This is a genomic window from Pontibacter silvestris (genome assembly GCF_020907275.1).
Classification (GTDB): domain Bacteria; phylum Bacteroidota; class Bacteroidia; order Cytophagales; family Hymenobacteraceae; genus Pontibacter; species Pontibacter silvestris.
Genome location: NZ_JAJJWI010000005.1, coordinates 57,672 through 115,342 on the forward strand (window position 1 = coordinate 57,672; position 57,671 = coordinate 115,342).

General features: G+C 41.3%; 52 protein-coding genes (2 of these 52 cut by a window edge). 23 read left to right on the plus strand and 29 right to left on the minus strand.

Translation table 11 applies throughout. The features are described 5' to 3' along the window. Window positions 1-926: the 3' portion of a Hint domain-containing protein gene (locus LN995_RS05975; protein WP_229959389.1), read on the plus strand. It extends 52 nt beyond the left edge of the window; the window shows 926 of its 978 coding nt (coding positions 53-978); its start codon lies off the left edge, out of view; its stop codon occupies window positions 924-926. A gap of 432 nt (window positions 927-1,358) precedes the next feature. Here the strand turns inward: LN995_RS05975 and LN995_RS05980 are convergent, their stop codons facing one another. The 3 genes from LN995_RS05980 to LN995_RS05990 form a co-directional block, all read right to left on the minus strand. Then, entirely contained in the window at window positions 1,359-2,519 is a 1,161-nt protein-coding gene (locus LN995_RS05980) for a pyridoxal phosphate-dependent aminotransferase (RefSeq protein ID WP_229959391.1), read from the minus strand. Between the two features lie 122 nt (window positions 2,520-2,641). After that, entirely contained in the window at window positions 2,642-4,231 is a 1,590-nt protein-coding gene (locus tag LN995_RS05985; protein WP_229959393.1) for a flavin monoamine oxidase family protein, read from the minus strand. 679 nt (window positions 4,232-4,910) lie between these two features. Further along, complete coding sequence (locus LN995_RS05990; protein WP_229959394.1) at window positions 4,911-5,126, minus strand: hypothetical protein; 216 nt, start codon at window positions 5,124-5,126, stop codon at window positions 4,911-4,913. 417 nt (window positions 5,127-5,543) lie between these two features. On the opposite strand from LN995_RS05990, the gene LN995_RS05995 reads away from it, so the two are divergent. Then, a complete protein-coding gene (locus LN995_RS05995) occupies window positions 5,544-5,786 on the plus strand; it encodes a hypothetical protein (RefSeq protein ID WP_229959396.1) in 243 nt (80 codons plus the stop codon). 107 nt (window positions 5,787-5,893) lie between these two features. After that, window positions 5,894-6,205, plus strand: a complete 312-nt coding sequence (locus LN995_RS06000) for a hypothetical protein (protein ID WP_229959398.1) — start codon at window positions 5,894-5,896, stop codon at window positions 6,203-6,205. Between the two features lie 123 nt (window positions 6,206-6,328). On the opposite strand, the gene LN995_RS06005 is transcribed toward LN995_RS06000, so the two are convergent. Both LN995_RS06005 and LN995_RS06010 read right to left on the minus strand, forming a co-directional pair. Next, a complete protein-coding gene (locus tag LN995_RS06005) occupies window positions 6,329-6,571 on the minus strand; it encodes a hypothetical protein (protein WP_229959400.1) in 243 nt (80 codons plus the stop codon). 47 nt (window positions 6,572-6,618) lie between these two features. Next, window positions 6,619-7,305 (minus strand): hypothetical protein, encoded by a 687-nt coding sequence (locus tag LN995_RS06010; RefSeq protein WP_229959401.1) that lies wholly within the window; start codon window positions 7,303-7,305, stop codon window positions 6,619-6,621. Between the two features lie 144 nt (window positions 7,306-7,449). Here LN995_RS06010 and LN995_RS06015 point away from each other — a divergent pair, with 144 nt between their 5' ends. From LN995_RS06015 to LN995_RS06060, 10 genes are all read left to right on the plus strand, one after another. Further along, window positions 7,450-8,154: a hypothetical protein gene (locus LN995_RS06015; protein ID WP_229959402.1), complete on the plus strand. Its 705-nt coding sequence runs from the start codon at window positions 7,450-7,452 to the stop codon at window positions 8,152-8,154. A 73-nt stretch (window positions 8,155-8,227) separates the two neighbouring features. Then, on the plus strand, window positions 8,228-8,791 hold the full coding sequence (locus tag LN995_RS06020) for a hypothetical protein (RefSeq protein ID WP_229959403.1): 564 nt from the start codon (window positions 8,228-8,230) through the stop codon (window positions 8,789-8,791). A gap of 233 nt (window positions 8,792-9,024) precedes the next feature. Beyond that, complete coding sequence (locus LN995_RS06025) at window positions 9,025-9,699, plus strand: response regulator transcription factor (protein ID WP_229959404.1); 675 nt, start codon at window positions 9,025-9,027, stop codon at window positions 9,697-9,699. Beyond that, complete coding sequence (locus tag LN995_RS06030; protein ID WP_229959405.1) at window positions 9,699-10,976, plus strand: sensor histidine kinase; 1,278 nt, start codon at window positions 9,699-9,701, stop codon at window positions 10,974-10,976. Before LN995_RS06025 ends, LN995_RS06030 begins: the two co-directional genes overlap by 1 nt. 61 nt (window positions 10,977-11,037) lie before the next feature. Then, on the plus strand, window positions 11,038-12,306 hold the full coding sequence (locus LN995_RS06035; RefSeq protein ID WP_229959406.1) for an SdiA-regulated domain-containing protein: 1,269 nt from the start codon (window positions 11,038-11,040) through the stop codon (window positions 12,304-12,306). Between the two features lie 141 nt (window positions 12,307-12,447). Then, entirely contained in the window at window positions 12,448-12,783 is a 336-nt protein-coding gene (locus LN995_RS06040; RefSeq protein WP_229959408.1) for an ArsR/SmtB family transcription factor, read from the plus strand. A 31-nt stretch (window positions 12,784-12,814) separates the two neighbouring features. After that, the gene (locus LN995_RS06045; RefSeq protein WP_229959410.1) at window positions 12,815-13,330 is read left to right on the plus strand and encodes an ArsI/CadI family heavy metal resistance metalloenzyme; all 516 of its coding nucleotides are present in this window, start codon (window positions 12,815-12,817) and stop codon (window positions 13,328-13,330) included. Between the two features lie 142 nt (window positions 13,331-13,472). Next, entirely contained in the window at window positions 13,473-14,249 is a 777-nt protein-coding gene (locus tag LN995_RS06050) for a metallophosphoesterase family protein (protein ID WP_229959412.1), read from the plus strand. A 59-nt stretch (window positions 14,250-14,308) separates the two neighbouring features. After that, the gene (gene arsB, locus LN995_RS06055) at window positions 14,309-15,394 is read left to right on the plus strand and encodes an ACR3 family arsenite efflux transporter (RefSeq protein WP_229959414.1); all 1,086 of its coding nucleotides are present in this window, start codon (window positions 14,309-14,311) and stop codon (window positions 15,392-15,394) included. Between the two features lie 228 nt (window positions 15,395-15,622). Continuing rightward, entirely contained in the window at window positions 15,623-17,884 is a 2,262-nt protein-coding gene (locus LN995_RS06060; protein WP_229959416.1) for a T9SS type A sorting domain-containing protein, read from the plus strand. Window positions 17,885-17,985: 101 nt separating this feature from the next. Here the strand turns inward: LN995_RS06060 and LN995_RS06065 are convergent, their stop codons facing one another. From LN995_RS06065 to LN995_RS06140, 16 genes are all read right to left on the minus strand, one after another. Then, window positions 17,986-19,617 (minus strand): sodium/sugar symporter, encoded by a 1,632-nt coding sequence (locus tag LN995_RS06065; RefSeq protein ID WP_229959417.1) that lies wholly within the window; start codon window positions 19,615-19,617, stop codon window positions 17,986-17,988. 299 nt (window positions 19,618-19,916) lie between these two features. Beyond that, on the minus strand, window positions 19,917-21,404 hold the full coding sequence (locus LN995_RS06070; protein WP_229959419.1) for an amino acid permease: 1,488 nt from the start codon (window positions 21,402-21,404) through the stop codon (window positions 19,917-19,919). A 119-nt stretch (window positions 21,405-21,523) separates the two neighbouring features. Continuing rightward, entirely contained in the window at window positions 21,524-21,877 is a 354-nt protein-coding gene (locus LN995_RS06075) for a hypothetical protein (protein ID WP_229959421.1), read from the minus strand. A 4-nt stretch (window positions 21,878-21,881) separates the two neighbouring features. Beyond that, a complete protein-coding gene (locus LN995_RS06080; protein WP_229959423.1) occupies window positions 21,882-23,648 on the minus strand; it encodes an amino acid permease in 1,767 nt (588 codons plus the stop codon). Then, window positions 23,632-24,774 (minus strand): lysylphosphatidylglycerol synthase transmembrane domain-containing protein, encoded by a 1,143-nt coding sequence (locus tag LN995_RS06085; RefSeq protein WP_229959425.1) that lies wholly within the window; start codon window positions 24,772-24,774, stop codon window positions 23,632-23,634. Before LN995_RS06085 ends, LN995_RS06080 begins: the two co-directional genes overlap by 17 nt. 15 nt (window positions 24,775-24,789) lie before the next feature. Next, window positions 24,790-26,727 (minus strand): KUP/HAK/KT family potassium transporter, encoded by a 1,938-nt coding sequence (locus LN995_RS06090; RefSeq protein WP_229959427.1) that lies wholly within the window; start codon window positions 26,725-26,727, stop codon window positions 24,790-24,792. A 37-nt stretch (window positions 26,728-26,764) separates the two neighbouring features. Beyond that, window positions 26,765-27,436: a DedA family protein gene (locus tag LN995_RS06095; protein WP_229959429.1), complete on the minus strand. Its 672-nt coding sequence runs from the start codon at window positions 27,434-27,436 to the stop codon at window positions 26,765-26,767. 152 nt (window positions 27,437-27,588) lie between these two features. Continuing rightward, on the minus strand, window positions 27,589-27,939 hold the full coding sequence (locus LN995_RS06100) for a hypothetical protein (protein WP_229959430.1): 351 nt from the start codon (window positions 27,937-27,939) through the stop codon (window positions 27,589-27,591). 88 nt (window positions 27,940-28,027) lie between these two features. Beyond that, window positions 28,028-28,915 (minus strand): hypothetical protein, encoded by an 888-nt coding sequence (locus LN995_RS06105; protein ID WP_229959432.1) that lies wholly within the window; start codon window positions 28,913-28,915, stop codon window positions 28,028-28,030. A 102-nt stretch (window positions 28,916-29,017) separates the two neighbouring features. After that, window positions 29,018-29,887 carry a 4-hydroxy-tetrahydrodipicolinate synthase gene (gene dapA, locus LN995_RS06110; RefSeq protein WP_229959434.1) on the minus strand — a complete coding sequence of 290 codons (870 nt, stop codon included), beginning with the start codon at window positions 29,885-29,887 and terminating at the stop codon, window positions 29,018-29,020. Window positions 29,888-30,048: 161 nt separating this feature from the next. Next, complete coding sequence (locus LN995_RS06115) at window positions 30,049-30,792, minus strand: LytR/AlgR family response regulator transcription factor (RefSeq protein WP_229959436.1); 744 nt, start codon at window positions 30,790-30,792, stop codon at window positions 30,049-30,051. Window positions 30,793-30,796: 4 nt separating this feature from the next. Continuing rightward, complete coding sequence (locus tag LN995_RS06120) at window positions 30,797-31,843, minus strand: sensor histidine kinase (RefSeq protein WP_229959438.1); 1,047 nt, start codon at window positions 31,841-31,843, stop codon at window positions 30,797-30,799. A gap of 295 nt (window positions 31,844-32,138) precedes the next feature. After that, complete coding sequence (gene ligA, locus LN995_RS06125) at window positions 32,139-34,148, minus strand: NAD-dependent DNA ligase LigA (protein ID WP_229959440.1); 2,010 nt, start codon at window positions 34,146-34,148, stop codon at window positions 32,139-32,141. A gap of 174 nt (window positions 34,149-34,322) precedes the next feature. Next, on the minus strand, window positions 34,323-34,907 hold the full coding sequence (locus tag LN995_RS06130; RefSeq protein ID WP_229959442.1) for a GNAT family N-acetyltransferase: 585 nt from the start codon (window positions 34,905-34,907) through the stop codon (window positions 34,323-34,325). A gap of 39 nt (window positions 34,908-34,946) precedes the next feature. Then, entirely contained in the window at window positions 34,947-35,447 is a 501-nt protein-coding gene (locus tag LN995_RS06135) for a DUF4920 domain-containing protein (RefSeq protein ID WP_229959444.1), read from the minus strand. Window positions 35,448-35,627: 180 nt separating this feature from the next. Continuing rightward, window positions 35,628-36,221, minus strand: coding sequence for a hypothetical protein (locus LN995_RS06140; protein WP_229959446.1), 594 nt, complete (start codon window positions 36,219-36,221; stop codon window positions 35,628-35,630). A 287-nt stretch (window positions 36,222-36,508) separates the two neighbouring features. Between LN995_RS06140 and LN995_RS06145 the strand changes: the two genes are divergently transcribed. Next, complete coding sequence (locus tag LN995_RS06145) at window positions 36,509-37,135, plus strand: cytochrome c oxidase subunit 3 (RefSeq protein WP_229959448.1); 627 nt, start codon at window positions 36,509-36,511, stop codon at window positions 37,133-37,135. Window positions 37,136-37,339: 204 nt separating this feature from the next. On the opposite strand, the gene LN995_RS06150 is transcribed toward LN995_RS06145, so the two are convergent. After that, the gene (locus LN995_RS06150) at window positions 37,340-39,868 is read right to left on the minus strand and encodes a gliding motility-associated C-terminal domain-containing protein (RefSeq protein ID WP_229959449.1); all 2,529 of its coding nucleotides are present in this window, start codon (window positions 39,866-39,868) and stop codon (window positions 37,340-37,342) included. 511 nt (window positions 39,869-40,379) lie between these two features. Between LN995_RS06150 and LN995_RS06155 the strand changes: the two genes are divergently transcribed. Beyond that, entirely contained in the window at window positions 40,380-40,910 is a 531-nt protein-coding gene (locus tag LN995_RS06155; protein ID WP_229959450.1) for a hypothetical protein, read from the plus strand. 122 nt (window positions 40,911-41,032) lie between these two features. On the opposite strand, the gene LN995_RS06160 is transcribed toward LN995_RS06155, so the two are convergent. Further along, entirely contained in the window at window positions 41,033-41,464 is a 432-nt protein-coding gene (locus LN995_RS06160) for a DUF2147 domain-containing protein (RefSeq protein ID WP_229959451.1), read from the minus strand. Window positions 41,465-42,701: 1,237 nt separating this feature from the next. Further along, window positions 42,702-43,265 carry a C40 family peptidase gene (locus LN995_RS06165; protein WP_229959452.1) on the minus strand — a complete coding sequence of 188 codons (564 nt, stop codon included), beginning with the start codon at window positions 43,263-43,265 and terminating at the stop codon, window positions 42,702-42,704. A gap of 300 nt (window positions 43,266-43,565) precedes the next feature. On the opposite strand from LN995_RS06165, the gene LN995_RS06170 reads away from it, so the two are divergent. After that, entirely contained in the window at window positions 43,566-43,982 is a 417-nt protein-coding gene (locus LN995_RS06170; RefSeq protein ID WP_229959453.1) for a hypothetical protein, read from the plus strand. A gap of 119 nt (window positions 43,983-44,101) precedes the next feature. Next, entirely contained in the window at window positions 44,102-45,910 is a 1,809-nt protein-coding gene (locus LN995_RS06175; protein ID WP_229959454.1) for a M61 family metallopeptidase, read from the plus strand. Window positions 45,911-46,050: 140 nt separating this feature from the next. Here the strand turns inward: LN995_RS06175 and LN995_RS06180 are convergent, their stop codons facing one another. Continuing rightward, the gene (locus LN995_RS06180; RefSeq protein ID WP_229959456.1) at window positions 46,051-47,475 is read right to left on the minus strand and encodes a Glu/Leu/Phe/Val family dehydrogenase; all 1,425 of its coding nucleotides are present in this window, start codon (window positions 47,473-47,475) and stop codon (window positions 46,051-46,053) included. Window positions 47,476-47,795: 320 nt separating this feature from the next. Here LN995_RS06180 and LN995_RS06185 point away from each other — a divergent pair, with 320 nt between their 5' ends. Further along, window positions 47,796-48,263, plus strand: coding sequence for a hypothetical protein (locus tag LN995_RS06185; protein WP_229959458.1), 468 nt, complete (start codon window positions 47,796-47,798; stop codon window positions 48,261-48,263). A gap of 82 nt (window positions 48,264-48,345) precedes the next feature. Here LN995_RS06185 and LN995_RS06190 read toward each other — a convergent pair whose 3' ends face one another. Further along, entirely contained in the window at window positions 48,346-48,954 is a 609-nt protein-coding gene (locus LN995_RS06190; RefSeq protein ID WP_229959460.1) for an FKBP-type peptidyl-prolyl cis-trans isomerase, read from the minus strand. A 364-nt stretch (window positions 48,955-49,318) separates the two neighbouring features. On the opposite strand from LN995_RS06190, the gene LN995_RS06195 reads away from it, so the two are divergent. Genes LN995_RS06195 through LN995_RS06210 form a run of 4 tightly spaced genes read left to right on the plus strand, consistent with a single transcriptional unit; the run spans window position 49,319 to window position 53,929 of the window. Continuing rightward, window positions 49,319-49,960, plus strand: a complete 642-nt coding sequence (locus LN995_RS06195) for a TetR/AcrR family transcriptional regulator (protein WP_229959462.1) — start codon at window positions 49,319-49,321, stop codon at window positions 49,958-49,960. A gap of 58 nt (window positions 49,961-50,018) precedes the next feature. Next, a complete protein-coding gene (locus tag LN995_RS06200) occupies window positions 50,019-51,314 on the plus strand; it encodes a TolC family protein (RefSeq protein ID WP_229959464.1) in 1,296 nt (431 codons plus the stop codon). Between the two features lie 19 nt (window positions 51,315-51,333). After that, complete coding sequence (locus tag LN995_RS06205) at window positions 51,334-52,377, plus strand: HlyD family secretion protein (protein WP_229959466.1); 1,044 nt, start codon at window positions 51,334-51,336, stop codon at window positions 52,375-52,377. Between the two features lie 4 nt (window positions 52,378-52,381). After that, a complete protein-coding gene (locus tag LN995_RS06210; protein ID WP_229959468.1) occupies window positions 52,382-53,929 on the plus strand; it encodes a DHA2 family efflux MFS transporter permease subunit in 1,548 nt (515 codons plus the stop codon). Window positions 53,930-54,147: 218 nt separating this feature from the next. On the opposite strand, the gene LN995_RS06215 is transcribed toward LN995_RS06210, so the two are convergent. Then, window positions 54,148-54,366 (minus strand): hypothetical protein, encoded by a 219-nt coding sequence (locus tag LN995_RS06215; protein ID WP_229959470.1) that lies wholly within the window; start codon window positions 54,364-54,366, stop codon window positions 54,148-54,150. 289 nt (window positions 54,367-54,655) lie between these two features. On the opposite strand from LN995_RS06215, the gene LN995_RS06220 reads away from it, so the two are divergent. Further along, a complete protein-coding gene (locus LN995_RS06220; protein ID WP_229959472.1) occupies window positions 54,656-56,218 on the plus strand; it encodes an FMN-binding glutamate synthase family protein in 1,563 nt (520 codons plus the stop codon). A gap of 145 nt (window positions 56,219-56,363) precedes the next feature. Here the strand turns inward: LN995_RS06220 and LN995_RS06225 are convergent, their stop codons facing one another. Continuing rightward, a complete protein-coding gene (locus LN995_RS06225) occupies window positions 56,364-56,513 on the minus strand; it encodes a hypothetical protein (protein WP_229959474.1) in 150 nt (49 codons plus the stop codon). Between the two features lie 115 nt (window positions 56,514-56,628). Then, window positions 56,629-57,671: the end of a methylmalonyl-CoA mutase family protein gene (locus LN995_RS06230; RefSeq protein WP_229959476.1), read on the minus strand. 2,344 nt of this gene lie beyond the right edge of the window; 1,043 of the gene's 3,387 nt are visible here — the last part of the coding sequence; its start codon lies beyond the right edge, outside the window; its stop codon occupies window positions 56,629-56,631.

Here is a 57,671-nt window from a genome sequence, read left to right on the forward strand (position 1 = left end):
GGTTTGGACAAGGAGAAGCGGTTTCCTTTACCTTAGATGATTATAAGAAGTTTGTTGCTTATACTATAGGTAATGTTGAAGAAGACACCTATATAAAGTTTGAGAACTCATATGTTTTAGACAGAGAGACAAAACCATACGTTTTTAACTACAGCGATGGAGTTGAAAGGCGAATTTACTTCTATAAGATGCTGAAAGGTGCTAACAGAGATGAAGTAGGCACTATGGCCATGTATACTACTCCCAAAAGCGGGAAGACCATAAAAGTTTGTATTCCGGGTCCTAAGGCAGAAAAAAATGTGTGGGATTTTTATATTGATGAACTGAAGCATAACGGAGAGCAGGAGAACGGTTTCCTTTCTACGCTTACTTTTGCCCTATCCAGAGAGTATTCCAAAGAGCATGCGAACCAAGGCAAGAATCCTGTAGCTCAGGAAGATGATCACTATGATTTCTGTTTTCCGGCAGGTGCTCTTGTTGCACTGGCTGACGGTACTCAAAAGCCAATTGAGCAAATAGAGGCAGGAGACAAGGTAATGGCTTATAGTGCTGCTAGCCAAGGAAGGAATGAGACAACCGTGTCTGATGTACAGGTGCATTATCGTAAGGAAGGTATTCAGGTTACGAAGCTTCTTTTAGCTCCGGTAGAAGAAATTTTTGCTTCTGTAGATGCTTACTCTCCTTCAGGGCTAGTTGAAATTGAAGCCACTAATAATCACCCGCTTTACACTAAAGTAGGAAAAAAAGAGGTAGGCCAGATTAAAGAGGGCGATGTGCTTTATTATTATAGTAACTCTATGCATGGCTTTAGAGAATACAGAGTTGCACATGTTTTCGCTAACAACCAGCAAGTTAAGAAAGTGTATAATCTTGAAACAGAAGCTGGTAACTACCTCATAAATGGCACTGTTGTACTTGACAAATAAAATTATTACACCTTGAAACTAACTAACTAAACACAGTCTTAATCTAATCTAACTTTATTCTAATCAATCTAACTTCTATTCACCTTAAAAAGGCAGCAGGTTTTTACCTGGTGCCTTTTCTTTTTAGTTTAAAACCTATCTCTCTTGAGTCTTAATATTTGACTAAATCTTATTGATTTATTTGATTATTACTCTGGATTTTGTTCTGTTATTACTTAAAATTATATAATGTTGGTCTTGTGTTACCAGTAGGTGTAATTGCTTCCGTATAATATCATAAAGTGTTATCAAAGAAAGTTGATTAGTTAAGAAAAAGAAAGCCCTTCTCCTGTTGCGGGAAAAGGGCTTTAGTATTATCTCCAGATACTATGAGATGACAGGTAAATATATAGTTTTAATGACGCTATTCTTAAATACTGAGAAGTTCAGGTTTTAAGACAGTTGTTTGAAAGCATTAGCAAAAAGCTGCATGTCGTCCATTGTGCCCATGCTAACACGGCACCAATGTTGGTCATAAAACTCCCAGTTACGCAACCCGACTCCTCTCTTAAGCATTTCTTCTGTAAACTTTTTCCCGTCCATTTTAATCGGGAACATAACAAAGTTGGTATGCGAAGTGAGTGGGGTATAACCTTCTTTCTTAAGTATAGCATAAGTGAAATCTTTCGCTTCCTGGTTCTTTTGAACACAGTATTTGGTAAATTCCTTATCCTGCAGACTAGCAAGTGCAGCACTGGCTGAAGTAGCGCTTATATTACCTGCTCCGTTAGTATACTTTCTCAGTTCCTTTATCGTATCAGGTTGGGCAATAACATAACCAACCCGTAGCCCTGCAAAACCATGTACTTTAGAGAAGGTACGTGCTATAATCACGTTCTGGCCTTTACGAACACAGTCAACCATGGTTTGGGCCTTCGGATTTTCTACATAATCTATATAGGCCTCGTCTATAAATATAGGTTTACGTTTAGAAACTGTCTCACAGAAAGCGCGGAGTTTGTCTGTTGGTGTAAGTGTGGCAGTGGGGTTATTAGGGTTTACTATATAAACCAAACTTATGTCATCATTTACCTTTTTCTCCATCGCATTCAGGTCATGCGCAAAGTCGTTGGTAAGAGGCACTTTTTCCCATCCTGAACCAACATCAACGGCAGCACGAACAAGAGAAGCATAGGTAGGGTCGGCCGATAGAATAAAGGAGCCTGATTTACGGGAGTAATTAAGCGCTGCAGCCAATAACAGTTCACTTGATCCGGCGCCAAGCAAAATGTTTTCCTCTGATACACCCTCTTCTTTCGCAATGGCCTCCTGAAGGGCTTTTACGCGTTCTCTTGGGTACCTGCAGCTTTCATTAACGGCCTCAATGAGTGCCTTTTTAGCTTTCTCAGAGGGACCGTATGGATTCTCGTTAGAGGTAAGCCTGGCCTTCATCTGCGGAAGATCAGCCAGTACACGGTCTATATCAACTTTAGGCGGAGCTACAATAGGGGATGGAGCAGCTGAAGCCCAGTTTGATACGCCAGCTGAATATAAGCCGGCTGTGATCAGCGCACTAGACCTGATCCAATCCCTTCTGTTCATTTCTTTTGCCATGTTAGTAAAGCTTTAAGGTTCATATAATTGTTTTAGTTAGAAGCGTATTCTTAAGACAACTAAGGGTATATGAAAAGGTAGGTAAAGTGAGTCTGGGTTTAACAGATGTTTTTGGTCATGGCTTAATTCTTAAGCTCAACCTGTGCTTGTTGTGTGGCCATAACGCGATCGTGTATATTTTTTACGGAGCGCCTGGCTGATTCAAACGCACCTGCCATCCAGGCAGTAAGGTAGGTAGTATGCTCGCCCGCAAAGTGTACCGGGCCGTCTGGTTGTAATAATACAGGGTAGTATCTTTCTCTTGATTCTGTTGTATAGGTAGCGAAAGCTCCTTGGCTGTACCTGATCTTGTGCCAAGCTAGTGAGAAAGAAGATTCAAATTCTTTTATGTACTGTGGGTGTATTTTACTTCCTTGTTTCAAAGCCAGTTTTTCACGATCAGCCAATGACAGGTTGCCTACTTTCTCGGCTTTGTCTCCAAAGTTATAGTAGCCAACCAAAGTGCCTTTTTTAGATAAGAAGTCATTGGACGGGTAGAAGATCTGGTGTATATCCATGTTTGTGCGGGATATTCCGCCATAAATATGATCATCTTCTTCCCAGAAACGGCGCTTAAACTGCAGCCCTATTTTTCCAGCCTGATGATAAGATACATTGTCTACAGCACGTTGGACAGCGGAGGAAAAATCAGTTGTAATGTTAGAGAGAACTGGTAGCGGAATGGTACAGATACAATAATCTCCTTGAACTTCTTTTGTGTTGCCTCCTTTATCGGCATAAACAATACGCACTCCGTCTGTTGTTTTGCGTATCTCACGAACTTCTGATTTAAACTGAATATCCTTGCCCACCTGGCGTTCAAAAGCTTTGGAAATCTGGTCCATGCCTCCCACAGGCTGTAGCATTGTCATTTGCTGTTCGAATATGTAATCGCCTATGTTATAAAACGATGGCCCGATCAGACCTGACTTTATGATATCCATCAACTCAAAAGGGTCGGCTAACTTACCGGCTATGTCGCCAGCGCCAGGTGGGACAACATACCCTCTGCGGGATGTTCCTTTATAAAGCTTGTCAGGGTTAAGTTCTCCTTCAGCGCGAAGATATTCAATCAGTGTTTCTTTGTCTTCCGTTGTCATCGGTAAATCCAGCGCGTTCTGGTCAACTGCTTTTGCAAGGAGTTCATTGGTGTAGCCCCTCATATCGTTGTGGATTTCCCTGATTCGGACACGCTTATTAGCTAAAGCCCCCTGGCCGTCGTTGTAAATAAAGCCCGCTTCGTTTATGTTATTGTAGGTTTCCAGTGGTACGCCTAGCTCACGGCAGTAGTGCATCGAAAGCTCATGATGGTGGGGAATACGGGCAGCTCCAGCGTTAAAATAGAGGCCCTCGTCCAGTTTCGCTACTTGCTCAGAGCCATCTAACTCTGTTTCACGTGTGTTATTTCTCACTGTCCAGACTCTTCCTCCGGAACGATCTCTGGCTTCCAGAATAGTGCATTTATAGCCCAGCTTCTTTAGCTCATAAGCTGCTGCCATTCCGGCAAGGCCAGCCCCTAGAATAACAACATGCTTGCCTGTGCCCTTTCCTTCTAAATTAAATGCTTCTGCTGGGGCAGATTTTAACAGACCAAGCGCAATCATAGCTGGATAACTGGAACCGGCAATTAATGAGGCTTTCGACAAAAAGTCACGACGAGAGATACCTGCCATACAAAAGGTGTTTGTGGTGTTAGATTATCAAAGATGTTATAAGTTATATAAAGAAATATCTTGCCAGCTAAGTAGGTGTAATTTTGCTTTTGTTATTTCACCTGTTGTTTTGTTACAATTTATATAAAAAAATAATGGTAAGCAATAGTAATTTTTAAAATATAAGTTATAAAAATGGTTTTTTATAACTTATACTAATAATTGGGCAAGAGATGCGTGTGCTTGAATTGTGTTGGTAAATGCTAATTGGGCTTATTGAAGGCTACTGTATTTCTTGTTTTGTGCTACCATTGTCACAGACAGATTTTTTAATAATATATAATGTACATTTATAATTATCTAAATAGTAAGTTGTTGCTTTAACTTACTTTTATAATTCATAGATTATCTAATGTTTTATTGGTATATATAAATTATAATTTAAAATAATGTAATTTTTAAAAATTGTATTATTTTATTTATAGGATGAATGTGATTATAAAAGGTTATGTGGATTTTAGGTGCTGAGATGCTTTTGTGAAATAAATAACATATTGGTATATAGATGCTTTTTTATATAAAACACATCTTGCTTCTTTTTTAAAAAGTTTTTTGAGATAGTCTTGCTTACTTAAATGAAGAGACTAAATTTGCATTATAATATTTAAGGATATACAAAACTTTTTTAATAATTGCATTTTTAGGTTAAATACGAAAAGGAAATATCTGATTCCGGATTGGCATATTTCTTGAAGTAAGAAAACCTGTAATCAACTTTTAGGCCAATGCTGGATGTCATTAACTTTGTAGCCATTTCTGGAATTTTCAATATTCTTTTCTTTTGGTACGCTTCTACCAAAATGAAGTCAAAGCCAGATCCGTTAAAAACCTTGATAGTTTCGTTTGTCTTTTCCATTCCACTTAGTTTTCTTCTTATAGGTGTATATACAACTATGTTAATATATGCTGCCCGTACCGGAGCTAGTGAAGATGCCATGTGGGAGTATATGGAACAGGAAGAGCTGCAATAAGCTAGAAACACCTAAAATAAAGCCTTCCTCTACTAAGGCAATATTCCTCACTAGAGGATAAAAAAGCTCCAGCTATCATGATAGCTGGAGCTTTTTTATGTTTAAACTGCTTTACAGTCTATAGACTACAGAAGCATAAAGGCAAATCGCATAAGTTTATTCTTTCAGAGCAGAAGCTCGATCTGTTTCAGGGCTACAGTTATTTTTAAATTACTTTAGCTTTAGCGTTTTCCGTTTTGGATCGTTCAGTTTTTTAATACTCTCGTAGAACTAACATTATTAATCAATTTAATATCATCGCTATGAAAAAGAATTGGATGCCTTTATTGGTGTTAAGCTTGTTGAGTTCTCAGTTGCTGTTTACATCGTGTGGAGGAGCCACAGAGTCTGGGGAGAATAATGCGGATGTTTCAGACACAACTGTGGATCAGCCAACAATAGGAGTCGAGCTTGATACAACCGGCAGTACTTATGTAGACACTACAGGTGCAACTACCTCTTCAGATACAACTGGTACTACAACCGGAACAACTACAGGGCTTTAAATAAGTCTTTTTTATTATGTAAAGTACCGGGGAGAGATAAGTACTGCCTTAACTAGCAAAATAAACTCGCGTAAAAGTGAGAATTGTTAAAACTAAATATCAAAACTATGAAGATGAATTTTGCTTCCATCATAACCGTTCTGTCTTTTGCTTCGGCAATTACCCTGACTTCGTGCGGAGATGGTGATAATAACAGAACAGGAACAGGAGCAGCTGAAGAAGATTTGGAAGGTACAACTACTGGTGGGCTAGATATTGGTGGTGCGTCAACCGGGGGTACAATAAGTGATACAGACACCATTTCTACAGGTGGTGACACAATAGGTACTACAACAGGTACTATGAATCCGGGCACTACTACGGGTACTACCGGTGCTACTACTGCCAGCGGTACTACTGGTATTTCTACAACAGATTAGAAAATATGTGTATCGTATTTAAAATTAAAGAGGCAACCATAATAGTTGCCTCTTTAATTTTAAAACTGGTTTAGCTAAGAAGATGCTCATTCTTAATACCAAAAAACGAATAGTCTTTGTTAGTTAGTGACTACCAGCGCTGCTTCCTGTATCCTGGCCACCATCCTGTACATCGGCACTGCCTCTGCTACCGCTTTTCTGTACTGGTGCACCACCTACCTCGCCATTGATGATATCATCATTATCAACAATCTCATCGGCTTGTACAGGATGAATGTTAGGCACACTGTTGCCTTCGTTTATGGTGTTATTAAAGTTTTCGTCTTTAAGCTTATCGTTTTTTCTATCTCTATCGTTCGATTTCATAATTCTGCTCTTTAATGGATGTTAAAAGTTTGTTTCCAACAGGTATTTTAGTAACGATCATCATTATTGCCGTTTCTGCCTGAACGGCCCCTGTCTGGATGACGGGTGCTATAGTCTCCATGATAGCTTTGTCTTCCTGTAAGAGGATTATAGCTACGGTTATAGTCCGGGTCGTAATTATCTATGCCGTTATAACCCCAACTCAATGACCCGGCAGTGTTGCCGTAGTTCTCGTCGCGGCTACCTTTGAAATGATCCGGGCCATAGTCAGCATCAAAATTATTGCGGTCGCCCCCAAACCGGGTGCCATAGCCACCGCTGCTTGGGCGGTATTGCTCGTCCCAATGGCGGTCATAGTCTCCCTGGCGGTATTCATGGCGATTATCACCAAAGTTGTAGTTATAGTCTCTGTCGTTACGATTGTTGCGGTAACTGTTGTTCCAGTCCTGGCGGTAACCATAATCCTGATTAGAATTTTGGTTTTGCTCGTCCTGCTCGTATGTCAGTTGGTTATATCTGTTAAGGTGTCTGCCGCTGTCATTGCGTCTTTCAGAACCATTATAAGTAGTTTTGTTCCGGTCACTGCTGTCATCATCCAGACGGTAAGCGCCTCTATAAGCATCTCTGTCTATAGAGCGATCGTCGTTTTGATAGCGATCATGATAATTTCTGTCGTTTCTGTTTCTAAAATTTCTATCTCTATATTCTCTGTTATACCAATTATTTGTTTCCATAATTATAAGCCTTTAGTTCATACTTTTTAACGATGGTTATCAAATGAGGTTTATGTATATCCAAATAAGCCTTTTTTTAACCCTACAGCGGCCTATTGCCGTAAACAAGTGTGTAAACATGTTTAGACCCAAAACCTAATAACTATGAGAGATAACAGAAGAGACGATTATCGTGACGACAGAAATAGAGATGAAGAAAGAGATCCTCGTTGGTTGCATGGTCACCATCACGGTCAGAACTCTGACCGCGGTAACTATGTAAGAGACTCTCACTTTAATCGTGGCTATGGAAATAACAGAGCAAGCCAATATGGTGACGATTTAAGCTTTAATTCAAATGCAGATCATGGAAAGATGTACCCGCAAGGCCGTTTCCAGGCCGGGGGAGCTTACTATGCAGGCGAAGATTATAGCCGTGGCCGCGAAAGTGAAGATAACCCTTACGGAATGAGTTATATCCCTGAAGATGGCTACCACTCAGGCGGCCATTATGAAGCACGAGCCGATTATAGTAACAGAGATTATGATGACCTAAGGAAGAAAGAGGAGCCATGGGGCCATCTGGGACTGGCAGATGAACGCTTTGGCCATGATGTGCGACGTAGAGATAACAGAGACGATAGATTTATGGGCAGGTCATCCCGTGGTGACTACGAATCTTATCGAAGATATGAGCATGGCAATAATATGTATGATAACGACTACAGTACAGGCTTCTCTGGCAGAAACTACAATCAGGACAGATCCCACTTTGGGGAAGATAGCTACTACAGCAACCTTGAAAAGTGGAATGGCCGCAGCGACCAGAGAAATGATCGCTATGACAGCGACAGAAATCGCAGGGGCTAAAATACTTAAGGCAATGTTAAACAAAGCGGCACAAGGCTTTGTGCCTCGTGTCGCTTTATAAATATAAAGAGCTATGAGAAATGACAGAAATTCAAATTACGGCGAATTTAGTCGCCGCTTTCAAGACCAGAACCCGCAAAGCAGGGACCATAATTTTAGAGGAAATGATTCTGAGCGCGGGCGCTGGACAGACAGAAACCGTGACAGAGAAGAACCTTACCGCATTCAGAAAAGCCAGCAGTATGGCCAGCGAGGCGGAGAGCGTGGAATGAGAGAGGACTATTACAACCAGATGTACGATACTACTAACTATACTGGCGTTCCGCGCGAAGAAAATTATGGCTTGCCTTATGGGTCTGAAAACGATCTGGATACCATACGTAAATTTCCTTATTCAGAAGGACCTTATGCAAACCGTACTACAAGGTACAGCTATAGCCAAGGTTATAACCCCAACTACGACAATCCGGAAGAGGGAGACATGTACCGCGATTTTGACAGCCGTGGCAATCATGGTTACCGACACGATATGGGGTACGGTAGTGTAAATGACTTCCGTGAGTTTGGTAATGATCATAATGGCCTGGATGACAGAAGCGATAACTATTATGGCTACTTTGGTGGCTATAACCGATAGTGCTAGTGTACTAGCAACAGACTATATTCTCCATTTAGAAGCCGTAGCTACCACTACGGCTTCTTTGTATTTTAATACTTCTGACGACCTGAATATTACTACGTTTCCTTAACTGAGCTGCTGAATAGTTGCTACCTTAATGTCGTGGTTATTCAGGTAAGAGTACTAATACAGAATAGCAACAGAATAGCTTCAGAATCTGTTGCTATTCTTGTTTTTGTAAGACAGATAGAATGAAGATATTATTGATAGAAGACGAACACGCTCTTAATGAGTCGATGGTAGATTACCTGCGGCAGGAAGGATATGTGTGTGAATCAGCTGAAGATTATAAAACAGCAAGCTTAAAAGCAGCTGATTTCAGCTACGCCTGCGTGATAGTTGATTTAACTTTGCCTGGAGGTAGTGGCTTGGATATTGTGCGTTTATTAAAGGAGAACAGTCCTGAAACGGGCATTATCATTATCTCTGCTAAAAATGCTTTAGATGATAAAATATCAGGATTGGAAATAGGCGCAGATGATTATCTGACTAAACCATTTCATCTGTCAGAACTTAATGCAAGGCTAAAGTCAGTAATCAGGCGGCGAAATTTTAATGGGCAGAAAGTAGTGCGGGTTGGGCTACTGGAGATATTTCCGGACTCTGCTGAAGCTTCGATAGAGGGCAGAAAGCTTACCCTGACAAAAAAAGAATTCGATTTATTGCTGTACCTGCTTTCTAACCGCAACAGGGTCGTAACCAAAGACTCTATTGCTGAGCATTTATGGGGAGATCATATTGAAGCCTTGGATTCACTGGATTTCGTGTATACGCACATAAAGAACCTTCGCCGCAAACTTATTGATGCCGGTAGCGAAGATTATATTCAGACAGTGTACGGACTGGGCTATAAGTTTAGCTGTTAATGCGGGTACTTACAAAAACAAGTCTCTATTACCTGATGGTGTCATTAGTGGTGTTCCTGGTGGGGAGCATCAGCTTCTATAAAATAATGCAGGTAGAGATTTACGATGAGGTGGACGACCAGTTGTTCACAGACAAAGAGAATATTATTGCGTTTATCCGGCAACATAACAGGTTGCCGAATGTTACCTCTGGCATATCGGAAGCGATTATAGTGCGTGAGGCAAACGAAGAGAATCTTGTAATAGAAGACTTGGCTGATACGCTAATCTATAGTAGCTACGATGAAGAATATATTCCCTTCCGGCGCCTAACTTTTACTGCCCGCCAGAATGGTAAGCCTTACGAATACACCATTTTAAAGTCATTGATAGATTTCCAGGACCTGTTTGAGAGTACAATGCTGGCAATGGGATGGATATTCCTGTTGCTGCTACTCGGTTTAGTAGCTGTAAACTATGTCATCAACAAATATACCTGGCGCCACTTTTACAATACCTTAAGCAAAATTAAGCGCTATAGTCCTTCACAGCATGAGCCGTTAAAGCTCAAAAACTCCAGCACCAAAGAATTTCAGGAACTGAAGGAAGTACTGGAGGCCATGATGCAGAAAATCAACAACGATTATCTGAATCTGAAGGAGTTCACCGAAAATGCTTCTCATGAAATACAAACACCCTTAGCCATAGTGAATAGTAAGCTGGAACTATTTATGCAGTCCGAAAACCTTACGCCACATCAGGCTAGAATGCTGGAAGAGACTTATGCCTCTGTAAGCCGGCTGGCACGCCTTAATAAGTCCCTGATCCTGCTGACTCGTATCGAAAACAGAGAGTTCAGAGAGCAGGAGCCAGTGCCGTTTCAAGAGTTACTGGAAGAGCAGTTGGAGCAGTTTCAGGAGATGGTGCTGATGCAGGACTTAACATTATTGCCATCTCAACTGGAGCCAGTGTATGTATATATGAACCGTGGGCTGGCTGAAGTGTTACTGTCAAATCTACTGATTAATTCCATCCGTCATAATTATAAAGGAGGTACCATTCAGGTGATTCTTGCAAAAGATGAGCTTTGTATAAAAAACACAGGGGAGGAGCTTCAGGGGCCGCCAGAGGAGCTTTTTAGGCGCTTTATGAGTAGCAAAGGAGCATCTGGTTCCTTAGGAGTTGGCCTGGCTCTGGTAAAAAAAATATGTGACGTATATAGAATGAAGGCATCATATGATTATGCTGATGGTATGCATAGCGTTTGCATCAGGCTTAGTGCGGAGCGGTATAAATAACAGCTTCAAGATATCAACAGAATGCGGCCGTAGCTTTATATTTTAACTAAACATGTAACTGATGAAAAAGCAGATAATAAATGCACTTGCTTTTGCTGTTATTCTAGGCGGAGGCAGTGCATGTGATACCAGTTGGGGTAAAGAACAGACGCCTGAAGCGGTAAAAGAAAAACTTACAGAGCTGTTTCCTGCTGTAGAAAATGCGGAGTGGGATGATGAGCAGGGTAACTATGAAGCTGAGTTCGAGATAAGTGGTCGGGAACGAACGGCAGTGTTTACTGCTGGCGGTGAATTAATAATGCTTACCGAAGAAATTGAAGAGCAGTATTTACCAGAACAGGTACTCCATGTACTGCAGGAGCAGTATGCCTCACACAAAATAGAAGAGGCGCATCGCATACAACAAAACGGAGAGAGTAGCTATAGCATTGAGCTGGAAAAGGACGACGATGAGTTTATCCTAAACTTCAGCGAATCAGGTAAACTGCTGGGGCAGCAGCAAGAAGCTGCTGTAGCAAATACAGCTTCTGACAGAACTATATTGGTGAATAGCATAAGCCGCCAATCTATTGACAAAGAAGCGACTGAAACCCAGTGGGAGCTACCTACTGAACTACGTGAAGTGTCTTCCATTGCCATGCTACAGGGCGAAATAATAGCTTGTGTACAGGACGAAGAGGGAGCAGTCTACCTTTATAACCTTAAAACAAAGGCAGTAGATCGTAAAATAGAATTTGCTGGCCCTGGTGATTATGAAGGTATTTCTGTGGTTGGGAATACGGCTTATGTGTTGCGAAGCGATGGCGCTATTTATGAGATAGCCAACTTCAAGAGTGATAGTCGCAAAGTAACGCTACATAAATCTAACTTAGCTGACACACAAGACACAGAGGGCTTGGCGTATGATAAAGCCAACAATCGTTTGCTGATAGCGTGTAAGGGATTTGATAAAAGCCTCGGCGACAACAAAGCAATTTATGCTTTCTCTTTAGCTGATAAAAAAATGACAGCACAACCTGTTGTAAAAATATCACTGGCACAGGAACAGCTTACTGCTAAGTCTAAAAAAGGCAATAAATATGCTTTTCTACAGCCTTCATCTATAGAAAAGCATCCTGTAACAGGTGAAATATATTTACTTGATGCAGAAAACCACCTGATCCTTATAATAAATGAGCAGGGGCAGGTGCATAAGCTGGCTAACCTGGACAAGAAACAATTGCCCCAGCCAGAGGGGCTAACCTTTAGCAACAAAGGCGAAATGTATATTGCCAGCGAAGGAAGTAAAAAAGGTAAGGGCGTCATAATAAAATACCCTGAAGGATTATAGTTTAGCATAAGAGAACAGCAAAAGCCGCAGCAGAGGGAACTGTGCGACTTTTGCTGTTTATACCATCCAAGAAAAAACTTTATGGTAGTTGCCTTTTTTATAACTATGTCGTATGTTTGCGTTATACTACATTGTAAGATAATGGCTTATACTAAATCAACAGAATTTAACCTGGAGCAGCAGGAGGTAGCGCAGCTTGCAAAAGTTTTATCACACCCGGCACGTGTTGCCATTTTACAACATCTTGCCCAGGTAAAAACGTGTATTTCAGGCGATATATCCAATGCTTTACCCTTGAGTCGCACTACTGTGTCGCAACATTTACAGGAGCTAAAGAACGCGGGTCTTATACAGGGAGAAATAGATGGTCTTACTGTCTGTTATTGCATAAATCAGGAGAAATTTGATGCAGCCACGCAATCATTAGGAAACTTTCTGAATAATATCCAAAGCAGCTGTAGCAGTTGTGGCTGTTAGTTGATGTCTTAATATAAATGTCTTTAAAGCTATGAGTTCAACATTTTTTCCGAGAATGCATGTGAGTCTGTATGTGGCTAATCTCAGCAAGACCACCAATTTCTATACTGATTTTTTTGGGCAGGAGCCAGCTAAGGTAAAGCCTCGCTATGTTAAGTATGTATTAGATAAGCCTGCGTTAATCATCTCTTTTGTAGAGAACGCGGAGCGGGTGCAGCAGAATTTCGGACACCTTGGCTTTCAGGTAGAAACGAAGCAGGAGTTGGAGGAACGCCTTGGTATTGCTAAAGAGAAAGGTTTGGTATCAAAAGAAGAAATTGGTACTGCTTGTTGCTACGCTGTTCAGGATAAATTCTGGGTTGATGATCCGGATGGCGTACAATGGGAAGTCTATTATTTTTATGAAGATGCTGAGTTCAATGACCCTCATTATGAGCTTACAGATGCTATTACCTGTTGTATGCCTGCAGAGCAGGAGAAGCCTATGGTTCAGCTTTCAGATGGGGAAGAAGGAGCCAGCTGCCCTCCAGGCAGTGGATGTTGTTAGAGGTTATTGATTTATAAATTAAAAGCATAAGTGTTGCTACCTTGTTAGCTGTTTAAACTATTGTTTCTTGTGAAGCGAATTTAGCACATTTAGCCAGTAGAGGGTGTTTCAGCAGCCTCTATAAACCATTCAGTGATAACTCATGAAGATTGCTTTCTTTAGTGATATACATGCTAATTTGCCTGCTTTAGAAGCTGTGTTAGCCGACATAGATCAGCAAAAGCCTGACTTTGTCTATTGCCTTGGAGATTTAGTAGGTTACAATATATGGGCAAATGAAGTGGTAGAAGCTATCCGGCAGCGTCATATTCCAACCTTGGCGGGTAATTATGAAGAGGGAGTAGGCCTTAATAGTGATGACTGTGGCTGTGCCTATAAAACAGATGAAGATAAAGTCAGAGGAAGTCAGTCAATAGCTTATACAAATCTTATTATTTCTCCGGACAACAGGGCTTATCTCCGTATGCTGCCGCGCCATATGTGCCTCAGCTTTGAGATGAATGGAGGAGAAGAACTTCGTGTGCTGATGGTTCACGGCAGTCCCCGTAAAATTAATGAATACCTGTTCGAAAACCGGCCGGAGAAAAGCCTCCAACGAATTATGGAGGAGGCAGGTGCAGATATAATGCTGTTTGGCCACACGCATAAACCTTTCCATCGTTGGCTTGCTTATGAACAAGAAGGGCAGGTGAAATATAGACATGCTATTAACCTCGGTTCTGTAGGTAAGCCAAAAGACGGTGATACGCGTGCCTGTTATGTACTTCTTACTCTCGATGAGAATAGCTCTGCCTCTGAGGCAGAGAGTATTAAAGTGGAGTTTATCCGAGTAAAGTACGATATAGAAAAAGCTGCCAAAGCTATAGAAGATAGTCCGCTACCCAACGCGTTTGCCAGTATGTTGCGAACAGCTTATTAGTGGCTGATCAAACAGGATATAAGAAGCATGCTGTACTTTTAAAGTTTAAATTTTTATTGATGAGTCGAAACAATTGTAACTCTACTATAAACAGGAAAAAGCTTTCTTTCCTGGACCGTTACCTGACGTTGTGGATCTTTGTAGCAATGGGTGTAGGAGTGGCTTTCGGATATTTTGTGCCTGCAGTGGAAGGTTTTGTCAATACCTTTCAGAGTGGTACAACTAACATTCCTATAGCAATCGGATTAATACTAATGATGTACCCGCCTTTGGCTAAAGTTCGCTATGAACAACTTGGTAAAGTTTTTAGGAACATAAAAGTGCTGTCAGTATCGCTGTTGCTGAATTGGATAGTCGGACCTGTGTTAATGTTCTTACTGTCTATCCTGTTCCTACGGGAACACCCGGAGTACATGGTTGGCCTTATCATGATTGGTATTGCCCGTTGTATTGCCATGGTTATAGTGTGGAATGAGCTGGCAGAGGGAGACAGGGAGTATGCTGCCGGATTGGTAGCTTTTAACAGCGTTTTTCAGGTGTTGTTTTATAGTCTGTATGCCTGGTTGTTTATTACCGTGTTGCCTCCTTTTTTTGGTATAGAGGGTGAAGTGGTACGTATTAGCATGGGAGAAGTAGCACAAAGTGTAGCCTTATATTTAGGAGTTCCTTTTCTGGCTGGTTTCCTGTCGCGCCTCGTGCTGCGTCGCCTGAAAGGGGAGGAGTGGTATCAGCATAAGTTTGTACCAGCTATAAGCCCTGTTACGCTAGTAGCCCTTTTATGCACTATTATGGTTATGTTCAGTTTAAAGGGAAATACCATAGTTAACATACCTTTTGATGTACTGCTGATCGCTCTGCCATTAGTCATCTACTTTGCCGTTATGTTCCTGCTTAGTTTTTTTGCTGGTAAAGCAGTTGGTGCTGATTATTCACAAAACGCTGCTATCTCGTTTACTGCTGCAGGTAACAACTTTGAATTAGCCATTGCAGTAGCCATAGGTATATTTGGGCTGAATTCTGGTCAGGCCTTTGCCGGTGTGGTTGGGCCACTGGTTGAAGTGCCAGCACTTATCTTATTGGTTAATGTTGCCTTTTGGCTAAAAAAGAAACTTTATCATCAGGCAGAACAGGTTGTTGTAAAGTAAGGGTTTGTTTACTACTTCTTTGAGAAAGCTATTCTAAACATGGAGTAGCTCTTATATTTTATATGTGTATATAAAATATTTGTATAATATAAAATAGTATAATATCTATAAGAGGTTGCAGCTAAGTAAGTAATACCTGTTATTGTAGTTTAATTTGTAACTAGCTGAAATAAAATCAGTTTCAAATATAAGTAGTGTGTTAAGGTTAACTAACAAACGGCTTGTATTATGAAGAAATTGTACCATAAGTACTCAAATGTTTATGAAGTAAGTTTATTTAAGATAGTATTGTTTTTACTTGTCATACTTCCTGGAGCTGCTCTTGGGCAAGAAGAAAGACAGCCAGAGCCATTCCCGATGAGAAGTGGCACTTACTTCGAAAACTTTAGCGGAATTAGCAACTGGGGCAACAACTTTGAAGGTGGTTCGGGAGCCGAAAGATTCGGAGTGGCAACAGAGCCACTAACTGCTCTCCCTGTTGCACCTAATCAAAATGACGTTTTTGCATCTAACACCTTTTCTCCGGGCATGCGGAAAGCTGCTAGTGGAACTCATGCAATAGTAATGTTAGCCACAGGCGAAACATCCTCAAACCCTGCCAGAGGAGCTGCTGCTTTCGATCTGTATCTTGATTTTTCTGACACTACAGCAGGCACCATCTCTTTAAACTGGAGTTCCTTAAATAACGGGCCCACATCAGGAAACAGACAATCCATATTTAAAATACAGGCTTATGGTGGATCAGGTGAGTTTGTTGATCTGCCAGGTTCTGAAGTTACAATCACAAATAACTCTCCTGAAAATGGAGAAATAATAAATGTACCGTTGCCTGAAAGTTTAAATGGAAGTAGTAATGCCCGAATAAGGTTTTACCTGGTTACAGCTGGTCTCTCAGGTTCAGGTAGCCGTCCCAGGATGCAGATCAACAACATAACTGTTACAACCTCTCCTGCTTTAAATGTAACGCCAGCTAGTTTATCTTTTGGAGAGGAGGCCATAGGGCGTGAATCAGAAGGACAGGTTTTTAGAGTTACTGGCAATGGATTAACGGATAATGTCACTGTCACGCCTCCGGCAGGGTTTGAAATTTATACGGAGGCAACAGAAACCTATACCAGTAACCCCGTCACACTAGCGTTATCAGACGGAGAAATTGATGCAGAAGTAGCCATTAGGTTTAAACCGATGTCGGCACAAACTTATAATGGGAACGTGACAGTCGCCAGTGGTTCAGGTACAGTTAGTAAGCAGATACCTGTAAGTGGTACAGGTGTTGTATCTACACCTGTTCTTTCAACCATAGATCCATCTGAAGTAACTGCGCGCACTGCTGTTACAGGAGGTGAAGTTGTTTCCACTGGAGGGGCAGCAATCACTGCCCAGGGTATAGTCTGGAGTACACAACCAGGACCTACTTTAGATGATAATGTACTAATAAGTGAATCAGATGCTGATACTTTCGTTAGCAACATTACTAACCTGGAGCAGAACACTCTGTATTATGTGCGTGCTTATGCCACCAACAGTGAAGGTACTTCTTATGCAGAGGACAACTTATACTTTATAACATCACCTGCTGCTCCTGAAAAGCAAGCATCTGATATCACCTTCAGTAATATTGATGGAGGGACACTGACAATAACCTGGACAAACGGTAGTGGAACGGGTAGATTAGTAAAAATTAATACCTCTGAAGAATTTACTAACCCAACAGAAGGCACAGATATTTCTATTGCTAATAATGATTATGATGCTAAAAGAAGTGGTGAACAGGTTGTATATAGAGGTAACGGAAACAGCGTAACAGTAACAGGTTTAGGTTTGGGGCTGGACTATTGGGTAAGGGTTTATGAATTAAATAATACCAACGAAAATGTGCGCTATAATGTAAATGCAGCTAAAGGTAACCCCGCCAGTTTTTCAACAGAGTCACCATTTCCTGTTGAACTGGTTTACTTCAGAGCCCAAGCTGGATCTGGTGGAACAGTAGCGTTGGAATGGAAAACGGCTACAGAAACCAACAATAGCCACTTCAATATTACCAGAAGTACAGATGCTTTTAGCTTTAAAAAGATTGGTAAGATTGATGGGTACGGAACCACAGCAATAGCACATAAGTATTCCTTTTCAGATAAAAATACACCACGGGGAGATGTATATTACCTGCTGGAGCAGGTAGATTTCGATGGTACGGTTACAAAATCATCTGTCATCAGCGTGAGCAGTGAGGGTAGCCAGTCCCTTGCTTTGAAAGCTTTCCCTAACCCTGCAGTAGATGTTCTGACAATTGATGGTCTGGCAAAGCAGGAACTGCAACGGTATGAAATATTTAATTCAGCCGGATCAGTCATGGTAAGTAATGTTATTGAACAAGCAACAGACAGTGAAGTGTCCTGCGATGTATCTTCGCTGCCGGAAGGTATGTACATTCTCCGGCTTTATACTGATGCAGGCCCACATGTTGTACGATTTGTAAAGAGGGGCGAATAATAGGTGAGACTTCAATAGGAGCCTTCACAAACTTATCAATAGACAGAAGCCATTTGCAGTGCGCGTACTGCAAATGGCTTCTGTCTATTGATAGCAGATTCTTACCAGAACCTAATGTAAAGTGCTGAAATAACCCCCACAATTATGATGGAACCTATTATAAAAGAGACAGTAGGTTTAAACATAGAGGCATCTATTTCCAGGCCTTTCGTATTGTACTTGCTTTTGGTTTCCAGTAGTGTTACCACAATCATCAAAGCTGTCAGAACAAGAAAAACTATTCCCATACGGTTAAGGAACGGAACCTCTGCAAACTGAAATTTTAGGAACGTAGACAAAGGAATAGTTAACACAGCAGCTACCATGGCGGCTAAGGAAGTAGTGCGTTTCCAGAAAAAGCCCAGTAAGAAAATAGCAAACACCCCCGGAGATATAAAGCCAGTGTATTCCTGTATATACTGAAACCCCTGATCCAGATTTCTTAATGACGGAGCTACAACAATAGCAATAAACGATGCAACCACTACCGTAATCTTGCCTACGTTCACGAGGTTCTTTTCACTGGCTTTCTGGTTGAAGAATTTCTTGTAGATGTCCAGCGTGAAAATGGTTGATATACTGTTTGCTTTACCAGCCAGTGAAGCAACTATAGCAGCCGTAAGAGCTGCAAACGACAGACCTTTTAAACCGTTTGGCAGTAAGTTAAGCAGTACCGGATAAGCATGGTCGGGTTTGATGTTACCTGCTTCGTTCATCATTTCCTTCTGAAAAAGACCATCCTTAAACAGTACATAAGCAGCTATACCTGGCAGAACTACTATAATTGGCATAAGCAGTTTCAAAAACGCAGCAAACAGAATACCTGTTCGGGCAGTTTTCAGATCTGCGCCCAAGGCTCGTTGTGTAATATACTGGTTACAGCCCCAGTAATTCAGGTTAACAATCCACATGCCCCCGATCAATACAGAAATGGATGGTAAATCCATGTAAGCATCGCGGGTGCCTCCCATACCGTCCGGCATCATTAACTGTCCCTCGTCCAGTATCATGTGCAAATGCGACACTGCTTTCTGCTGTATTACCTCAAGACCATACATTATACCGGAACCACCAAATTGGGAAGCAACCAGGTCTAGTGCCAGGTAAGTGGTAGCAAGCCCGCCGCAGGTCAGCACCAGTACCTGGAAAACGTCGGTGTAGCCAATTACTTTCATACCACCTAAGGCTATAACGATGGCAAAGAGTGCCAAGCCGTACAAGCATATTGTGAAGTCTATACCGGAAACAGTTTCTATTGCCAGAGCTCCAAGGTAAAGAATTGAAGTAAGGTTAACCAATACGTATACCAGCAGCCAGAATACTGCCATGATAGTACTTACGGTAGAGTTGTACCGCTGCGAGAGAAACTGAGGCATAGTATAGATGTTATTCTTTAAATAGATCGGAATAAAGAAAACAGCTACTATTACTAGTGTCACAGAAGCCATCCACTCATAAGAGGAAATGGCAAGGCCCATGGCAAAACCAGAACCAGACATACCAATAAATTGCTCGGCAGAGATGTTGGAGGCAATTAACGATGCACCAATTGCCCACCAAGTTAGTGTACCTTCTGCCAGGAAATAATCTTTTGAATCAACTTCTTCTGTTCTTTTCTTTCGGTAAATGTAGGTGCCATAAGTAGCTACTATAACAAAGTAGACTAAGAAGACGATGTAGTCAACTAATTTCATAAAATGTTCTTTAAGGATGATTTTTTTGATGTGTTTGAAAGGTAGTTATCGTTGCATTCAGCTGCAGGCTTTTGCTTCATCAGTTTAAATTGATTTATTATCGTTTTAACTTTAAACAAAATGCTGTAATAAAGGGCTGTTTATATATAGCTGATTATCAGCTAAACTGGATAAGCTTTGCTATAATAGAACAACTATTAACCTTGCTTTACTAAGGAGCATAGCTATACATAAACAGGATATTCCCTTTAAACAGTAATATTGATGACCTATAATATGCTGCTAAATTTTTGGTTAGTTTAGCTCATGACTGCTTTAGGGGCCTGCTCTTTCTGTTTTTGCAGTTTACTGTGGTGGCGCCCGTAAGTAAAGTACACTATTATACCAATAGCCATCCAGATAATCAGGCGTAACCAGGTGTCGAAGCCCAGGTTAAGCATCATGTAGCCACATATCAGGATTCCAAGAACAGGTACCAGAGGCACAAATGGAGTTTTGAAAGGGCGGTTCAGGTGAGGGCTTGTCCGGCGAAGCAGAATAATGCCTGCACAGACAATCACAAAGGCTAATAAAGTGCCTATACTTACCAACTCACCCAGTAAACCTATCGGAAATATACCAGCAACAAGAGCAGCTATAATACCTGTAACTATAGTGGTTACATAAGGTGTATTAAACTTCGGATGAACTTTACCAAAAACTGCAGGCAGTAAACCGTCGCGGGACATCGCATAAAATATGCGGGGTTGCCCCATTAGCATTACCAGTACTACAGAGGCCAGCCCTGCTACAGCACCAATACCTGTAAAAAAGAACAGCCACTTTAGTGCAGGTCCGGCTGCTGAAAGCGCTACTAATACCGGATCTGGTACATTAAGATTTTTATAAGAAGTGAGGCCTGTTAATACCAGTGACATTAAGATATACAGTATCGTGCAGATACCTAGAGAGGCCAGCATACCAACAGGCATATCGCGTTGCGGGTTCTTTGCTTCCTGTGCGGCAGTACTAACGGCATCAAAACCTATATAGGAAAAGAATACGACAGCGGCACCTTGTATAATGCCTTGCCAGCCATAGCGTGCTCCACCATCGGCCAAAATCTCACGGGCAGGAATAAAAGGCTCCCAGTTAGCTGTATTTACATACTTAAAGCCAAAACCGATTACCAGTAAAACAATGGCAATCTTAACAAAGACTATAATGTTATTAAACTTGGCAGACTCTTGAATACCAATGACTAGCAGTCCCGTCATTACCAGTATAAGAATGATGGCCGGCAAATTTATAACCGCACCTGTGGCAGTGAATGTGCTTCCGTCGTAAGCGAGAGGAGCACTGGCAATAGCAACTGGCACGACAATACCTACAGATTTAAGTAAACTAACGAAGTTACCACTCCAGCCAACAGCAACTGTGGCTGCCCCGAATAAATACTCCAGAATAAGGTCCCACCCAATAATCCAGGCGATGAACTCGCCTAAGGTAGCATAGCCGTAAGTGTAGGCACTTCCTGCTATCGGAATCATGGATGCAAACTCTGCATAGCATAAGCCTGCAAATAAACAGCCTAGTCCGGCTACAATAAAAGAGAGTACAATGGCTGGACCGGCAGCATTTGCTGCGGCAGTGCCTGTAAGCACGAATATACCAGCACCGATAATAGCGCCAATACCAAGCATGGTCAAGTTAGAGGCCGACAGTGTACGTTTGAGGCCATGCTCTCCGCTTTCAGACTCTATAATGAGTTTATCGATGGACTTTGTCGTAAAAATATTTTTAGACATTAATTGTTTAGCTTTAGTTTGATGATTAGGGAACAAAAGGTCTGGCAGTTCATTAAGAAATGAACTGCCAGAATAGAGGCTTGCACAGTGTACAAGCAAATCAACAAAACTAACCTAAACTAGGGGCCGTTGGGGAGAATCTTACAGCAGAGAGAAATAGAAGAAAGGCTGACGGCAGAACGGAGAACCTTTTTTGCGTCGCGTTCATAAAAACATAATACAAAACCGCAAGCTAAAAGAACAGTAGATAAGCTGTAACTGATGGTATTTGTTGCAGAGCCATGCTCTGTCACTTCTTCTGACCAGGCTGTAGCAAAGCTGTTATACTCCTGTTCCAGGTGCTCCTCAGAAGTAGCCGTAGTATAAACTGGTGCTACGGCTAATTGTTGTGCTTTATAGAAAACAGAAAAGCATAGCACAGCCAGCCACACAAGTGTGGCGACAACAACGGCTATATTCTTTCTGTTTTCCATGAATTTATTTTCCGCTTACAGCAGCTTCTTTCGTTGTAGCTAACTTACTGTTTTTATATCCATAGGAGAAATAAATAACCAGGCCCAGTACCAGCCAGATCAGAAAACGGCTCCAGTTAGTAATGCCTAATTCCGTCATCAGGTAAAGGTTAGTAAGCAATCCCAATACAGGAATCAGCGACAGGTTTCGGGTAAAAGTCAGCACCGTCATAACAACTATAACCAAGATGAATCCCATTAGCGGAATCTTATGTTTAAACACATCCCAACCAGTGGCACTTCCGTCTTCTATACTAAAAAAATGTGCTATGCCTGTTGTACCATTGTAAAGGATAAGTAAAACCAGCCCGGCTATAATGAGTAACGGCAATATGAACTTCCCATTGATATAAGGCACTTTAAAAGCTTTCTGTGAAGTCGGCACTTCCAGGTGCTGTTCTTGTACCAGTATACCTCCACATACTAATACAAATGCAAAAAGAGTACCTATACTGGTTAAATCTGTTACCTCTGTCAGGTTCATAAACAAAGCTGGAATAGCTACTACACAACCTGTTACAATAGTGGCAAAAGAAGGTGTTCTGTGCTTTGGGTGGATGCGCGAAAACACCGCTGGCAGAAGCCCGTCACGGCTCATCGTCATCCAGATACGAGGCTGCCCGTACTGAAACACCAGCAGCACACTGGCCATCGCTACAATAGCACTAACTGCCACTATACCTGCAATGGCATCCTGGTTAACCCTAGAAAACACATAGGTTAGCGGGTCGCCCACTGCCAGTTCATTATAAGGTACCATTCCGGTCAGAATCAGTGCTAATACCACATACAACACAGTACAAAGTATAAGAGCATAAATCATGGCTCGGGGCAGGTCACGTTGCGGATTCTCACATTCTTCAGCAGTGGTGGATATGGCATCGAAACCGATATAGGCAAAGAACACAGCCGATACGCCTTTCATTATTCCTGAGATACCATTTGGGGCAAAAGGAGTCCAGTTTGCAGGGCTAACGTAAAAGGCACCCACACTTATTACAATAAAAATAACAATCAGCTTCAGGAGTACCAGTAGGTTTGCTGTACGCTTCGACTCTTTGATACCGATGTACACCAGGTACGTAATCAATACGGTTATGCCCAGGGCAGGTATATCAGCTATCAGTTTGACTCCCCCAAGCGTTGGGGCAGCCTGCCAGGCCAGGTAAGCACTTTGCAGGTTGCCTGGCAATGCAGATAGTACATGACCCTGTGCTATTAGTTCAAGGGCATGTACATAGCCACGTGAGGCACTAAGGTAGTCCATTGTGAGGTACTCTGGTATTGCCAGCCCAATACCATTCAGTACAGCCGTAAAGTAATCTGACCATGAAATAGCTACCGCAATGTTGCCGATGGCATATTCCATTAATAAATCCCAGCCAATAATCCAGGCTACCAGTTCTCCAAAAGAGGTGTAAGCATACGTATAGGCACTACCAGCTACCGGAACGGTAGAGGCGAACTGAGCATAGCAAAGGGCAGAAAAGCCACAGGCTATTGCAGTAAAAATAAATAACAAAGAGACACCTGGCCCACCTGCTGCACTGGCATTGCCAATGGTACTAAAAATGCCAGCTCCGATAATGGCGGCAATGCCAAAAGCCACTAAATCTTTCAGACGCAGGGTGCGCAGCAGGTCAGTGCCTGCCACATGTCCGTCTTCTCTAAAATCAGTAAGTAGTGCCGTCGCACTTTTTCTTCTAACAAGGTTCTTAAGCAATCTGCTCATAAATCGGCTGCTGTACAGCCATTGGTTTAAGTGGAATAGTATGTTCGGTTAAAACAGGAACAATATTTTGTTCCTGTTCGCCTGCAAAGCTGTGTTTAAATACATTTGCCATCCAGCGCGGAAAAATAATTGCTCCTACTACCAGGTAAAGGTAATGTGTCAGCAGGCGGTAAAACAGTACTACAATAGTTGTAAGCCCCCCTACAAAAGATCCAAAGAAAGCCGGGAAAGCTAACTCGGCTATGCCTGCGGCACCTGGTGTTATGGATACAAACAAAACGATTTTATATATCAGGTTTCTGGAGAAGATCAGTAAGTGGTCGTACAGGTTTAAATGTGTGAATGCAGCTATCAGACATCCGATTATGATGTACCGAGCCGTCCAGACAAACATAGTAGAAATGATGGCGCGCCACCAGTAGGAGCTACTTTTATGGCGCAGGTGCTTGGAAGCGATCAGCAGTTCGTTGGCATGGCGGAACAGTGATTCACTCCATCTTCTGAAAGGTTTTAACCTGCCTATGCGCAGCAAAAGGTGTTTAATGCCTCTTGGGTTCATGAACAGGGCGTAAAACATGATAGAAGCATATAATGCTACCATTACATAGCTGATAACAAAAGCTACACTTAAGCTATGGCGAAGGGTATCGCTTAGGCCAATCATTTCTGGCAGAAACTGCCCTTGTGTAAATATAAGCACTAAGGGTACAGCCAGAATAAAGTAAAAATTATCCAGCATGGCTGTAACCATTACTTGAGCCAACGATTTTCCTAATGGGATTTTTTCCTTGTAAAGGATATAAGTGGCTACTGTAGAGCCACCCACTACAGATGGCAACATGCAGGAGGCAAACTCCCACAGCATAATAACATGAAAGCTCTGCCGCCAGCTCAAGGCTTTGTCTGTAATATGACGGATCCGGTACATATAGCCAAAATCGCGGACAAACAGTACAAACAGCGCCATGCTAATCCAAAAGGGGCTGGCATGCAGGAGAGTCTGCCAGTTTCCAGGTTCATTGTGCTGGTACAGCATATAACCAATAACACCCAGGCCTAAAACCAGAGGCAATAGAATGTTTCGAACAGAGAACTGCTCTTGAAGTTTTTGTTGAGTTAAAGCCATACCAGTTTTTAAAAATTAAACCATTACCCTTTTTAACTGAGGAAGTTGAGCTGGCATAATTACAAGAGGCACCTTTTCTACCTTCACTGAACTAGAGTCCAACCCAAACCACTTACTTTCGGAGCTGGTAAATTCTTTGATGTTAAAGTACCACTCCATGATAAGGCGCTTCTTAAGAGGCAAATCATTGTCGAAAGATAGAAACTTTTCAAGAACGACAAACCTGAAATCACCTATCAAGTGCTGTTTATTTAGTGAATAGTACCTACTGGTGATGTCAACCTCACCATTTTCTACGAGTTCTTCAACCACTTTTTTAAAAAACATGTTAATGCGCTGTTCTACTCTAAAGCCAAGTTTAAAGTTGATTCGTATAACATCCTGCTCTTCGAGGGTTTGTACGGTGTATTCCATTGTGTAAGGCTCGTCTGTCGTTTCCACATGGATGAACCAGTATATGTCTGCGCGCTTAGGCCTTTTCTGAAAGATTGAGTATATAATTTTAGCTTCAATTTCTTTCTGGTTAGGGGCGCTGGTCATAAATACCAGGTGTGTAGTATATTTAGGTATTGTTTCATCCTTGCTTAGCTCTTTTAACGCAGGCATATAATCTTTCAGGCGTACATATTCTGTTAAGCTTCGCTTAATGTGGTAAGCGTTTATCCAGATGTACATAACAGTAACAAGTACGCCCGCAATAAGCAGCGATACCCAACCCCCATGCGGGAACTTGCTTAGGTTAGCTATCATAAAGGCTCCTTCAATGCTGATGTACAGAATCAGGAACAACACCACCATAATACCTGACTTGTACTTTAAGTACAGGTAATAGCTCATTAGGATAGTGGTAGACAGCATTGCCAACGTTATAGCCAGTCCATAAGCTGCTTCCATTTGTTCCGACTCTCTAAAGTAAAGCACCACTCCCATACAGCCCAGCCAAAGTAACCAGTTTACACTAGGTACATAAAGTTGGCCCTTTTGATTCGTAGGATAAACCAGCTTTACCTTTGGCCATAAGTTAAGGCGAATAGCTTCGCTGATAAGTGTAAATGATCCAGTTATCAGTGCCTGACTGGCTATGATAGCAGCAATGGTGGCTATGATGACACCTAAAAGCAGAAACCAGCTTGGCATAATGCCATAGAAAGGGTTTTCTGTTAGTGTACTACCTGTTCTGGTCATCAGCCAGGCACCCTGCCCCAGATAGTTTAGTAGTAGGCAGGTTTTAACAAAGAACCAGCTTATGCGAATATTTTGCTTTCCGCAGTGGCCAAGGTCTGAGTAAAGTGCTTCAGCGCCTGTTGTACAAAGGAAAACTGCGCCTAAAAGCCAGAAGCCATTCGGGTCATTCACCAGTAAGTTGTAAGCATAACGGGGGTTTAAAGCTTGCAGAATTTCAGGATGATCTAAAACTGACAGAGCACCAAGAAAACCCAGCATGGCAAACCACAGGAACATGATTGGGCCAAACGCTTTTCCTACTATTTCGGTACCAAACTTCTGCATCAGGAAAAGTATGGTAAGTATAGCCAACACAATAGGTACTGTAGGTACAGAAGGGTAGAGTATGCGCAAGCCCTCTATGGCCGATGACACTGAAATAGGTGGCGTAATAATTCCATCTGCCAGTAAGGCGCTACCACCTAACATAGCTGGAATAATTAGCCAGGACGCTCTACGACGTATAAGGGCGAAAAGGGAAAAGATGCCTCCTTCGCCATTATTGTCGGCCTGTAACGTAAGCATGACATACTTGATAGTCGTTTGCAGTGTCAAAGTCCAGAACACACAGGAAATGCCGCCATAAACTAGCAATGCAGAAATAGAACCCTCTCCAATTATTGCTTTCATCACATACAGCGGTGATGTGCCTATGTCACCGTATATAATGCCTAGAGAAATCAATAAACCAGCAGAAGAAACACTTGCGGTTTTATGTTGTAAACTCATTTAAGCAGAGTAATAAAATAATAGGTAATAGTGTTGTTTATTTCAGGCTACTGCTTCCGTTACTCCTTCTTAACTGTAGTTGGCGTTTAGCCAGGCCAATTACAGGTGGGGCTATAGAAAGAGCAATAATGCCTAGTATAAGCAGAGAAAAGTTTTGTTTTATAGCCGGAATGTTTCCAAACAAATAACCTGCAAGGGTGAAAATTAAAACCCATGCCAGCGCACCTGCAATGTTATAATACAGGAAATTCCGGTAGTTCATTTTACCCACACCGGCCACAAATGGTGCTAAGGTGCGCACAATGGGCACAAACCGGGCGTAGATAATGGTACGCCCGCCGTACCGATCGTAAAAGCGCTGTGTCTGGTTAATGTGTGCTTGCCTCATAAACCAGTAGTTCTTTTTATAGATTCTGTTGCCTAGCATACTTCCTGTTAAATAGTTAAAAGAATCTCCCAGAATGGCTGCTATACAAAGTATTGCCAAAATCAGTAGCAGGTTTAATCCGGAAGATGGAATGGCTGCCAGGGCACCTAAGGCAAACAACAAAGAGTCTCCGGGCAGGAAAGGTGTTACTACTAACCCTGTTTCGCAGAAAACAATCAGGAAAAGAATGAGGTACATCCATCCCTCATAAGTCTGCAGAAGCTCGATCAGGTGCTGATCTATATGTAGTATGAAATCAATCAGGTACTGAAAAATCTCCATGATTTGTAATAATATGTATGTGAGCTTAGACCATGCCGGCGGCTGAATTTACCGATAGGTATTAGATGTATTCATTTCCTGTATAGGTAACAAAATAGTATCAAACCTCAGGAAGAGATCATACACAGGCATCAAAATAAGGAGATAATAATTTAAGGCCCTTTGGTCAGAGCAGTGAAATGTGCTGTAACAGCTCTGGAGAAAGATAGTGGATTAGGTAATTGTTCTGCGCCTGATTGCGGGTACAATTGGTTAAGAACAGCTGCTATAACCTGTAAAAGCAGTGCTTTCTCAGCCTGTAATGTTATCAGAGCGGGTGTAGAAACTGTTTCACCAGCTATAACAGTAAAAGGTAGCTGGTCGCTTGCTGTGTGTGCCACAGTGGCTGGTGCTGTAGCACAGGAGCTAGCCTTAACAGGTGTGGCTATAGCCATAACCAGGCAAAGCAATGCTGCGAGCAGCATGCTAACTTTAAGGTGTGTGCTTAAGCCAACGCGTTTCATGCTAGCAAAGGAATAGCAATATTTCCGGTAAAGCAATTGGAGAGAGGTAGAATATTTTTTGCTGAGTACAGCCTAGATAAAAGAGGCGCTATTTACTCTTGGTGTCAAACACAGCCACTTTTTTATACAGCTTTCCTTTTTCTGCTTTTGAAGATAAAAACAGTGCAGTTCTTGTTGTGTTGTAATGATTAGAGAGTTCTGCTATCAGGTCAGGAATGCCATCACGGTCTATGTCGCCAGCCCAGTATAAGATGTAGGTAGACTGCTGGAATTCTTCATCTTTAGAAAGAACTTGTTTCAGCAGCCTACCTTTTTTCGGACCTGAAATGCGCCAGCCATAGTTCTTATAGCTATAATCTCCTGTTTCAAGTAAGGTGCTGTCGCCAAAAGCCTCAATACGATATTCTTTACCTTTAAAAGAAAGTACAGCTTCTTTATTTATGGGAATAACGTTTTTGTCGAATGCGGCAGTGTCTACCGTCCCAGGTTCTATGTTTGTCAGACCAGTGATAAAGACCATTGTGCTTGTATCTGCTCCGACTACCTGCCTTCCTGATATAAGTTTGCTACCCTCTTCTGTTACCCTGGTTGCATCTACTGCTGGGTCAAAGGCTGGCTCAACCTTCAGCGAAGTTGGGCGCAGCTCATAACTACCGTTCTTGTCAAACAAGCCAAACCATTGTTTATCTTCTGCGCCCTTCCAGACTTCCTCTTTATGATAAAGCCCTTCCAGTAAAATTTTGATTGGGTTGTTAGGCTCAGGAGTAAGGTTAGTTGTATCAACAACAAATTCTGCTACTGCCGTTGTGTCCTGAATAGAGTACAGGCCTGAGGTGTCAGCTTCTTCGTTGGCAACAGCAGACGTGTCTATCATGTGCGAGTGATCTGTTAGTGGCGCCTGAGGTGCATCAGGCTTACTATGGCAGCCTGCCAAAGATATAAGAAGAAACAGAATAAGGTGACGCAGTTGGTGCATAGCCTTAGATACAGCGTATATACGTTTTAGTTTAAACAGTTTTACAATAAAACAAAAGCCAAGTACTTAATACTTGGCTTTCACCGTACTTTGCCTCTATTGTTATAGTAGCTTATAAATTTTATCTTTTAAACCAGCAGTGGCCTCTGCCAATGGTAATCTTACGGCAGCAGAGCATACTCCTAGGTGTTGTAGTACAGCCTTTACACCAACAGGGTTACTTTCTTCGTACATTAGCGGGTTAATGTCTATAATGTCATAAAGCAGGGTTGTAGCTTCCTTAAAATTATGCTCTAGTGCCAGTTGCACCATACGGCTGAATTTTTCCGGAAAGGCATTGGCTATAACAGAAATCGCCCCTGCAGCTCCAAAGCATACCATGGGCACCGTTAACAGGTCATCACCACTAATCAGCAGGAAATCCTCTGACTTGTGCTTGGCAATCTGCATACATTGTTCCATGTTACCGGAGGCTTCTTTTACAGCGACAATGTTTTTGTGCAAAGCCAGCTTTAATGTTGTGTCAGCCGTTATGTTACTGCCTGTGCGGCCAGGTACATTATAAAGTATAACAGGCACTGGCGAGGCATCGGCAATTTGGATGTAATGCTGGTAAATTCCCTGCTGAGAAGGCTTATTGTAGTAAGGGCTAACAGAAAGTATAGCTGCAACACCATTCAGGTCAATATCGCGAATAGAGTCTACTACATGCTGTGTGTAGTTTCCGCCAAATCCGTATACCAATGGTACATGACCGTTTACGTGTTGTTTTACAAAGCGTAATATTTCTGCTTTTTCAGCAGCAGTAGTAGTAGCCGACTCGGCTGTGGTGCCATTCACCACTAAATAATTTACTCCTCCATCTAGTGTGAAGTCGAGTAACTTACGCAGACCTTCGAAGTCTACAGATAAATCTTCCTTAAAAGGCGTTACAAGTGCAACACCTGTCCCTTTCAATCTCTCTTGTATCATGCTTAATAAACTAAAGCGGAAAGCTACCGCTCTTTGAAGCTGCAAGTTTGCACTTTTTAACTGAAAATGAAACTTGTGTTACTGAATAGTTAGGAACACAAGTGGAGAGATTAGTGTGTTTAAAGCAGTTAAAGAAGCTTTAAACAATTATAAAACCACTTTTACTGAATGTTGTTTTCCTCTACCCATTTCAGGAAAAGGTCTTTATAAACTTCGCCAATTGGAATTTCCTTTGTGCCAATGCGGATTCTGCTTTTTTCAATACTGTCTATTTTTTGCAGCGATACTATAAAAGAACGATGAACTCTTAGAAACTGGGATTTCGGGAGTTTTTCCATCATCTTGTTCATGGAGAGCAAGGTTATTATTTTCTGGTCTTTGGTCTGAATAATGATGTAATCTTTTAGCCCTTCAATCCAAAGAATGTCTTTAAAATCAACTCGTATGGTTTTGTAGTCTGCTTTCACAAACATAAAGTCATGTTCGGCAGCAGGGGCAGGTGGTGGGACTACAGCAGCAGTTGGAGCCTCAGAAGTTTTGGCGTTTCTGTGTAGTCGTTCCTGTGCTTTTGTAACAGCTTTAACAAACCTATCGAATGGAATAGGTTTTAGGAGGTAATCTACTGCATCCTGGTTAAAACCCTCCAGTGCATAGTCTGGATAGGCTGTGGTAAAGATAATCAGCGGCTGATTTTTCAGAATGTTCAGAAACTGAATTCCTGTCAGTTCCGGCATTTCAATGTCCAGAAACATAAGGTCTACCTGCTCTTCCTGAAGCACTTGCATAGCCTCTGTGGCACTGGAACAGGTTTTAACCAACTGCAGAAAGGGAAGTTTGCTTACATAGCTTTCAATTATATCCAGCGCCAGCGGTTCATCGTCTACGGCAAGGCATTTTATAGTCATAGTTTTATATGTTGTTTGGGTAGAAATGGATTTTAAGAGTTGCGAAGAAAGTACCATCCTTTTCTTCTAAAGTAAGGTTATGCTTTTGAGGGTATAGCAAGTTAAGGCGCCGCCTAAGGTTCTTTAAACCGATACCCCCATATTCTTTCTTCTTATGTGTGCTGATGTTGTTGATCGTGCTGAATTGCAGATAATTTTCTCCAACAACCAGGTTCATGACAATCCCTATTTCATTTTTGCTGACCAAGCCATGTTTAAAGGCGTTTTCCACCAGCGTCATCAGCATCATAGGAGCTATTTCTTTCCCTTCCAGGTCTCCTTCAATAGTAAACTTTATGCTGGTTTGCTCCCTGAGTCGCAGCTTCTGTAGGTCTATGAAATTATGTAAGTGATCTACTTCCTTTTTTAAACATACCAGTGTATCGTTACTCTCATACAACATGTAACGCATCAGCAAGGAAAGCTTCATAATGGCATCTGGTGTTTCTGGCGATTGTTTATAAGCCAGTGAATATATATTATTAAGGGTGTTAAACAAGAAATGGGGGTTTACCTGTGATTTGAGATAGCCCAGTTCAGCCACTAGCTTCTGTTTTTCCAGTTCTTTATTCTGGCGCTCGTTCTTAATATAGTTTCCTGTTACTTTTATGGCAGAACTTATAAACACAACCACTAAGCCACCCATCATATATGCCAGTAAGTGTTCCACATTATAAGGCTCATCCATGCCAGGGTTAAACTGCCTGAAAACATAAAAGTCCAGTGGAGAGCGTATAACAGCAATAGCTGTGAGCGTAGCCAGTACAGATGCAATGTACGCCAGTATACGGTTAGCAGCCAGAAACTTCGGAATGAGCACGTACCAATTAAAGTAAAAGGTAAGCAAGCCAAAGCCAAGGCCAACCAGTACATCCAGTATCTTATTAAAGCTTAAGGTACGATTGCCATGCAAGAAGTAAAATACCCACGTACCAAAGGCCAGCCAGCCAATAACGTGTAACGCTATCTGATAGCTTTTTCGCATTTCAATCTCAGGTAAAGTGAAACTCATGGGTACAATATCTGCAATATATTCAGGCGGTTTCGGGTATTTAATATAAAGCTATGGCTACTAATATTTTAACTATAAATATAGACAAAATATAGCATTTAGCATATGCAATGATGCTATGTATCTACAAAAAGTGAATTTGTAACTATTAAACCGGAGTTTTAGAGGATAAACATCGGTATAAGTGCAGGATTCTTTTAGACACAGGTAAACGAAAAGTGTAGGCACCTGTTTTAAATAGTGCTAACTGGGAAGCTTAGGGTATAGGAATTTTCTCCTACACCCTAAATATTTGTTACCCGATCATCTCCAGAAACTGTTCTTCTGAAAGTATTTTAATTCCAAGCTTATTAGCTTTTTCCAGTTTAGATGGTCCCATTTTATCGCCAGCTACCAAGTAGGAAAGCTTTGCTGATATAGAACTGACCACTTTACCACCATGGCTTTGAATAAGCTGCTGCAGTTCCTCACGGCTTACGCTTTCAAACACACCGGAAATAACAAATGTCTGCCCCGACAGTTTATCGCTTTCCAAGGGGGGGGGGGTTACTTCAGCTTTAAAGTTAAGCCCAGCTGTTTTTAGACGCTCTACTAGCTCCACATGGTCCGGGTTCTTGAAGTAGTCGATAATAGAACTAGCAATTCGATCACCGATTTCATTTACTGCAACTAATTCTTCGTAACTGGCACCGCGTAAAGCTTCCATATCTGGCAATTGCTCTGCCAGCTTTTTGGCGACAGTGCTACCTACAAAGCGGATGCCAAGAGCAAAAAGCACACGGTCATAAGGTGCTTCCTTTGATTTCTCCAAGCTTTTCAGAATATTGTTGGCAGATTTTTCACCCATTCTCTCTAGCCCTACTAGCTGTTCAAACTGAAGGTCGTACAGGTCAGCAACATTTTGAACTAAGCCTACATTATAAAGTTGATCCACAGTTTCCGGACCAAGTCCATCAATGTTCATGGCTTTGCGAGAGATGAAATGCTCTAGTTTTGCCTTTATTTGTGGAGGACAGCCTTCTTCGTTCGGGCAATAAAAATGAGCTTCGCCTTCTGTACGGACAAGAGGGGTACTGCAGGCAGGGCAATGGGTGGGGTATTCTATTGGTGTACTGTCTGCCGGGCGCTTGCTGAAATCTACACCGGTAATTTTAGGAATTATTTCACCACCTTTCTCTACAAACACAACATCTTTTAAGCGCAGGTCCAAGCGCTGTATTTCGTTGGCATTATGTACGGAAGCTCTTTTTACAACTGTACCTGCTAACGAAACTGGCTCTAATAGGGCAACGGGTGTAACGGCTCCGGTTCTTCCCACCTGGTATTGTATGCCCAGCAGTTGTGTAGCCACACTCATGGCCGGGAATTTATAGGCAATAGCCCAACGAGGAACTTTCGAGGTAAATCCCAGTTCCTCCTGCAATGCATAGCTGTTAACCTTTACCACGATACCGTCGGTGGCAATAGGCAGTTCAAAACGTTTGGATTCCCACTCATTAACATAAGCCAGTACTTCTTCGACAGAACTACATTTGCGCCATGTTTCCGATACCTGAAATCCCCATTTCTGAATGGCCTGCAAACTTTCCGAATGTGTATCGAAAGGGCTTTGGTTACAATGAAAGCTGTAAGAAAAGCAACCTAACTTACGACTGGCTACAATAGAAGAATCCTGCTGTTTCAGGGTGCCTGAGGCTGCGTTTCTAGGGTTTGCCAGTAACTGTTCCCCTGCTTCTTCGCGTTCAGCATTTAGCTGCTCAAATACCTGCAAGGGCATAAATACTTCGCCACGAACCTCAAAAAGATCAGGAAAGCCCTCGCCATGCACTTGCAAAGGTACATCTCTAATAGTGCGTACGTTATTGGATATATCGTCTCCTCTTGTGCCATCGCCTCTGGTGGCACCCTGTATAAATGAACCGTTTTCGTAGGTTAAACTAATGGCTACACCATCAAACTTCTGCTCACAAACATACTCTACCTCATCGCCCACAACTTTGCGAACACGTTTGTCAAATTCTCGCAAATCTTCTTCTGAGTAGGTGTTAGCGAGCGAGAGCATCGGGTATTTGTGGTAAACTGTTTTAAAGTTTTTTGTAACAGTACCTCCCACCCGCTGTGTAGGTGAATTAGGTGAACGCAGTTCCGGATACTGCTCTTCCAGTTGCTGAAGCTGTTTCAGCAACATATCAAACTCGAAGTCTGATACTTCTGAAATACTGTTCTGGTAATATTGATAATTAAGGAAGTTTATACGTTCGGTCAGCTTCAGGATCTCTTCAGCCGGGTCTTTCTCTAATGCCATCTTATGCTGTTTGTTCTTGCGTAAAAATAGCAAATGCCCGTGTAGTTACGAAAGAAGATATAGTAATGCTGCAGAACTTTTAATTAACGAGGGCCTGACTGGCGTAAAGCTGATGAAGCAACAATATGATAGCTGCAACATTACATGAAGTTATTTACAGGGCTATCTGTTAAGTCAGACTGCTTTTTCGGTTTTAACTGTATGCGGATGATACATTCTTTTATCAGTTTCAAGGATGGCATATTCAAAATTATCAGCCCAACCTGACTTTAGAGGAAGGACCTGCCTTTTTCTTCCTTCTTTTGTCATTCCGGCTTTCTCTAGTACTCTACTAGAGCCAATATTGTCAACAGCGCATCCAGCCTCTATTCTATGTAGTTTCAGGTCATTAAATCCGAAGTCCAGTATTCTGCTTAATGCTTCTGTGCCGAATCCTTTGCCCCAGTAAGCTGAATGTAGTTTATACCATACCTCTGCTCTGTTATACTTCCTGCTTCTCAGTTTTAAAGCAATCAACCCTATAAATTGGTTGCCTTTGTTTTGCTCGATAGCAAAAGTATAATTTGTAATCTCTTGTTGCTGATTATCCTGCACCCAGGGCTCTATAACTGAATGCGTTTCACTAATATTTTTCGGAATTCCTAATGTGTTGAACATATCTGTTTCAGGTAATGAGTGTAGTTGATGAACAGAAACTACGTCTGACATATCGATCAATCTTAGCTTCAATCTTTCAGTAAACAAATCTGTTCTTTTCATCTCTTTTCGGCCTAGTAGCAAATTATTATAATGTAAGGATTACTTTAAAACTATTCCATCAGCAACAAAATGCAGTTCTTCTTTTGGCTGTGTAATAGCTGCAATCTCAGCTGCTGGTTTGCCAGCATCCTGTGCATAATGGCGTTGCGCATCTACTGACACTACTTCTTTTTTTGCAGTGCCACTAAAAACAACCGTACGTCCTTTTAGGTCTTCTACAGGTAAAAAGAAAGCATAGTCCCTAAAAGTGACTTTCATGGTTCGGTTATCAGGTAACTTTACATCTGCCCAACAGCCTTTTGCCTGGCAGCTTTCTACTATTTCGGCACTCACAGTAGCCTGTACAGAGTCTTTGCCTGCAATAGCCTGCTGTAACATTGAAATAGATATTGGGTTGCTTTCAGAAAAAGGAGAACCAAAGGTATTCCCTACAGTTCGGGTCTCTCCTGTAGTAGTTTCAGTAACCTCGGAGATGGGTTTAGTTTGGTTGCAACTATATAAAGCAGTAGCGAAGAACAGCATTCGTAAGGCAGCTTTCATAACGTTATCTTTTGCTGGTATACATGACTAACAAATATAGCTACAGACCTAGTATTTAGGAAGTACAGCATCAAACAAAAATGATTAAAAAGGCCTGAACGAAAACAGTTAAACTCAAAACATATTACACCAAATGTAACGTTAGTAAGGGTAAACTGCGACAGAACAAATTTTTGTTACTTATTGGGATTCAATATCAGTCCATTTAGCGTTGTTAATAAAGATCTGGATTCGACCTGTTAAAATAGGAAGGTACTTAGCCGGTATACTTGCCTGGAAGTTATCTAACATCAGGTCGAAATTTGTGCTGAAGAAAATGGTGTTCCTGTCTGGTGTAAACAGCACCGGAATAACAGTCTGGTTCGTAATGCCCTGTAAGCTGATAGAGGTTTTTTTGCCTAAAGATTCTGGATAGATGTTGGTGTTGTTGCTGGCATTGGCTTTTTCAGCGGGTGCATCTATCAGAAGAACTAAGTCAGGGTACTTTGCACCATAGAGAACGTCATAAGCCATAGTTGGAGGTACGTTTTCATTGGTAGGATAGAGAGAACCAAGGTTAAGGACACATTCTATTTTTTGTGTGGCTTTGTTATAGCGCACCAAAAGATCTTTAGACGAATACTGATAGGGGCCTGTTTTACCCTCCAGATTGACGATTATAGTGTTGCTGCCTGTGTATGCTGATACTCTGGATTGAGCCTGCGTTTGATGGCAAATAAAAAATAAAAGCAGGGTGCTGAATATGCAAAGTGTGTTTTGTATAGCGTTTTTCATGTGCAGTTATTATGAATGCATTCTATACTAACGCAAAACAAAGGGTAAAGGTAATTGTTAGGAGTGTTACTTTTTAAAGATACTTTTATTAGAGGTAAAAGCTGGAATGTTCAAAAAAAATGCCTCTACTTTAAGGAATATAGCTTTATTAAGAATAAATTTATTGCTGAAAATTTAAAACTATAGATAGGTTCACAAGGTATACAGAATAGAAGTAAAAACTTGATTTTGATAGATTTATAACACAAAGGCATACGCATATTTCCGTGCCGCTTATTGAAGCTAGGATGGATTCAGATAAAAAAAATAAGGTTGATCATAAGCAACTCTCGGCTTTTGGCAAGATCGAGAAAATGCACCCAATCCGGATGCTACTGTACCTGAGCATGATCGGGATTGGGATACTTTTTACGATACTTTTAGTCGCATTTGTAAGAACAGGTGGTTTTGATGGTGAAAACTTTAAGCTTCCAAAGTTTTTTAATGTTAGTACTATCTTGCTACTTATCAGCAGCTATACTATAAGTAAGGTTCCGCGCATTTATAAAAAGGAAAAGCTCAGGAAAATGGTAAAGTACCTGGGTTTTACGCTCGGGCTGGGCTTGCTGTTTGTCGGAGCGCAATTTCTTGGCTGGAACGAGATGTCTAGAACAGGTGTAAGTTTTACGGGCAAGGCCTCAGGTACTTATTTGTACTTAATTTCGGCGCTGCATGTATTGCATTTACTTGGAGGCATTATTTTCTTATCGTTCCTGTTCTTTAAAACAGCTCATGTTGCCGCTGATGGTGTCAGGACGTTGATCTTTATTAGAGATCCTTTTCGCCGCCTGCAACTTTCTATGTTGTGCAGCTATTGGCACTTTATGGACTTCCTGTGGATGGGGCTATATATCGTATTCCTCTTTATGGCCTGATTATTGCTGGTCAATTAACAGAAAAGGCAGAAGAAGTATTGGTTATAACCTTACTTGTTCTGCCTTTTCTGTTAATTGGATTAAATTAATGGTTTTTTAAATTATTGTTTTGCATTAAGATATGCCAGTAGAGTTATCTTATCTTCCATCCTTGATTATTTGAGATAATTGTAGCCCAGAATCAGATGTTTGATCTCAAGGCTGTTAATGTACTATTGTTACAGTGCCTTTATACTGGCTGCTCCTGAAGTCTATAACATAAAAGTAAACCCCGTCATTTACACCCTTCCCGTCCCACTTAAACTTGTTATCATCACTCCTGAAAACTTCTTTTCCCCATCTGTTAAATATGGTAATATTTGAAAAAGAGGCTGTACAAAACTCTAAAGGTAATTCTGGTATTTCAAAGTAATCGTTCAGGCCATCTCCGTTAGGTGTAAAAATGTTAGCTGGCACAAAGTCTTTTAACTCCGGTACCACCACTTTAAACTCCATAGTTATTACCTCATCAGGAAAAGGAGAACAGGCATCTTCCCTGAGTTTGAAATTAACTTTGATATTGCCACGTTGAAACGCCTCACAGTTTGCTACCCAGTTAAATACACCTTCTGCTTTGCCGTTGCCATTAGTGCTGGTAAAGGTCATGCCCATAGCCTCCGTATCAAAACCGTCTCCTTCCAGCCACAGGTTAAGCGGGTTCAGGTTTATATCTTCACCAAAAAGCTTGGCTTCAAAAGGCTGGTTCAGGTCCAGTTCAAAAGTTAGTACCTTCTGGTCAGTGGAAATAACCGGAGCGTCATTAACATCCTTCACATGAAACTCCATGGTAATGGCCTGGTTAGGGGAGGGTACGCATGCATCTTCTGCAAGAGTAAAGGTAACACGCGCTACACCATTTGTTGCCGCAAGACATACTGCATTCCAGCTAAACAGGCCTGTTGCTTCACCGTTGCTTCCTGTGCTGGTAAAATTCATACCCAAATCGGACAACTCAAAGCCTTCGCCAGCGGCAGAAAGTGTAAGCCCGTTCATATCGGTATCATTGCCAAATATACTTGCTTCAAAAAGTTCGTCTAAGCCTAGTTCAATTACCAGTATTTCCTGATCTGTGCTTATGACAGGCGCATTGTTGTTATAGATGGTTCGTACCTCCACAAGCTCTGTTTTGCTAACTTCTTCTCCGCAGACCATGGAAGTAGCTTTAAACTCCACCAGATAGGATTCCTGTTGTACGGTCGCACAGTTTATGTTCCAGGAGAAATTAGAAGTAACTTCTCCTGGCTTGGTCTGGCTTGGGAAAATAATGTTCTGGCTTCCCAAGTCAAAATTCTGGCCTGTTGCTGTTAAGGTTATATCGTGGCCATCGTTGTCAAAGCCAGTAACATCAAAACTTAGTACATCTCCCTCTGTTACTTCAAACACACGTGTTGGGGTCGATAGTGAAACGCCGGGAGGAGTGTCTGGTATGGGGTCAATTGTAAAGCTGAGCTGCAGGGTATCCTGACGAGGCAGACTACAGCCATCGTCCTGGGCTATCAGGTTTAGCTTAAACACTTTACCTCCTGTATCGAAACATTCAGCAAAGCAAATTGTGGCTTTAAGAGTGTCGTTTGCTGCGCCTGGTTGGTTAATGTTACCTTGCGTTATACCCTGAAAAGTATAGTCAGAACTGGAGAAGTTTTCTGGTAAGGTTTTAAGAGACAGAAACTCATTTGGGTCAACATCTGTGAACATCACTTCAACACAACGGTTGCCTGTAGCGTCAATGCGCATGACGTCTGTGTCCTTATAAAGGTCAGTAGTTCCTTGCGCCCTGGCCATAACTTCAGGGCTGCTGTTTGTGGCGCACTCAAGTACCAGTACCTGAAAGTCGCGACGTACTTCTCCTATTTTTTGCCCATTCCTGAATTCCTGGCATCTGATACCAAATACAAACAAGCCTTTGCTTTGAGGACGCATTATAAGCCTGCCGGTCTGTGCATCAATATTGATAGGAGGGGAACCCTGAATCTGGGTGTTTTCGCTATAGCCCGATAGCCACCTTATCTCAGGATAAGGTGCTGTTCCTGGCGTGTCATAGTAGTTATAGGCAGGCATAGCGGTGGAGGTGTAACCGTTTAAAGGTGTTACCATATCATAAACAAGAGAGTCTCCGTCTGGGTCTGTTCCGTTAAAGTCAAAGTAAAATAGTTCACCCACGCAGGCATAGTCGTTTAGTGGTGGAAATAACTTTGGAGAGGAGTTATTAAAAAAATCCCCATTCTTAACTACAGGAGGAAACTCCATGTAAAATGTTTGCGCTGCAGCCCCCGGAGACACAATATTATTTATGGTATTGTTTCGGCAGCAGCGTTCCCAGGTAACATAGTAACCCTGAGAGTGATTATATCTTCTGGGGGAGAGGTTTATAGTTTCATAGTAAACTATTTTTCGTGTTCGCAGACTACCTATGGCACAGTCTATATTAGTATAATTTACATAAGACTGTGACTTAATAGTCATGTCCTGCGTCAGCATTAGCCTGTTTGAGCCTTTTTCAAAAACATTAACTGTAATCAGTTGGTCAAGTGCACCAGGGTTGCCATTAACATCATCGAAATAGAGGTTTAGGGTGAGCCTGTAATTATACTCTTGCAGATGTTCCAGTTCAAACTCACCACCTACAATATGGGTAGCATAAGCGTTAAAACACAGAATTATACCTGCTAACAGAAAGAGGAAGCGTTTAAGCATAAGCGTAGTTCATATTTGGGATAAGAGGAACTTCTTTGGCTATTTAAATTTAATAATATTATCTGTGAAAATCTCAATATAAAGAAGCGCACTCTTATTTTTAGAAAATTTTATAATACAATAAATGGGCATGTATCGGTTGTTTTCATAATACTTTTCTTTTTAAGAGCTAGTGGTTGTTGCTTTATATGATTATTGTTATATATAAAAAGTATAATTTACTGCTAATGCTGAGCTGGAACAGCTTATAGTAATAAGTAGTACTTAAGTGGTAATTTTTAGAAACTGGTTTTTAGAATATAGCCCTGTCAGGTTGCAAAAAAGTTATTTTCTCATTTAAAGTTATTCTTGCCATGCTCTAAGCCAAACTATCGGTATAAAAATCCGTTTAACCGCTTTTAGTGGCCCACTATAAACATTTTGCACTTTAATTGGTTTATTACGCACCATTCGCCTTATAATTATTATAAGGAGATATAATAATAGTATCAAAATAAAGTTATGAAAAGCCATGTTTCAAAGTTGCCGACGAGCCAGAGGCAGTGTAGAGACAATTGGCACTAAAGAGACATCAATGGAAACGCTAACACAAGAACTCGAAACAAAAAGGCGGTTGCTACAGGAGTGTATGAAGGTACTTAACGTACAAATAAAAGCCGCTAAAGACGCTATGGAAGATGCACAGCAGAGCGCAAATGAATCACAAGGAGCAATGGAAGATAAATTTGAGTCTTTTCGTGAAAACTGTCAGATTCAGCGTGATATGTACGCTCGGCAGTTAGACGACCTTATGACGACCATGGCACTTTTGCGTCGTATAAATGCTACAAAGCAAAACAGCGAAGTGTCTCCTGGTGCAGTCGTTCAAACAGAACTGCAAAACTATTTTATAGGAGTAAGCTTAGGTGAAATGAAAATTGACGGAGAATCTTTTTATGCCATTTCAGCCATGTCTCCGTTATATAAGGCCATGGCAGGTAGAGCAGCAGGAGATACATTTGTATTTAGAGATAAGGCATATAAGATACTTCAGGTTTCTTAACAGATAGTTAAGAAACTGGCTGTTGATTATAGAGAGTATCTGTTTGGGCTAAACTGGTAAAAGCAACAAAAGATGCCCGTTTCTATTTATAGAGACAGGCATTTTTTGTTTATAGGAGCAACTTACTCAACTCTCGTCCAAGTCTGGGTGCGGCCAATTAAAGAGATACCTAAATAACCTTTTACCTCCATTTTATTTTTATTAATCATCTTCATATAGCAGGAGTAGGTTTTGCCACTTTCCGGGTCATAAATGGTGCCATCGTCCCACTTGTTATTATCAACATATTCAAAACCTTTCATAAACTCTAGTCCAACCAAAGGGCGGGAGCGCAACTTTGCTTCCGGGTTATTAACATCAGTCTTGGGTTTACCATTAAGGTTAGGCTCCTTTATAGAAGCGATCCTGCCACAAAGCTTATCGCCGCACTTGTAGATCTCAAATTTGCCTTTTCCGTCCTGGTTGGTCCAGGTGCCAATGGGAGACAGGCTCTGAGCCCATGTGCTAGCAGTAATAAGTAAGAGTGTAAAAAATAACAATAAGGGCTTTTTCATAAATTAAAAATTGTCCTGTGGATACTGTAATATAGTAACTATTCTTTTATTTGTTAGCGAGAGAAAACAGTTTTTATCTATTCCAGAGTAAAATATGCAGTTAAGCAACATGATAATAAAGCTGAGACAACTTAAAAATGTGCTTAGAACAAAATCTTGTGCATGTTGTTGATTACCTTTTACTTATAGACTAAATATTTACACTAATTTTATACTACACAAAGTTCAGGTTTTTGTAAAATATATTAAATGCAATTTTATCGTGCTGATTCATAGGTGTTTAAAAGGTTGAATGTGCTTTTTTTGTTCCTGTAAGCCCATTCTTTAATCAAGGCTGGTAAAGAAGCTGCAAGAAAAGTATAAAAAATATCTTGTTATGCTTGTGAACTATTTGTGCATAATTTATCTTTAGATATCAGTAGTAGCGAGTGCTACAGCTTTAAATCAGATGGTCTGAAAGAAGACCGGAGTTTTAGAGTTTATGTTGGACTAAAGAGAAAGGAGGTGCTATGTCTAATCCATCAGTCGTCTTAGTAAGCACAGGTAATTTTGTTCACCTTAATAGTGAACTAGCTTAGTAAGCAGTACCTTACTGCTTATGCAGTGATTATTACCTTTGATCTTTGTATTGGTGCCGCTGAACAACAGTGCGCCGCTTATTAAGATTAAGAAGGATTTTTTTTAATGCCTGATGTAACTTGACGGGCTACATCAGGCATTTTCTTTTTTACTCTCCTATATATCTTCCTTATAAATACTGTTGTTCCTTAACCGCCTTTCTCTTGAAAAAGAGCCTATATAAAATAACACAGCCACAAAGCAGCTTATGGCAGCAATAAGTGTAAAGGCACTGTTGTATCTTATATCAGGAGCACCATAATATAAACGCATGATGGCCAATGCTCCGAAAAGAAGCGTGAGAGCAGTAACGGAGTTGAACACAAACCAATTATGCTTCTTTAAAGAATTTGTAAAGGCTATAAGCAACACACCAAAGGCTGGTGCGATTAATACAATTGTTGGCTGGGCTGGTATCAGAAAATAAGCAGCTAGACCTGCTGTTATTAATACAACAGAATTTATTAGGTTTATAATGTAAGGATGTACCATGACGTTTATCGTTTTTTAATTAGGGCACGTTCGCCCGTGTGGTAATGGTTCTGTTTACGAGAAAAAGCGCAACAGTTATATCTTAAGCAACATTAAGCTCATTCTGCCAGAAAAGCAGCTTTAGTTATTATAAAACACCTCGCACTTCCATAAAGCGCTTTTCATAACCTGTGCCTTTAACTTTGCTTACTTTAACACCACCGTTAGAGGAAGCGTGAACAAAAGATATAGTGTCGCCAGGAGAGGAGATAACTATGCCTACATGCCCCGGTTTTCTTATGCTCGAGTTAGTACCGGTAAATATTACAATGTCCCCAGGCTTTGCCTCCTGCCTTTTTACAGACTGCCCTTCTTTTGCCTGCATGGCTGATGAGTGAGGTAGACTAAGGCCGTAGGTTTTGTAAACATAAGTGATGAAACCAGAGCAATCAAAACCTTTCGGGGTAATGCCAGCATAAACATAAGGCCTTCCTATCATACTCATGGCATAAGTTACAATGTCTTTCCTTTTATTATGCTGATAAAGCCTCTTAGTGTTGACTGGCTGAAGTGCTGAAGTTGATGTATCTGTATGAATTATTGTTCGGGTATGGACGAGGTGGTCTGGTATAGGGGTCTTAACCTGCTTTTTTATCAGCGAACCAGACATTAATGATAGGGGGGATAATACCAGGAACAATAATTTTTTCATTATAGCTTGATTAATTATTTATATATAATAATATTTGTATAAATATATATTAGATACTTTCTAATTGCGTTGTAAAGGCTCTAAACAATAAGCGGCACTAATTAATTTCTGATGTAAGGAAAAGGTTAAAGTATGATTTTGGTAACATATATTTACACCTTATATACATACGTTCGCCATTATTATGATGCTGTTTACAATTAAAATAAAAATAATGAAACATTTTGAGGCTTAAATTAAATAGTATCTTAAAAAATATATATATTTGACGTATATCATTCTATAAGGAGACTAAAGAAGATGATTTGTGCAAGAAAATCTTTCAGTGTTTCAAGTGAAGCGCATGAAAACAGACTTTATTTAGAGTGCTTTGCGGAGCTTCAGTCAGAAGAGTTTCGTAAGAGTCTTTTGGAGGCACTACAGTTTGCAAAAGAAAACCACATAAAGCAATGGGTGCTTGACTTCAAAAAGATAGGAAAACTGAGCGAGGAAGAAGAGACATGGCTGCATGCTGAGCTGTTTCCAAAGATGATGATGATGCTAGGCTCTGATAACTTTGTAGCCATTGTGCTGTCAGAGCAGTGCTACAAGCATTTGTTGAGCGAAGCTGGCTTTTATGGCCTGCAGAGCTATAACTCTTTTATTATTATGAATACTTTTTATGAGGTGGAAAATGCTATATCCTGGCTTGATTCCAGCTCTCTAAGATGTGCTTAAACAGCAAAAAGAGTTTTTAGATAGCAGATGCCTTTAACTTGGTGCTTGTAGTACAGATTTTGAAAAGCTGGTAATTTATTGTAAAATGCCAAAGCTTAAACTAAATCTAAACCTTCCATATGCTCAAACAAAAGCAATTTGCACATTCACTCTTTCTTATTGCATTTTTATGTCTAAGTAACGTGGCGGCTGTGTTGGCAGCTGAGTTGCGTTACACTCTTTCGATGCCAGAGCCACATACGCACTACTTTAAAGTAGAAGCAGAGCTTTCCGGTATAAAAAAGAATTACGTTGATTTTACCATGCCTGTGTGGGCACCGGGTTCTTACCTGGTTCGGGAGTTTGCCAAAAACGTTGAAAGCTTCCGGGCCACAGATAATGCTGGTAATAGCCTTCGTTCTGAAAAAATAGACAAGAACACCTGGCGCGTGTACAGTAATAAAGCTGACCTCGTACGTGCCAGCTACGATGTGTATGCTTATGAGTTGAGCGTGCGCACCAGTTTTTTAGATACCTCTCATGGTTACCTGAATGGAACAAGTATTTTTATGTATCCCGAAGGATATCAGGACTTGAGTGGTACCCTTGTCGTGAAACCTTACAAAGAATGGAACACTATTTCTACAGGGCTTAAAAGTACGGGTAAGTTCACCTACACGTTCCCTAACTACGATATCCTGGCAGACTCTCCGCTAGAAATCGGCAACCATAAAGTATTGCATTTTACATCCTCAGGAGTACCTCACGAAGTTGCTATGTACGGCGAGGCAAACTACGACGAAGAGCGTTTGCTAGCTGATATGAAGAAAGTAACAGAAGAGGCCGCTTCAGTTATGGGTGAACTGCCTGTGGAGCGTTATGTATTTATTGTCCATAACCTGAACCGTGGCGGCGGCGGTTTGGAGCACCTGAACTCTACTACCTTACAAACTTCCCGCTGGAACTATGGCACCGAGAAAGGCTACTCAGGCTTTATGTCTTTAGTGGCTCATGAATATTTTCACCTATGGAATGTAAAAAGGTTGCGTCCTATGGCTCTCGGGCCTTTCAACTATAATGAAGAAAACTACACGACACTTCTTTGGGTATCGGAGGGTATTACCAGTTTCTACGATGATCTTATTGTACGCCGCACTAATTTAATATCCCCTGAGCGTTATTTAGGTATTATCGCCGGTAGTATCAATTCAGTGGAGAACACTCCAGGAAATAAAGTTCAAACTGTTTCGGAAGCCAGCTTTGATGCCTGGATTAAGTACTACCGCCGTAATGAGAACTCCAATAATGCAGAGGTTTCTTACTATACTAAAGGAGGTGTGCTTGGCCAGTTGCTTAACATGGACATAATGAAGAGCACTAACGGTGAGAAGAGCCTGGATGATGCCATGCGCTACATGTACAACCGTTACTACAAAAAACTGAAAAGAGGGTTTACGGAGCAGGAGTTTAAGGAAGGGCTGGAGAAAACGGCTGGTCATAACTTTGATGCTTTCTTCAGGGACTATGTGAACGGCACTAAAACACCTGATTATAATGCGTATTTTGATGCAGCTGGCTTGCGCTTGGTAAACCTGAATGAAGGTCGTAACACGGCCAGTTGGGGTGCTTCTACAGCAGTTGCCGATGGTAAAGTTATTGTTCGTTCTGTTGAGCGTGGTTCCAGTGCCTGGAATGGTGGCATTAATGTGAATGACGAGATTGTTGCCATAAATGGAAACCGTGCTGGTAGCAATTTAGAACAATTTGTAACTGATCGCGAGGTAGGAGAAACCCTTAAAGTGGAGGTTGTGCGTGATGGCCAGCTTATGACACTTCAGGTGCCTATGGTGAAAGATGAGTCAGTGCGTTACACTTTTGAACGTGTACCAAACCCAACACCACAACAACAGGAAATTTTGGAAAAGTGGCTAGAGCTAAATAATATATAGACACAGACAAACTTTAACAATGGTGAGCCTGATGTGAGTAATTGCATTGTCTCACCGTTTTATTAGAGCCTGATAAAGAGAAAAAGCCCGGTTGCAGCATCATTTTGCAACCGGGCTTTCTTTGAAAGATAACAGTCAGATCAAGGGAAAATGCCCAATGCTTCGTAGCTTACGCCAATCTTTTCTATGGCAGTTAAGAAGGCTGCAGTACGCAGGTCAGGAATTTGCTTCTGTACCATTACATCGCGTATTTCGTGATAAGCATTTATCATTGTGTCTTCCAGGCCAGAACGTACAAGGTCTACCTCGTCAGAACCATGAATCAGGAAGGCTCTTTCCTGGGCTGTTATACTTTTACCTGTTGCTGTTTCAATGGCATTTACAATGCGACGGAAGTTCGCTTCTTCTGCTCTTTTGCCGATGCGGCCAAACCGTACATTTGACAGGTTCTTTAACCACTCAAAATAAGACACCGTTACACCACCTGCATTCAGGTAAAGGTCGGGCAGAACAATAATACCTTTTGCTACCAGTATCTGATCAGCTTCACGGGTAATAGGTCCGTTAGCTCCCTCGGCCACTATTTTAGCTTTGATATTGCCAGCATTGCCGCTGTGTATCTGGTTTTCAAGTGCTGCCGGAATTAGTATATCACAATCCATTTCCAGCAACTCCAGTGAGTTCTCAATGTTTTTAGCGTTCTTATAGTTTAAGATAGAGCCATTTGTGCTGCGATGCTTATACGCATCCTGTACATCAATGCCATTAGGGTCATATATACCTCCTTCGCGTTCTGCAATACCGACAATAACACCGCCATCCTGCTGGCAGAAATAAGCTGCATGGTAACCTACGTTACCCAGCCCCTGCACAATAATACGTTTTCCCTCCATCGAGCCACCTTCGAGGCCGGCTTTTTTAAGCAGGTCAGTGTCTTCCAGAGCTTCCCGAATACCGTAGTAAACCCCTAAACCAGTTGCTTCGGCACGGCCTCTTATACCTCCCTGCCCCACAGGTTTACCGGTAACGCAGCCTAATGCATTGGTTTCGCCGTATTTCAGTGCCTGATAAGTATCAGCTATCCAGGCCATTTCTCGGCTACCCGTTCCATAATCTGGTGCCGGTACATCTATGCCCGGCCCAATCAGGTTCTTTCGGATGAGTTCGGTTGCGTATCGGCGTGTTACTTTCTCAAGTGTTTTAACGGAACTTGTGCGGGGGTTTATTTTTACACCTCCTTTAGCACCACCAAATGGCACATCTACCACCGCACACTTAAAAGTCATAAGAGAAGCGAGGGCTTTTACCTCGTCCTCATCTACCTGCATACTATAGCGTATACCGCCTTTAGAAGGAAGCTTGTGGTGGCTGTGCTGTACTCTTATTCCTTCTATAACCTCTATTCTACCCTCTATTTCAACAGGAAAAGATACTTTGTAGACACTGTTACAAGCTTTTATCTGTGCTAAAATGCCAGAGTCTAAGCGTGAAAAGCTGGCTGCGTGATCAAAATACTGGTGGACACTGTCTAAGAATTTCTTTCCTTCGTTATGGTTGTTTCCCATACAAATAGTTGTTTTTATAAACGTTTGATGATTAAAGAACGGCTGAAGAAACTATTTGTTCTCCCTTTTAATACTTATGTTTTGCTATATTTTTTTTATATAAAATATTATAAATAATGTTACGTTATTGTAAAGAATTCGTAAGTAAGCTTTATCAAAGAAAGAATTATAAAAAAGGAAGTGAAGTAAAGCCTGTTTAAGCTTCTTTCTGCAATATAGAGATATTTTGATATTCCGAAAGCATAACTAAATTATAGGTTTTGTTTAAAGCTACTAAAGGGTAATATGAACTACAAAACAAGTCAGTGGGGAGGAGTGAGATGATAGTAGAAGAATGGTATAACCGAAAAGAAGTAACTGGGCTGAACCAGGCACTTCAGGATAAGCTTTATATTGAATACCAGGTGGAGACCAGCACATTAGTTATTGGTTGGGAAGGAGATGTCACCTCTAAAGAAATACGTGATGGATATAAGCTGGTGCTAGACCTGGTACATATGTACAAACCTAATAAGTGGGTGTTAGACTTAACTAAAAGGGAGTTTATCAAAGGAAAAGATCGACGTTGGGTGTTTACTAATATTTTTTCAAAGGCTTTACGTTTTCTGAATGAGGATATTTTTGTTGCCATTATACAGCCTGTTGACACTTTTCAGAACCTTGTAAGCGAGTTGCAGGGGGATGAATTAATGTATAACGAGAATTTTCTAATTATAAACCACTTCCTATATCAGGAAGCAGGCAAGAGATGGCTTGATGAAATGTCCAGGCTAAACAAAAGCGCCTGAAGCATCAGAAACGAGAAGCGGCTCCTCCTTGTAAACAAAGAAAAGCCGCTTTATGATATACCTGTTATCAAAGTATTGTACCTTAATGAACAGAGATAAGTTCTACATCAAAAATAAGGGTAGTATTAGGGCCTATTACATCACCAGCTCCCTGTGAGCCATAAGCTAGATCAGACGGAACATATAGTCTCCATTTGGCTCCTTCTTTCATCAGCTGCAAAGCTTCTGTCCAGCCGGCAATTACACCGTTAACCGGAAAAGTGGCAGGCTGGCCACGTTCGTAGCTAGAGTCAAATACAGTTCCATCTATTAGAGTACCGTGGTAATGGGTAGTTACCTGATCATTCTTAGAAGGTGACTTACCTGAGCCTTCGCTTAACACTTCATACTGCAAACCGCTAGGCAATGTCTTAACACCCTCTTTATTTTTGTTAGCCGCTAAAAATTCCTCACCGGCTTTTTTGTTTTCACCGCCCTGAGCGTTTTGTTTCTGCCCCAATTCCTGTTGCAATGCCATCATAGCCTGCTGAATATCAGCATTTGACAAAGAAGATGGTTTACCGGCTAACACTTCTTTCATACCCTGGATAAAAGGCTCTGCTTCAATGTCAATGCCTTGTTTTCTTAGGTTTGAGGCCATGTCACGGCCTATAATGTAGCTAATCTTGTCTTTTAAATTGTTTAATTCCATAATGATTGGTTTGCGCACCTGAAGGTACTATGAAAACAAAATGCGTTGCCAGGCAACGCTAAGTTGCAAAGCTACGCATTTTGTTCAGAACGAAAACTAGCGACTAGAGTTGTTGATTAACCTTGTTGCCTTGGTCAGCATGAGCACACTTTTAGTAAGACAACAGTTTTGTTTCAGGTTCTACGCAAGGAATAGCCGTGCTTTTTTAGATAAAGCTGTAGCTGTTATTATCTTATTTCAAAGAAAGCTCACGGCTCCAATTTTTTAAAAAATATTCATGAAAATCAGGTCTTTGGAAATTCTTTTAGGAATAGATTTGTTTTTTAATCAATCGATTGATTAATTTTGCAGCGCAATGAGGGTTATGACAGAGAAAAATAAAGAAGATAAAAAAGAACATATTCTAAGCATCGCGGAGAAAGTGTTTGCAGAGTTAGGCTACGAAGGTGCTTCAACCCGCCATTTAGCCCAAGAGGCTGGTGTGAATATGGCAATGATTAATTATTACTTTGGTTCAAAAGACGGTTTAATGAAAGCTGTGCTGGAACGTCGCATTACTGGTATGCGAAACTCACTGGTGGAAGTAAAGGAACTGAATATTCCGTCTTGGGAGAAACTGAAGCAAGCCATTGACCTTTATCTGGATAGGGTAATGGAGAACAACTCTTTTCACCGGATTATCTATCGAGAGGTTTCTTTAACACAACGTTCCGATATGGCTGATTTTATCTCGGATAATATACTTAAAAATATAAATGCTCTAAAAGATATTGTGGAAGAAGGTATTCAGAATGGAGCCTTTCGCCACGTGGATGTTGAGATGGTTATCGCCAGTATATTAGGTACTAAATACTTTATTGTAAACTCTCCACAAATTTCGTCAAGGTTACTGAAAAAGGATTTTCAGGATCAGGATGTAATGGAGAAAGAAATCAAACTTCGCATCAAAAAATTTGTTCACGAATATTTACAAGCCTTTTTATTGAATAATGATCCCCAAAACTAGTTATTTAAAGCAGCTGCTGTACATAAAAACTGGCAGCTATCTACAGAAAATCACCTTTATGGTGTTATGCCTGCTTGCAACAAGTGCGGCTTCGGCTCAGGGAGCTAAAAATATTACTTTGCAGGAGGCAATAAATCTTGGGCTGCAAAACAGCAAGGAGTTAAAGCTGTCGCAGACAAAGATAGACCAAGCGATAGCGCAATATCATCAGGTAAAAGACCAAGCTTTGCCAACTGGTAGTGTAAGTTATACTTATAACCACGCTGAAATACCAACCACCACTTTCCAGATGTCTAAGGAGGCGGAACCATTTCATCTGCCAAGAAGAGCTGATGCCTTTATAGGTACTTTCTCTTTACAGGAAGTAATATTTGGAGGAAATCGGTTGCGTTATGCCAAACAGTCAACGGACTTGTTGACACAAGTGGCAAAGTTAGATGCTGACAAAGACAAAGAAAATGTTGTGTTCAATATTGCCAATGCTTACTTCAACTTATATAAGTTACAGCAAAGCAAAAAAGTGGTAGAGCAAAACCTGGAGTCTGTTGATCAGCAAATAAAGAGAGCTCAGAGGTTCTTTGAACAAGGTTTGGTTACTAAAAACGATGTATTGCGCTTTCAGTTACAACGCAGCAATATTGAACTTTCTGCTGTTGACCTAGAGACAAACCGCAAAGTGGTAGTTTATAACCTGAACTTAATGATTGGGTTGCCAGAGAGTACAGACATAGTTGTAAATGAACTTGGCACTCCTGAAGAACTGTTAGCTCCGCTTACTGCTTTTATAGATACAGCCTTAACACAACGCAGTGAAATCAAAGCGCTCGATATACATAAAATAGTGGCAGATAATAGCATTAAGTCTATTAAAGGAGAAATGATGCCTTCTGTTTTAGCTGTGGCAGATGCTTACTACCTGAACCCTAATGGCAAGCTTATTCCTGGGTCTTATAATTATTTGGCTCCGATAGCAGCGGGTGTAACAGTAGCCTGGAACTTCGATGGACTTTGGATGAATAAAAACAAGATAAGCGAAGCGAAAATTCAACGTTCACAGCTGGATATTAACAAGGATTTAGCAGTTGATAATGTGAAGTCTGAAGTAAACCAGAGTTACCAGAACTACCAGAAAGCGCTGGATAGAATCAGGATACTGGAAACATCCATCGCACAGGCCAGAGAAAATGACCGCATGCTGGAGTCGCAGTATCAGAACAAAGTAGCATCAGCCACGGATCGTATTGATGCCGAAACACAACTTTTCCAGTCACTTATTAACCTGGAATTAGCTAAGGCAGATGCCGAAATAGCTTATTACACCTTATTAAAATCAACAGGAACAATAACAAAATAACAATAACAGTAAACACAGAATGGAAACCGGAAAGAAAAAGTCTAACATAGTAATTCCTATCATACTAGCTATCATCATTGTTGTAGGTGGGATCTTTGGTGTTAAGGAGTACTTATACTTTAGCAAGCACGAAGACACAGACGATGCTCAGATTGATGGAGACATTAGCCCTGTGGTAGCACGTGTGGGCGGTTATGTCGATACCATCATGTTTGAAGAAAACCAGCATGTTGACCAGGGACAGTTGCTGGTAAAGCTGGATGACCGTGATTATCAGATTAAATTGGAGCAGGCACTTGCTGCACAGAAAGGAGCCAGTGCCGGAATTAATGTGTCGCAGGCCCAAATTACTGCCACTGCTGCCAATGCTACTACTGCCAAGGCTAACATTGAGTCAGCTAAGGTTAGGTTATGGCAAGCCAATCAAGACTTTGCCCGTTATGAGAATCTTGTTAAAGATGGCTCAATAACCCAACAACAATTTGACCAGGCTAAAGCTGAAAGGGATGTAGCTAAGGCTGCTCTTACAGCCGCACAAGATCAGTATAGAGCAGCTTTAGAGCAAGTAGGCACTACACGCTCACAATTAACAGTAGCCAATGTAGGTGTTGACCAGCGCCAGGCTGATGTTGATTTTGCTAAACTACAGCTGTCTTATACCACACTATCTGCTCCAGCAAGTGGTATCACTTCTAAAAAGAACGTGCAGGTAGGCCAGCTGGTACAGCCAGGTCAGACATTGTTCTCTATCGTGAACGACAACAGCCTGTATGTAACTGCTAACTTCAAAGAAACACAACTTGAAAACCTGCGTGAAGGACAGAAAGTGGATATTGTAGTAGATGCTTTCCCTGATCAGGTTCTTAATGGTGAGATCTACAACTTCTCACCCGCTACTGGTGCCAAGTTCTCGTTACTGCCTCCAGACAATGCCACAGGTAACTTCGTGAAAGTAGTACAGCGTGTCCCAGTTAAAATTAAAATAAATGCAAACGAAGAAATCATGAAGAAGCTGCGCCCTGGTATGAGCGTAAAAGTTTCTGTGCTGACCAAAGAGGGGTAAAGTTATGGCTGAAACAGGATTTAAAAAGTGGGCAATTACGATTACAGTGATCACAGCTTCGTTACTGGAGCTGATTGACACCACTATCGTAAACGTCGCCATGCCGCAGATTCAGGGTAACCTGGGAGCGACACTGGAAGATATTGCCTGGGTAGTAACTGGCTATGCTGTGGCCAACGTAATTGTTCTTCCAATGTCGGGGTGGCTGGGAGGCCGCTTCGGCAGGAAAACATACTTCATGGCCTCCATCATTTTGTTTACCGTTTCCTCCTTTTTGTGTGGTAATGCGGCCAATTTTGATGAGCTGGTACTGTTCCGGATTCTACAAGGTTTAGCCGGAGGTGGTTTGTTGTCTACGGCACAGTCCATTCTACTGGAAACATGGCCTCGTGAACAAGTGGGTACTGCTACAGCACTGTTTGGATTAGGAGCTGTGGTAGGCCCAACATTAGGCCCAACCATTGGTGGCTATATCACAGATAACTACTCTTGGCCCTGGATCTTTTATGTAAACATTCCGGTTGGAATTATGGCCGCCTTTGCTACATATTTCTTTGTAAAGCCAACGCCTAAGGAGCCAAAAGGTAACCCGATTGACTGGTGGGGAATTGGTTTACTGGCTGTTGCCGTAGGCTGTTTACAGACCTTGCTGGAAAAAGGAGAGTCTGAAGACTGGTTCGAAACAACTTATATTGTAGTGCTGGCTGTTGCGGCTGTTATTGGGGGGCTGCTGTTTGTATGGCGTGAGCTTACGACCGAACACCCTATCGTTAACCTGAACATTTTGCGGCACAGGAGTTTTGCCATTGGTATGTTTACTTCTTTTGTGCTGGGTTTTGGTTTGTATGGTTCTATGTTCGTATTCCCGATATTCTGCCAGAACCTGCTGGGTTTTACAGCCCAGCAAAGCGGTATGATTCTGCTGCCTGGTGGTTTGTTTACCATTGTTATGATGCCTTTTGTGGGTAAAATGCTCCAGAGAGGAGTGCCCGCTCAATTTATGGCCACAGTCGGCATGCTGTTGTTCTTTATCTTCTCCTGGATGCTCAGTAACTCTACCTTAGTGTCTGGCACAGGCGATTTCTTCTGGCCTTTGGCCATACGGGGTGTAGGTATGGCTTTATTGTTCGTGCCGCTTACAACACTTGCCATTCAAGACCTGCAAGGCAAAGAGATAGGGCAGGGTACAGGCTTAAACAATATGAGCCGCCAGTTAGGAGGTTCGTTTGGTATCGCGGCCTTAACTACGCTTATACACGTGCGCCAGGGAATGCACCGTAATAACCTGTTGGTAAACATAAACGAATATAACACAGCCTTTGTAAACCGGTTTAACGGACTAGTGCAGAATTTTGTGTCTAAAGGATATACTTTACTTGATGCAAAGACAGCGGCTTATAAAGCAATTGAGGGTATGGTAACAAGGCAAACAGTCTTACTGACCTATACTGATGCTTATTGGGTAGCAGGACTGATCATGCTATTTTCTATCCCGCTACTTTACCTGCAGAAGTTTAAAAAGAATGCGAATGTCCCAACCGATGTTCACTAGAACATCAGACACAAGTATAAAATAAGCTTAAGACAAAATGGCTGCTTCTTTAAATAAGAGGTGGCCATTTTTATTTCTGTTTATTATAGATAAAGATGATAATCATCTTCCTGTTGAAGGTTGCTGTAAGACAGCCAGTTTTTCATAAGTATACCTACAGTAGTTCCTAATAGGAAAAGCGATGAGAGTTTCGTAATGGCTTTCATATGCATTAAGATTTAAATAAAGCTAACAATCGTTAAACGCACAAAAAACACCCTTAGTTCTGGCTGACTATTATCAAAAAATAATGTTTGTATTACCTGATTATTATCTTCTGTAGAAAACTGATATAGTAAGAAATGAATCTTATTTAATAATAGCAATATTACATTTTTAAGCTTATCTTTTTGATAAAAAAATAATATCATTTTTACTGGAAATGCTTTTGTTGCCATTTTTTAAAATGATTTAGGTTTTTCAGAAAACTTTATTCTAACTTTGCCTCAAAATTATAGACAGATAGCTTTTTAGCCCATTGTTTTTAATGAAGAATCCGGATTTGCCAATTAGTTCATTAGATGTTATGAACAGAATTTATATAGGTGTTGGGCTGAACAGTTGTTGTCTTTTTCCACTTCCCATCTCAGGTTAACTATACAAGATTTATCCTAATCATGAAACATAATGGCAAGAGTGTTTTCACTCTTTTGCCTGCTTAATACTTAATGTACAATCAAATTTTATATGGCAAGTAAAGTTAGCGTCAGACAAACTATAGGGTATGTCTTTATCGCGTCTTATCTAATTACTTTCTTCTTCTCTGTTTTTGATAAACAGATGCTATGGCTGTTACTGGCTATAGTGCCCTTGCATATAGTATATTTCAGAGACCTGTGTCAGGGGCGGCACACCATTCTTCGCAACTACCCAATTGTTGGCCATCTGCGTTATATTTTCGAAAGCTTCAGACCAGAAATCAGGCAGTATTTCTTTGAGTCTGACCTGGACGGAAAGCCTTTCAGCAGACGCCAGCGCTCTATTGTATACCAGCGAGCCAAGAATGTGCGCGAAACAGTTCCTTTCGGTATGCAGAGCAACAGCCAAGAGCCAGGCTTTGAATGGATAGCACATAGTATGTTCCCGGTGCATGTAAAAGAAGATGCTTTACGTGTTACAGTGGGAAGTAACCGTTGTGCTAAACCATATAACTGCAGTATTTATAACATATCTGCCATGAGCTATGGCTCCCTGAGCAAAACAGCCATGAAAGCGCTGAATGGTGGTGCTAAACTAGGTGGCTTTGCGCATAATACGGGCGAGGGAGGCATTAGTCCTTTTCACTTGGAGGAAGGGGGCGACCTGATCTGGCAGATTGGTACAGGCAACTTTGGGTGCCGCGATAACCACGGTAATTTTTCTGAAGAGCGGTTTGCACAACAGGTAATGCACCCTAACATTAAGATGGTTGAGATTAAAATATCTCAAGGTGCAAAACCTGGGCATGGAGGTATATTGCCTGGTGCTAAAAACACTCCTGAAATTGCTGCCATTCGCCAAGTTGAACCTTATACGACTGTGGTTTCTCCACCTGCTCACTCTGCTTTTACTGATCAGTTTACCCTGCTGCTGTATATAGAGAAACTTCGTGTGTTGTCTGGAGGCAAGCCGATTGGAATTAAGCTGTGTATTGGTAATAAGCAGGAGTTTGAGCGTATTTGCCAAGAGATGATGCACAACCAACTCTACCCGGACTTCATCACAATAGATGGTGCAGAGGGTGGTACAGGTGCGGCCCCTTTAGAATTTACAGACAGCTTAGGTATGCCCCTTTATGATGCATTAGCTTTTGTGCATAACATGCTTAAAAAATACGGGTTGCGTGACCAGATAAAACTGATGGCTGCCGGTAAAATCATAACAGGTGTTGATATTATTAAGGCTGTAGCCTTAGGTGCTGACATGTGTTATAGTGCTCGCGGAATGATGTTTGCCTTAGGCTGTATTCAGGCCTTGCAGTGTGACTCAGGCCGATGCCCTGTAGGCATTGCTACGCAGGATAAAAGCCTTTATGATGGCTTAGATGTAGCCGATAAACGTGTGCGTGTGGCTAATTTCCACCGCAATACCCTAAAATCGACTATGGAGGTAATGGAAGCTTGTGGTTTTAAATCACTCAAAGACATTACACCAGATAAGGTATTCCGACGCGTAGAGCCAGGTAAAACGCTTAGCTTTAAAGACATTTACTTTACACGTAATGCTAAAGGAAGCACAACCGAATTTAACCAGAACTATGTGTTAAATTAAAGTCATTGAGGTTGAACAGCAAAGGGCCCTTGTTTACCAGTAGTGGTGAGCAAGGGCGCTTTGCTGTTCAATAAGTATGTTTTATGAAGGCTTCTTACATGGTTTTTTCTTTGAAAACTGTGGAAGAAGCTTTTGCTCTTAGGGATTATAGATAGACGTTATCATCTTCATCAGAAAGATCAATGTTTACTTCTTCGTTTTTTAAGGAATTAGCTATATAAATGAAAGCAATAGCCCCAAGTAACAGCAAAGTTGATCCTAAAAGAAGGAAAGAACTTGTAAATGATGTTTCCATATACGTATTCAGCTAAAAGTTTTTTAGAAGTACCTAAATACGGGATGTAAGATAATGTGTTGTTTTATTTAATTAAATAATTATTTAAATTCAAGCGTATTAGCTAAAACCAATATTACATATTTCTGCGGTACTGACCACCAACTTCAAATAAGGCATTCGTAATTTGACCAAGGGAGCAGATTTTTACCGTTTCCATCAGTTCCTCAAAGATGTTCCCGTTGTTGATGGCTACTTGTTGCAGGCGCTTCAGTTGTTCTTCAGACTTATCTGCATTACCTTTCTGTAATGCCTGAACCATATGAATCTGGTATTTCTTCTCTTCTTCTGTAGCACGAATTACCTCTGTCGGAACAACAGTAGGAGAGCCCTTAGATGAAAGGAAGGTATTTACGCCTATGATCGGGTATTTACCTGAGTGCTTTAGTGTCTCATAGTAAAGGCTTTCTTCCTGAATTTTGCCACGCTGATACATGGTTTCCATAGCACCTAAAACACCTCCTCGTTCAGTAATACGATCAAACTCCATCAGTACAGCCTCTTCAACAAGGTCTGTCAGCTCTTCTATAATAAAAGAGCCCTGCAACGGGTTCTCGTTTTTCGATAGGCCTAACTCACGGTTGATTATCAATTGAATCGCCATGGCGCGTCGTACAGAGGCCTCGGTAGGAGTGGTGATAGCCTCATCGTAGGCATTGGTGTGCAGGGAATTACAGTTGTCATAAATAGCGTAAAGAGCCTGCAACGTAGTACGAATATCATTAAAGTCTATTTCCTGTGCGTGCAAAGAGCGGCCGGATGTCTGAATATGATATTTCAACATTTGGGAACGTGCATCTGCACCGTACTTTTGCTTCATAGCTTTGGCCCAGATGCGACGTGCCACACGGCCAATTACGGCATATTCTGGGTCAATACCATTTGAGAAAAAGAAGCTCAGATTCGAAGCAAACTTATTAATGTTCATGCCCCGGCTTATGTAGTATTCTACAAAGGTAAAGCCATTTGCCAGCGTAAAGGCCAACTGTGAGATAGGGTTGGCACCAGCCTCAGCAATATGATAGCCAGAGATAGATACAGAATAGAAGTTACGTACGCTATGGTCTATGAAGTACTGTTGTACGTCACCCATTAAACGTAAGGAGAACTCTGTTGAGA

Excerpts from the sequence above, each read along its gene's own strand:
- LN995_RS06035 (WP_229959406.1), top strand. The coding sequence starts at position 11,038 with ATGAAAAAGCAGATAATAAATGCACTTGCTTTTGCTGTTATTCTAGGC.
- LN995_RS06075 (WP_229959421.1), bottom strand. The coding sequence starts at position 21,877 with ATGGAAAACAGAAAGAATATAGCCGTTGTTGTCGCCACACTTGTGTGG.
- LN995_RS06160 (WP_229959451.1), bottom strand. The coding sequence starts at position 41,464 with ATGAAAAAGCCCTTATTGTTATTTTTTACACTCTTACTTATTACTGCT.
- LN995_RS06170 (WP_229959453.1), top strand. The coding sequence starts at position 43,566 with ATGATTTGTGCAAGAAAATCTTTCAGTGTTTCAAGTGAAGCGCATGAA.
- LN995_RS06065 (WP_229959417.1), bottom strand. The coding sequence starts at position 19,617 with ATGAAATTAGTTGACTACATCGTCTTCTTAGTCTACTTTGTTATAGTA.
- LN995_RS06215 (WP_229959470.1), bottom strand. The coding sequence starts at position 54,366 with ATGGCAACAAAAGCATTTCCAGTAAAAATGATATTATTTTTTTATCAA.
- LN995_RS06180 (WP_229959456.1), bottom strand. The coding sequence starts at position 47,475 with ATGGGAAACAACCATAACGAAGGAAAGAAATTCTTAGACAGTGTCCAC.
- ligA (WP_229959440.1), bottom strand. The coding sequence starts at position 34,148 with ATGGCATTAGAGAAAGACCCGGCTGAAGAGATCCTGAAGCTGACCGAA.
- LN995_RS06200 (WP_229959464.1), top strand. The coding sequence starts at position 50,019 with ATGGTGTTATGCCTGCTTGCAACAAGTGCGGCTTCGGCTCAGGGAGCT.
- arsB (WP_229959414.1), top strand. The coding sequence starts at position 14,309 with ATGAGTCGAAACAATTGTAACTCTACTATAAACAGGAAAAAGCTTTCT.
- LN995_RS06040 (WP_229959408.1), top strand. The coding sequence starts at position 12,448 with ATGGCTTATACTAAATCAACAGAATTTAACCTGGAGCAGCAGGAGGTA.
- LN995_RS06115 (WP_229959436.1), bottom strand. The coding sequence starts at position 30,792 with ATGACTATAAAATGCCTTGCCGTAGACGATGAACCGCTGGCGCTGGAT.
- LN995_RS06195 (WP_229959462.1), top strand. The coding sequence starts at position 49,319 with ATGACAGAGAAAAATAAAGAAGATAAAAAAGAACATATTCTAAGCATC.
- LN995_RS06080 (WP_229959423.1), bottom strand. The coding sequence starts at position 23,648 with ATGAGCAGATTGCTTAAGAACCTTGTTAGAAGAAAAAGTGCGACGGCA.
- LN995_RS06190 (WP_229959460.1), bottom strand. The coding sequence starts at position 48,954 with ATGGAATTAAACAATTTAAAAGACAAGATTAGCTACATTATAGGCCGT.
- dapA (WP_229959434.1), bottom strand. The coding sequence starts at position 29,887 with ATGATACAAGAGAGATTGAAAGGGACAGGTGTTGCACTTGTAACGCCT.
- LN995_RS06105 (WP_229959432.1), bottom strand. The coding sequence starts at position 28,915 with ATGCACCAACTGCGTCACCTTATTCTGTTTCTTCTTATATCTTTGGCA.
- LN995_RS05985 (WP_229959393.1), bottom strand. The coding sequence starts at position 4,231 with ATGGCAGGTATCTCTCGTCGTGACTTTTTGTCGAAAGCCTCATTAATT.
- LN995_RS06175 (WP_229959454.1), top strand. The coding sequence starts at position 44,102 with ATGCTCAAACAAAAGCAATTTGCACATTCACTCTTTCTTATTGCATTT.
- LN995_RS06000 (WP_229959398.1), top strand. The coding sequence starts at position 5,894 with ATGAAGATGAATTTTGCTTCCATCATAACCGTTCTGTCTTTTGCTTCG.
- LN995_RS06085 (WP_229959425.1), bottom strand. The coding sequence starts at position 24,774 with ATGGCTTTAACTCAACAAAAACTTCAAGAGCAGTTCTCTGTTCGAAAC.
- LN995_RS06070 (WP_229959419.1), bottom strand. The coding sequence starts at position 21,404 with ATGTCTAAAAATATTTTTACGACAAAGTCCATCGATAAACTCATTATA.
- LN995_RS06025 (WP_229959404.1), top strand. The coding sequence starts at position 9,025 with ATGAAGATATTATTGATAGAAGACGAACACGCTCTTAATGAGTCGATG.
- LN995_RS06050 (WP_229959412.1), top strand. The coding sequence starts at position 13,473 with ATGAAGATTGCTTTCTTTAGTGATATACATGCTAATTTGCCTGCTTTA.
- LN995_RS06060 (WP_229959416.1), top strand. The coding sequence starts at position 15,623 with ATGAAGAAATTGTACCATAAGTACTCAAATGTTTATGAAGTAAGTTTA.
- LN995_RS06015 (WP_229959402.1), top strand. The coding sequence starts at position 7,450 with ATGAGAGATAACAGAAGAGACGATTATCGTGACGACAGAAATAGAGAT.
- LN995_RS06205 (WP_229959466.1), top strand. The coding sequence starts at position 51,334 with ATGGAAACCGGAAAGAAAAAGTCTAACATAGTAATTCCTATCATACTA.
- LN995_RS06095 (WP_229959429.1), bottom strand. The coding sequence starts at position 27,436 with ATGGAGATTTTTCAGTACCTGATTGATTTCATACTACATATAGATCAG.
- LN995_RS06155 (WP_229959450.1), top strand. The coding sequence starts at position 40,380 with ATGTTTCAAAGTTGCCGACGAGCCAGAGGCAGTGTAGAGACAATTGGC.
- LN995_RS06045 (WP_229959410.1), top strand. The coding sequence starts at position 12,815 with ATGAGTTCAACATTTTTTCCGAGAATGCATGTGAGTCTGTATGTGGCT.
- LN995_RS06030 (WP_229959405.1), top strand. The coding sequence starts at position 9,699 with ATGCGGGTACTTACAAAAACAAGTCTCTATTACCTGATGGTGTCATTA.
- LN995_RS06225 (WP_229959474.1), bottom strand. The coding sequence starts at position 56,513 with ATGGAAACATCATTTACAAGTTCTTTCCTTCTTTTAGGATCAACTTTG.
- LN995_RS06150 (WP_229959449.1), bottom strand. The coding sequence starts at position 39,868 with ATGCTTAAACGCTTCCTCTTTCTGTTAGCAGGTATAATTCTGTGTTTT.
- LN995_RS06135 (WP_229959444.1), bottom strand. The coding sequence starts at position 35,447 with ATGAAAGCTGCCTTACGAATGCTGTTCTTCGCTACTGCTTTATATAGT.
- LN995_RS06010 (WP_229959401.1), bottom strand. The coding sequence starts at position 7,305 with ATGGAAACAAATAATTGGTATAACAGAGAATATAGAGATAGAAATTTT.
- LN995_RS06165 (WP_229959452.1), bottom strand. The coding sequence starts at position 43,265 with ATGAAAAAATTATTGTTCCTGGTATTATCCCCCCTATCATTAATGTCT.
- LN995_RS05980 (WP_229959391.1), bottom strand. The coding sequence starts at position 2,519 with ATGGCAAAAGAAATGAACAGAAGGGATTGGATCAGGTCTAGTGCGCTG.
- LN995_RS06220 (WP_229959472.1), top strand. The coding sequence starts at position 54,656 with ATGGCAAGTAAAGTTAGCGTCAGACAAACTATAGGGTATGTCTTTATC.
- LN995_RS06130 (WP_229959442.1), bottom strand. The coding sequence starts at position 34,907 with ATGAAAAGAACAGATTTGTTTACTGAAAGATTGAAGCTAAGATTGATC.
- LN995_RS06090 (WP_229959427.1), bottom strand. The coding sequence starts at position 26,727 with ATGAGTTTACAACATAAAACCGCAAGTGTTTCTTCTGCTGGTTTATTG.
- LN995_RS05995 (WP_229959396.1), top strand. The coding sequence starts at position 5,544 with ATGAAAAAGAATTGGATGCCTTTATTGGTGTTAAGCTTGTTGAGTTCT.
- LN995_RS06020 (WP_229959403.1), top strand. The coding sequence starts at position 8,228 with ATGAGAAATGACAGAAATTCAAATTACGGCGAATTTAGTCGCCGCTTT.
- LN995_RS06145 (WP_229959448.1), top strand. The coding sequence starts at position 36,509 with ATGGATTCAGATAAAAAAAATAAGGTTGATCATAAGCAACTCTCGGCT.
- LN995_RS05990 (WP_229959394.1), bottom strand. The coding sequence starts at position 5,126 with ATGGAAAAGACAAACGAAACTATCAAGGTTTTTAACGGATCTGGCTTT.
- LN995_RS06140 (WP_229959446.1), bottom strand. The coding sequence starts at position 36,221 with ATGAAAAACGCTATACAAAACACACTTTGCATATTCAGCACCCTGCTT.
- LN995_RS06210 (WP_229959468.1), top strand. The coding sequence starts at position 52,382 with ATGGCTGAAACAGGATTTAAAAAGTGGGCAATTACGATTACAGTGATC.
- LN995_RS06120 (WP_229959438.1), bottom strand. The coding sequence starts at position 31,843 with ATGAGTTTCACTTTACCTGAGATTGAAATGCGAAAAAGCTATCAGATA.
- LN995_RS06100 (WP_229959430.1), bottom strand. The coding sequence starts at position 27,939 with ATGAAACGCGTTGGCTTAAGCACACACCTTAAAGTTAGCATGCTGCTC.
- LN995_RS06185 (WP_229959458.1), top strand. The coding sequence starts at position 47,796 with ATGATAGTAGAAGAATGGTATAACCGAAAAGAAGTAACTGGGCTGAAC.
- LN995_RS06005 (WP_229959400.1), bottom strand. The coding sequence starts at position 6,571 with ATGAAATCGAACGATAGAGATAGAAAAAACGATAAGCTTAAAGACGAA.